Source organism: Pleurocapsa sp. PCC 7327, assembly GCF_000317025.1.
Classification (GTDB): Bacteria; Cyanobacteriota; Cyanobacteriia; order Cyanobacteriales; family Microcystaceae; genus Hydrococcus.
Map to the genome: position 1 here is coordinate 447,501 of NC_019689.1, position 57,671 is coordinate 505,171.

Consider the following 57,671-nt stretch of genomic DNA (forward strand, 5'->3'; position numbering starts at 1 on the left):
GGCGATGAAGAAGCTAGACGACGGGGTAGCCAGAAGACCGTGCGAGAACGCAAAGCGCCTCCCACTTTTGACATTGCCGTAGAAATGCTGGAACGGCAGCGCTGGGTGGTTCATGAAAGCGTCGCCGATACCGTAGATAGCCTCCTGCGGGGGCATCAGCCACATCTGCAAGTGAGAACGATGAATGGAAACGGTCGGGTCGCGATTACTCGCACGGTTCCCCGCGTGCCAGTGCACAGACAATCAATTTCCTACGAACTTTTAGACGTTTCCGAGTCAAACGGTTGGCAAAAGACTGGGCAAATCATCCCTTTCCCAAACGTGCAATTCTCGGACTCTGTTCGTTACAAGCTGGCTCTCATGGGCAAAACTGCGCCGTTGCGTCTCTATGCCTACGGCATTGGTCTTCACCAACTGATGTCTGCGATCGAGACGCTGAATTTACCTATCGTCCTGACCCGGAAAATCGAGAAGGCTGATGCCATCTTGGCATTGCGATCGCACTTGAGAAAAAACGCCGACCTACCGCGCATAGCTAAAAACTATCGAGTGCCAATCCATACCCTTAAAACCAACACAATTTCTCAGATTACTCAAGCCTTACAACAGTTGTCGGACATGAATGAAATAAGGATCGCACTCGGTAAGCAAGATCGACTCGGACAAGTCAAGGAAGCGATCGCTGCCAGCCCGATTTAGACAGAGGTGACTAACTCAGCCGTATCGGTCTTTTTTTGGAAACTGCCGATGAATTCATCAATCGGAATGGCTGCCATAGTTAGAACTCTTACGCTGCCACGGGAGCTTAACTCAGCAGCTATCCGCGCCATTTGCACGTTGTCCGGTCCCTCGACGATATTAACGAAATCATAAGGTCCAAGCACGGCATACTGCGAGAGAACTTTCACGCCCAGGGCTTCAAATTCCTTATTAACTTCTTTGATTCGCTCTGGGTTGTGTTTGAGGGTTTTGGCTCCTTCATCAGTTAGATTGCTCAAAATAATGTAGGTGGACATACCAAACCTCCTAAAGCATCTTATCAAAAAGCTTTTCCTAAAGATAAAGAACTTTTCTAACTCCCCTCCACTTCTAGTGTAACGATCGGCTAATTGACCTAACCTCAATAAATGTTAAGCAGCCAGCGTACCCAACCATTTATCAAACTTCCCCTAAACTTCAATCAGATCGGTATGTCCAAATCCCAATGCATAGTTAAGCACTGAAATTACCTTGGGCGTAATCTTGAGAAGCGCCACTGTCTCAGCAGTGGGATGCCAAGACATACTCGCGATCTGTGGAAACTTGTTTTCGAGAATGGCGATCGCGCGCTCGAACTCATCGGGATCGGTGACAATTTCAGCAATCGCTCCCATTGAGAGTCCTTTAATCTGATTCCAGTCTTCGTAGTCGCGATCGATGGTCAGCGATACCTTATTGCACTTTTTGATATTGTGTACTTTCTGGCTGTCTGGGGATACAACAGCGTAGATCGTCAAGCCATCATTGGCATAAGCAACTGTAGTCGCTTGGGGATATCCATCTTCGCGAATAGTTGCTAAGGTCATTATGTTGTGTTCCCCCATCAGTTCGAGGATGAAGTTTTTGACTTTCTCCTCCATGACTCACTCCTCTTTTCTAGCAACTTTCCCCCTCAAATATGGTTAACTGTTTTGGGTTACAGTATTTGATGCTCGCTTGAATTTCTTTAGCCCCCTCTGCTTGTAAGTCTTCGATATAACCCGGACCCATAGTTTGAGCTTCTTGAGAACTCTGAAAGGGTCCGAAGTAGTAGATGCACTGAGGGTTAGCTGTGACGATCTCTACCCACCAATATTTACCATCAATTGATGAATCACTACTTCGATCGATTGTCATCATGCATAATACTTGCACTGATTCAAAGAGGGTGTTATCAATCTAACTCTACCGATTGAAAGTGAGGAAATTGTGAGGGTTTATGGTAGTAGAACTTGAGAGTCTCTAGTCTCAATTAATTTTTTTATGATTCTGTGGAGAAGATATCAATTTTTCTAAACGCTTCTATCTACGAAAACCCGATCGCGTTAGAAAGATATTGAAGCTGCGTTCCGCGCGATCGAGTAGTCATGGCAATGAAAGAAGCAATGCTTTATGAAAAGCTAGCAGACAATCGAGTTCGCTGCCATCTGTGCGCCCATCGTTGCCTCATCGCCGATGGCAAAATGGGGATTTGTCAAGTTCGCGAAAATGAAGGCGGAAAGCTTTATACGCTGGTTTACGGGCGCACGATTAGCCAAAATATAGACCCAGTAGAGAAAAAGCCGTTGTTTCATTTTTATCCGGGTTCGACCGCTTATTCGATCGCCACCCCAGGTTGTAACTTTCGCTGTGCCTGGTGCCAAAATTGGGAGATTTCCCAAATGCCGCGTCTCGGGCATATCATTGCTGGCTATGAGGCAACCCCCGAACAAATCGTGGCTGATGCACAGCGCTTCGGCTGTCACAGTGTTGCTTACACCTACACGGAGCCGACCATCTTTTTCGAGTATACCTATGATACGGCACGACTCGCTCGTGCGGCTGGTTTAGCCAACATTTACGTGACTAACGGCTACATGACCGCTGAAATGTTGGAGACCATCCAACCTTATCTGGATGCTGCCAATATTGACCTGAAAGCATTTCGCGATCGAACCTATCGGCACTATATCGGGGCGCGGCTACAGCCAGTGCTAGACAGTCTCAAGACAATGAAACGGCTGGGGATTTGGCTCGAAGTGACGACCTTGGCAATCCCCGGCATCAATGACGATCCGGCAGAGTTGAGGGATGCCGCGCAATTCATCGCTCAAGAGCTTGGTGTGGATACCCCCTGGCATCTCAGCCGCTTCTTCCCGGATTACAAGCTGACCGATGTGCCACCGACAGCGCTAGATAAGCTGCGTCAGGCACGGGAAATCGGACTGGCAGCCGGGCTAAGATACGTCTACATAGGCAATGTCCCCGATGCGGAGAGCCAGAACACTTACTGTCCCGGATGCGGTAGCGTACTGATTGAGCGCAGTGGTTTGGGAATGTTAGACAACCGAATCCAAGATGGATGCTGCCCGGATTGTGGATTCGCGATCGCGGGGGTTGGGATGCATGGTGGATCGTTTGCGTCAGGAGTCGTCGTTTAGGATGCCATCGCGATCGTCTCACAAGGGTCTCATCTCAAGTGTTTATTAGACCCCTTGTAAAAATATTAAGAAGTCTATTAGGCAAGAAAACTAATAGATTGCCATAATAATAGTGGTCAAAGAAGAGCCAATCGCGATGAATAGATCGAGTTCATAGCAACATGAACTATTTAACCTGGTTAAGTAAGGGAGCTTCCCTCTATTTTTCCCAACTAGATCGTTCTCGCCGATGGCTCGCACGCCAACTCGCTGAGTTCGGGTTAGGAGCAGTAGAAACTCCGTTTCAGATTATTTTTTCCGAACCTGGGATCGGGCTTCGCTCCTATAGATCCGACTGGGAGAGCGGGCCAGTAATGCTAATCGTTCCCGCCCCGATTAAAAGCGCATCGATTTGGGATTTGAGTCCCTCGGTCAGCGTTGTGCGGCATTGCCTTCGGGCAGGATTGCAAATATACCTTATCGAGTGGGAGCCGCCAGGAGAAGCTCAACGAGATTTTGGTTTGTCGGAATATGCTGACCGCCTTATTCTAGACTGCTTGGAACAGATCTCGCTGGAGACCGGACAATCACAGATTTTCCTAGCCGGGCATTCCTTGGGAGGAACTCTCGCTGCCATCTTTTGCGCCCTCCACCCCGAACGAGTCAAAGGACTGATCCTCCTGGGATCTCCTCTTGGTTTTGGTTCGTCGTCGGGAATTCTGGCTTCTTTCGTAGCAGCTTCTCCCAAAACTTCTTTTTTAACGGCAGCTCTGGGAAATGTTCCCGGCTCATTTCTCTCTATCGTCTCCGGAACTATCGCTCCAGTCCCCCTCGGATTTGACCGATGGCTGGATTGGATTTTAAGCCTTCGGGATCGCCACGCCCGATTGACCCACCTGCGGGTCGTCCACTGGACGCTCGAAGAGATGCCGATGGCACAGCATCTTTTTGAAGAAGTTGTTGAGAAATTGTATCGCGAAGATCGCTTTCTGAGCGGAACCTTAAGAGTTGGGGGAAAGCTGGCTCTGCCAGAGCAGGTGACGGCTTCGGTGCTGAGCGTGGTAGATGCGCGATGCCGACTCGTTCCGCCTCAGTCCGTCGTGCCATTCCATCAAGCCATTCGCCATCCCGATTCTCAACTGCTTTGGTATGAAGGAGACACGGGAGTCGCTCTGCAACACGTCGGGATGCTCGTCGGACGGCAGGCTCATCTGCACATTTGGCCGCAAGCGATTCGCTGGATTCAAACTCATTCGTGAACTGCTGCAAGTTCTTCTCTGTCATAATAGTAAATTCATAAATCAATCTCTGCTTTCACTAACTCAGGAGTGCGACGGAGGCGAAAACCGACTTTTTCACACACTCGCTGCATGGCATGATTTTCAGGCAAAATTTCAGCCGAGATCCGCTCTAATTGCTCGTCGCGACCAACTTGTACCAGTCGTTTCAGCAACTCAGTCCCTAAGCCAAGACGCTGGTATGGATCGCTGACCAGCATAGCGAATTCACCCTCGTTCACCCCTGGCAATTTACTTAAGCGACCTACTGCTAGGATTTCGGGGGTTCCAGTTGCCGGATTTCGGTGCTCTGCCACCAGTGCCATCTCGCGGTCGTAGTCAATAAAGCAGAGGCGGGTTAACCACTCGTGGGTAGTGAGCCGACTCAGTGCCATCAGATGGAAGTAACGCAAATAGATACTTTGCTCGGAGAGGGTTTGGTAGAATTGAACCATTTGCGGCTCATCTTCGGGTCGAATGGGGCGAATCGTGACGGGGGTGCCATCTTCCATCTTCCATAGTGCGACGTATTGGAGTGGATAGGGACGAATTGCTAGTTTGGGAAGTCGGCCTTCTGTGACCTCTTCTGGGTGAAGCACGATCCGGGCATCCAGCACCATCATCTGTTCTGAAGAGACGAACAGAGGATTGATGTCAATTTCTCTAATCCAAGGCTGCTCGACCACAAGCTGGCTGAATCGAACTATCAGATGCTCTAAAGCGCGAAGATCCACAGATTTGCGTCCTCGGACTCCTTTGAGGGCTTTATAAATTTTGGTTTGTTCCATCATCCGCCGCGCCAGGGTTGTATTGAGAGGAGGTAGCGCTAGCGCTCGATCTCTAAACACCTCTACCAGTTGTCCCCCGGAGCCAAACAGCAGCACTGGTCCAAATTGGGGATCGACGCTACTACCGACGATTAGTTCATAACCGCCATTGAGGTTGAGCATTGGCTGTACGGTTACTCCTAGGAAATGCTCCTTCCCAGCTTTTTCTCTCACCGATGTTTCAATGGCACGATAAGCCCATTTGACATCTTCTGCGCTAAGGAGATTCAACTGCACCCCACCTACATCGGTTTTATGGGTAATGGTTTCCGACAGGAGTTTCAGCACTACGGGATAGCCGATAGCGTTAGCTAATTCTACTGCTTCGGTTTCATTCTCGGCTATCGCCGTCTGGATAACAGGAAGACCGTAGGCGGACAGAATGCGTTTAGATTCCAGTTCGGTGAGAATAGTTCTACCTTTGTGGCGCACTGATTTGATAATCGCTTCTGCCAGAACGCGATTAGGCACTCCTTCCTCATCTGGGGGTATCGTCGGAGTTTCGTAGATGCCGCTCAAGTTGTAGCTGTATCGCCACATGAAATTAAAGAGCCGCGCTGCTGAATCGGGATAGCGATAGGTGGAAATGCCAGCGCGATTGAGAATAGACTCACCCGCTGCTATCTGATCTCCCCCCATCCAACTAGCCAAGACGGGTTTGTCAGCCTTTTTAGCGAGATGTTTCAACTGTTCGGCTGTCTGGGTGGGATCGGTCATGGCTTGGGGAGTTAGAATCACCAGTAAACCGTCACTGCCCGGATCTTTGAGGGCAATCTCTACGGCTTTGGCATAGCGTTCTGGGTTCGCGTCACCTAGAATGTCAATCGGGTTGCCATGACTCCAGTGAGGGGGCAGACATTCGTTGAGTTGGGCAATTGTTGTTTCAGAAAGTTCTGCCAGTTCGCCTCCCGTGGCAATTAAGGTATCAGTCGCCAGTACCCCCGGTCCTCCAGCATTGGTGATAATGGTCAGTCGAGGCCCTTTGGGCAAGCGGGGATGTTTGGCTAGTACCTCTGCCAGAGCGAACAGTTCTGAAATGCGATTGACCCGCAGCACCCCGCAGCGGCGAAAGGCAGCATCGATAACTTCGTCACTACCTGCCATGGCTCCGGTATGGGAGGCGGATGCCTTAGCTGCTGCTTGCGTCTGACCCGCTTTGATGACGATGATTGGCTTAGTTAATGCCACCTCCCTTGCCGCAGAGAGGAAAGATCGGGCATCACCTATCGACTCCATGTAAATAATAATGCTCTGAGTGTAGGGATCGCTACCGAGATAGTCAATCAGATCGCCCCAACCCACATCTAGCATCGTGCCAGTGGAAATAAAGGCACTAAAACCGACATTCTCAGAAAAGCTCCAATCGAGGACAGCAGTACATAGGGCACCGCTCTGACTGATAAAGCCAACATTTCCGGGACGAGCTATTGCGCTGGCAAAAGTGGCATTGAGACCCGTATGCGGATTCATGACTCCAAGGCAATTGGGACCGATAATGCGCATCTTGCCCCGTGCTTTCTCGATGATTTGCCGCTCTAAATCGAGTCCCGCCGAGCCGATTTCTTTAAAGCCCGCAGAAATGATAATCGCACCTTTGACACCAGCTTCAACGCACTCTCCAATGATGCCGGGCACTGTCGGTGCGGGAGTAGCAATGACCGCTAGCTCCACTGGTTCTGGGACTGCCTTGATATTGGGGTAGGCTTTAATGCCCAGGACACTGCGTCGGGCGGGATTGATGGGAAAAACCGTACCGCCAAATGGGTTGCTGATTAGGTTCCACAGTAAAGTTCGCCCCACACTTCCTTCTTTTTCGGTAGCCCCGAACACGGCTATCGTCTCCGGTGCCAAGATGGAGTTGAGGGGCTGGCGCTCGGAGCGGAAAATATCGTAAGCCGGATCGGTAGTGGGTTTAAAGGGCTTTATCATTTTTATATTCCTCGTAAGTAATTACTTACATAGCTAGTTGCTTTAAATGGGTATGATTTTGTCTCTCCAATTCCTATTTTATAGAAAATTTTTGTTATTTTTTTGCCGGGGTTGAAGCGACAGCAAAATTGCTTTTAAATCTAAAATAATAAGAAAAAAGAACTCTAACATTTGGATTTGTTAGTAAAATTTATTAAGATATCGAACTAGGTATCTAAAAATTATTCTCGCTTTTTATCTGGTTACTTTTCGTTGTGTTTTGAGTTTTGACTGGGTTGAAGGATAGCGATCGCTTGCGGGAAATTCCTACCCAGAACTAATCGAGCGGGTCATGCTCAAAATTAAAAGATGATGAATTCATCAATTAATTAACTGCAAGTCTGCTTTTACTTGAGTTGATAACTCTGTCTTGCAAAACCCATTAGAATTCGCACAATAGATTTTATTGCTACATGACAGCGTGCCAACACACTTTGTCTTTAAATAAGTTATTATGTTATATGTATATTGGTCATGAACTCAGTAGCATTCTTAGACTCGAATGTTACTGGTTCTGAGCGTTATGATACTTGGCTTTATCCCTTCACTTGCCAAGGTAAAAGCACGTTGTTAGGAACCTAGCAACAGTGAGACTATTCCCGCAGCAGAAATACTAGGCGAGACGCTAACGTATCGAATGTTAACGCTTCACCAATACTCGCGATCGCATTTACACATCTACACTACGTAATCGCGATCGCACAGGCAAAGTAACACTCAATCAATAATGGGAAGAAGGAGATAACTATGTCTACTTATAAACACAGCTATTGGCAGTATGAGGACAATACTGCCTACTATGTCAGCGTATATGCTGACAGCACCCATGAATGGAAAACTATTTACCGTCAGCTTAATGACGGGTTTGAATACGTGGAGACAAGAGAATGTTAGCCCTTTGGTACATTAATTATCTTCATTGGAGACGCTGGATGCCCTTGATGACTTTTATCATCTAGCAACTACTGCGTTGTAGTAGTAGCAAGAAAGGCGTTGACGAAAGGCGAACGCCAAGAAGCTTCCCCAAATATCAACATCTATACAATGCTCGCTTGGGGAAGCAACGGGCGCGTAAATTTTACCCTACATGAATAGAGAAAAGGTGATGCAATGTGACTGGGTACGAACGCTTACACAACTATTTATACCAACAGTCATTATCTTGGGACGGCGAAAGATTGAACGTCTATGAAAATAGAACCGAAGGACAAGATCGTGACCGGAGGACATCTTACTTGGGAAGAGGCACTGTATTCCCCTACTTAGCGAGGATACTCAGAAGTTCTGTGACAAAATTTTTTTGAAAAGTTAAAGCAGATCGCCTCGCGAGGATCGGCGGAATGACTACACGGTAAAATAGTGACTCCGATAGGCTGTCCGACGTGCTGGAAGATTATACTAATTTGAAAAATCTTGGCTACAGATGGGTTTTAAAACCTGGATGAGATGAGTCTTTCTCAATCCAAAATCCAAAATGGTATTAATCACGTTCAGTCCAAAAAGTTCGTTCTCCACTGAGCAAAGCAATCCCTAGCGTGACGATGCCAATTCCGACAATCTGAATCCCATCAAGAGTTTCGCGAATTGTTGCCCATGCGAGTAGTGCCGTCAATGCCGGACTACTAGAACCAATTATAGAAGCGGCAGTTGCACCAATTATACGAATGCCGATATTGTTGAGGGTATGTCCGATAAAGCTGACCAAACCTGAAAAGATACTGCCAATCCACAAGGGAGTCCATGCAAGTCGAGCATCGGGAAGCTGCCAAAACAATAAGCTAATGCCAGAAAGCAGCAGTGTAGAGGCAAAACTAATCCAAGTAAAGGGGATCGGGTGCAGTCTTTCAAAACATTTTTGGGCAATCACATTGTAAAAAGCATAAACGATCCCAGAACCGATACTGGCGAGAATGCCGCTCGCAATCGCATAATGGTTATTAGTGGCAGAAGACCGGGGAATAGTAAGGGCACTGCCTGCCAAAATCATGCCCATGATTATCCAGCGAAAAAACGTAGGACGATCGCCAAAAAACTTCCAGGATAGTAATGCCGTAAAAACTGGATAGGTAAAGAAGAGCGTCATGGCAATTCCAGTCGGAATCAAACCAATGGCAATATAGAGCGAGGCAATGTAGACAAACATCAACACGCCACAGCCAAATGCTTGCATCAGAGCATCCCTGCGATCGCGGACAAATAAGTCTCGGAATTCTTTTAAAGCCGATGGATACAGCCGGATAGCGAGAACTATTATTAGTGGAACTACTAACAGCATCCGCATAAACATCAGCAAAAATGAATTAGGCAAATTGGGTTTAACATATCCGCCGAGTAGGAATAAACCAAGAAAGAGATGCTCTGAAAACAGAACTCGGACAGTAATGTTGTGGAAAGTTAAGAAAAAGGCGGATAGAAGAACTGTTAGAATTCCCTGCACAATTAAAAAGTTTTTTAAAACCAATCCAATCTAGCTATTTTACTTAGATCGGATCTTGAGCGATCGCCTGATGGGAGCGCGAACCATCCAAACTTTCTAACTTCCAAGAGCAGCTACAGCAACCGATTGTTGGTTATCGAGTTTCGTTTGCATCAACTGCGTTCCAGGAGAAAGTTTGCCAGTTTGTAACCATTGAGTCACCTCCGTACAAGATTGTGCCCGGCTAAGCCACTCTTTGAGGTTTTCTCCCTCCAAGGTTTCGCTATCGAGGAGCGCAGTCGCCATCTCTTCGAGCAGATTCCGATTCTTAGCTAAGATCGTCAGCGCGATGTGATGTGCGCTATCGACAATCTCCTTCACTTCGCGATCGATCTCTTCAGCGACTTTAGGGCTGACCGAACGCCGAGGATTAATAGTTCCTTCCAAAAATTGTTGTTGGGTTCTCTCGAAAGCAATAGGTCCGAGTTCATCACTCATCCCGTAGAGAGTGACAAATCGCTCAGCCAGATCGGTGGCTTTTTGAATATCATCGCTCGCTCCCGTGGAAACCTGACCGAAGATCAATTCTTCTGCCGAGCGTCCGCCTAAAAGAGTCACAATCCGACCCCGAAGCTCATTTTCGATCATCAAGAAGCGATCTTCCTCCGGTAATTGTAACGTATAGCCCAAAGCTCCAACTCCACGGGGAACAACCGAGATTTTCTCAACCGTGCCTGCACCTGGCATCAGCGCTCCAATAATCGCATGACCGACTTCGTGATATGCTACTGTCTTTTTCTCAAGATCGTTCAAGACGCGAGATTTTTTCTCCAGCCCGGTCACAATTCGCTCGATCGCTTCGTTAAAGTCAGTCATAGTGACTGTATCGCGGTTCCTCCGGGCTGCTAACAGCGCGGCTTCATTGACGAGATTCGCCAGATCTGCCCCCGCAAACCCTGGCGTGCGGGCTGCCAGTTTCGCCAAGTCAACATCTTCAGCCAGTTTTACGGTTTTGGAATGGACTCTTAAAATTGCCTCTCGACCGCTTTTATCCGGGCGATCGACGACAACCTGACGGTCAAACCGACCAGGGCGCAAGAGCGCCGGATCGAGAATCTCAGGGCGGTTTGTAGCAGCCAAGAGAATAACGCCGGTATTGGGATCGAAGCCATCCATTTCGGAGAGAAGTTGGTTGAGGGTTTGTTCTCGCTCCTCGGTGCCGCCTAAAGGAAACCCAGCACCTGCCCGCGATCTGCCAAGAGCGTCCAATTCGTCAATGAAAACGATGCAGGGGGCTTGTTGCTTTGCCTGCTCAAATAGGTCGCGTACTCGTGCTGCCCCAAGACCGACGAATAATTCAATAAACTCGGAACCTGAAATGCTGAAAAAGGGAACGCCAGCCTCTCCGGCGATTGCTCTTGCTAGTAAAGTTTTACCCGTTCCTGGGGGACCAACTAGCAACACGCCTTTGGGGATTTTAGCACCCAAACGAGTATATTTACCGGCATTTTTGAGAAAATCGACAATCTCTTGCAGTTCTGCTTTCGCTTCATCCACCCCAGCCACATCATCAAACGTCACGCCCGTGCTGCCTTCAGAGTAAATACGAGCCTTGCTCTTCCCAATGGTTAAAGCAGCAGGACCAGCCCCTTGACTGCGGCTGAGCAGCCAAGCCCAAATGCCAACGAAAATAAGAGGTGGGACAACCCAACCCAATACCGTTCGGAGCCAGCCCATACCACTTGGAGGTCGAACAAAGTATTTGACATTATGCTCCCTTAGCAGCTTGGGCAATTCAAAATCTGTAGGCACGGGAATGGTGTCAAAAACTTGACCGGGTTGAATCCCAGTTCGATCGGCACCGCGATCGGTTTTCAAAATGTATCGGATTCGTTCGGGACCGATTTCCGCCCGCTCGACCTGACCCGCTTCTACCTGAGCAATAAAATCGCTATAGGCTGTTGTAGGATACCGAGGTCCTTGCAATAAAAACAAATTAAAAAGAATAAGGAGCGCGAATAGGAGAATCAAGCTGCCGCCAAACTGCTTTGGCTCAGGCATTTTCAGACGACGATTGTTATTTGTATCGATAGGCATTGCTAGTAGCTCCTTGTCAAATCAATTGAGTAATGTGTCCTACTTGCACGGCGCGATCGCTAGTGCCGATGAATTTTTAACCTTTGTGGATTACTTGTTTTCCACAAAGTCGGCATCGATAACATCATTGCCGCCAGCCGTTCCGCCCGTCGCGCTTCCAGCTTGAGCGTAAATGTTGCTGCCTACTTGCATGAGCAGCTGCTGCAACTCGTTAGTGAGAGACTTCATCCGATCGTAGTTTTCTTGGTTAATCGCTTCGCGCAAATCCTTCACCAATCCCTCTACTCGGCTCTTATCGGCAGCACTGACGCGATCGCCCAAATCTCGGAGTTGTTTCTCGGCTTGATAGGCGGCAGAGTCTGCCAGATTCTTGGTATCGATTTGTTCGCGGCGCTTTCTGTCTTCGGCTGCATGGGATTCGGCATCTCGTACCATGCGTTCCACTTCATTTTTCGGTAACGTGGAAGCACCCGTAATCGAAATCGACTGCTGTTTGCCCGTGCCCCGATCTCTGGCAGTAACTGAGAGGATGCCATTAGCATCGATATCGAAGGTAACTTCAATCTGCGGTACGCCTCTGGGAGCCGGAGGAATTCCCATCAAGTGGAATGTACCCAGACTCTTATTGTCTTTGGCTAATTCTCGTTCGCCTTGGAGGACGTGAACTTCTACGTCCGTCTGCCCGTCCGCCGCCGTGGAGAAGATCTCCGATTTCTTGGTAGGAATCGTGGTATTGCGAGGAATAATCTTGGTCATTACGCCGCCTAGGGTTTCCACGCCCAAGGATAGGGGCGTAACATCGAGCAGCAAGATGTCGGACACTTCACCTGCTAGAACGCCCGCTTGAATTGCAGCACCGACGGCGACGACTTCATCGGGGTTAACGCCTTGGCAGGGTTCCTTACCCGTCATTTGCCGCACGAGAGCTTGAACGGCTGGCATGCGCGTCGCACCGCCGACTAGGACTACCTCATCGATGTCGGCAGTCGTGAGTTTAGCATCTTGAAGCGCCTGTTGCACTGGCTTGCGGCAGCGATCGATGAGGTCGGAACACATCTGCTCGAATTGTGCCCGCGTCAGGGTCATTTCTAGGTGTTTTGGTCCTTCGTGGGTAGCAGTGATAAAAGGCAGGTTAATATTAGTTTGAGTGGCACTCGAAAGCTCGATCTTAGCTTTCTCTGCTGCTTCCGTCAGCCGCTGCAACGCTTGCCTATCTTTGCGCAGGTCGATGCCTTCGTTGCGCTTAAACTCGTCAGCCAGCCAATCGACAATTTTTTTATCGAAGTCATCGCCGCCGAGGTGCGTGTCGCCGCTAGTAGATTTCACTTCAAAGACTCCATCGCCCACTTCGAGGATGGATACGTCGAAAGTGCCACCGCCGAGGTCAAAGACGAGAATAGTTTCATTCGTCTTTTTATCTAAACCGTAGGCGAGGGCAGCTGCTGTAGGTTCGTTGATGATGCGCAGAACTTCGAGACCAGCGATTTTTCCCGCGTCTTTAGTGGCTTGCCGTTGGGAGTCATTGAAGTAAGCAGGAACAGTAATCACTGCTTGAGTGACTTTTTCTCCCAAATATTTGCTTGCGTCCTCAGCCAGCTTGCGCAGCACTTGAGCAGAAATCTCTTCGGGGGCAAATTGTTTGCCGGCGACGGGGCAATTGAGTTTGACGTTGCCGTTGCTGTCGCGCAGGACTTTGTAAGAGACTTCGGTTGCTTCGTGGGTAACTTCATCATATTTGCGACCGACGAAGCGCTTGATCGAATAAAATGTATTTTCTGGGTTCATTACCGCTTGGCGTTTGGCAATTTGACCGACCAAGCGATCGCCCGTTTTGGTATATGCGACGACGGAGGGAGTAGTACGCTGTCCTTCGGCATTAGCAATGACCGTTGGCTGTCCTCCCTCCATAACAGCAATGCAAGAGTTTGTCGTTCCTAAATCGATTCCAACTACTTTTGGCATACACGTTCTCTCCCCAGCCAATCGTTGCATTTAGAAAAGAATAGGGTTGACAGGACTGGTAGTGAAAATTAAGTTACCAATCCTGTTCGCTTCGCAAGTGAATCTCTAACCTAACCGAGTGCAAGATAGTCCGCCGTTGCATGGCGGAGCCTGAAAAGCACTTCGTCAATTAAGCAACGCTAACCTTGACGACTTTGTGTTTTTCTGTCTCGGTTTTCGGCATAGTGAGACTCAAGACCCCGTTTTTGTATTCGGCTTGAACTTTGTCGGTTTGAATGTGGGCAGGTAATGGAATCGTTCGCTCGAACTTGCCATAGTAGAATTCAGAGCGAGTGACTCCTATTCCTTCAGTCTTAGTGGCAGACTTGCGCTCGCCGCTAATCGAAACCGAGTCAGCGGTCACTTCAATGTTGAGATCTTTAGCTTCCAAACCTGGGACTTCGAGTTTGAGGTGAATCTCGCTGTCGGTTTCTTCCATTTCAGCAACAGGAACGCCAAAAGAAAGCGCTCTTCCGCCATCGGGCATCAATCTTTCAAACAAGCGATTCATGCGCTGTTGTATGCGTTCCATTTCCCGCCAGGGTTCCCAACGTTCGATTTCTCGGAAAGGTTCCCAACGTTCGATTTCTCGGAAAGGTTCCCAACGTTCGATTTCTCGGAAAGGTTCCCAACGAAAACGAATAAGTGACATAACTACACCTCCAATCTTGGAGTTTTTTCATGGGAGGCTTAAGCTCAAGCTTCCCGATTCGTCGGAAATTGGTAAGGTTTTTCAATTCCAGGTTTCGATTTCGGGAAGCTCGATCTCAGGTTTCCCAGTTACAAGCTAACAAGAAAATCTCGGTGCACTAGGTTCGGTTCTCTGGCTAAAGCGATCGCAATTTCCGTACCCCGACCATACTGATGAATTTTCTTATGGTTCGCATCTTATCCCATTTCTAAAAAAGAACGCTATAGATGCTCGATGAAAAAGCCTTACACACAGAGCTGCTGACTAATTGCGAACTGATAATTGCCAACCGACGCGGACTTCCACGAAGTGGAGGAGCATCGGCGAATTGGTATTAGATCTTGTTTAGGTTATTGCCCTCTCCAACTGTAGGGGTAGTCTTTGTCCTCTAAGGCAGCCGCGTATTGCGTGAGCTTCAGCGGACGAAAGGTATCGATCATTACGGCGAGTTCGTCAGTCCGTTCCTTGCCGATAGAACCCTCGTAAGTTCCTGGGTGAGGACCGTGGGGAATGCCGCCGGGATGAATGGTAATTGATGCCCGCTCGATTCCTTTGCGCGACATGAAGTTCCCCTCAACGTAGTAAAGAACTTCATCCGAATCGACGTTGGAATGGTTGTATGGAGCCGGAATCGCCAAAGGGTGATAGTCGAACAGCCGAGGGACGAAAGAACACACAACAAAGCCAGGACCTTCAAAAGTTTGATGCACGGTCGGCGGTTGGTGAACCCGACCTGTAATTGGCTCAAAATCCTCGATATTGAAGGCATAGGGCCAAAGATGACCATCCCAACCGACCACATCGAGGGGATGATAGCGATAAAAGTAGCGGGTAATGCGATCGCGAGCTTTGACTCGAATCTCGAACTCGCCTTCTTCGTCGTGGGCAATCAGTTCCTCTGGCGGGCGAATGTCGCGCTCGCAATAGGGAGAGTGTTCTAGAAATTGACCGTAACGATTGAGATAGCGGGCGGGCGGTTCGACGTGCCCATTGGCTTCGATAACCAGCATTCGCTGTTGGCTACCTTCATCGGGAAGGATGCGCCAAAGCACTCCGGTAGGAATCACTAAATAATCACCCGGTCGGTAGCGAAGAATTCCGAATTGACTCTCTAGTACGCCGCTGCCTTCGTGGATGAAAATGACCTCATCGCCGTGGGCAAAACGATACCAGTAGGACATCAGTTCCGTCGGTCGCGCCACTGAGATGCAGACGTTGTCATTAGCTGCGAGCGGAACTCTTGCCGCGATCGCATCGCCCCCAGTGGCTACAGTTGCCGCACGCAGATGGCGGGGATGCAATGCTCCTGGTTCTTCATAGGGGATTTCTAGTACGCTATCGAGCAATAGTTTATCGAGCTGGGTAGGCGGGTGCAGGTGGTAGAGCAGAGATTGCACGCCCGAAAAGCCGCGAGTGCTAATCAACTCTTCGCGATACAAAGATCCGTCGGCTTGACGAAATTGCGTATGCCGCTTGTGGGGAATGCGTCCTAACTTGTAGTAGTAAGTCATGGTTTCATCCCTGTGCTTTGTCTGTTTCCTATCCATCTAAGGCAAAAAGGACAAGTGAGAAGTCAGTATTTTGCCTTTTTCCTTCTATAGATTGCCCCGCATCGCCTGTTCGCGCTCGATCGCCTCGAACAAAGCTTTAAAATTCCCCTCACCAAAGCCCTGCGCTCCGTGCCGTTCGATTATCTCGAAGAATAGCGTCGGTCGATCTTGCACGGGTTGGGTGAAAATCTGGAGTAAATACCCTTCTTCATCCCGATCTACCAGAATTCCCAATTCTGCTAGCTTATCGATCGGCTCGTCGATCTTGCCGACTCGTTTCTCCAAGTTCTCGTAATAGGTTTTCGGGGTGTCGAGAAACTCAACTCCTGCCGCCTTGAGCTGGGCGACTGTCGCGATAATATCGTCAGTAGCGAGAGCAACGTGTTGAATTCCCGGACCGCAATGGTATTCCAAATACTCTTGGATCTGGGATTTCCGTTTGCCCCCGGCAGGCTCGTTGATCGGCAATTTAATTTTGCCCGTATTGTCCTGCATTACTTTAGACATTAATGCCGAGTACTCTGTCGAGATCGTTTTCTCGTCAAAATGTACCAATAGGCTAAAGCCCATCGTGTCGGCAAAAAACTTTGCCCAGCGCTCCATGCCGCCGACTTCAACGTTTCCGACTACGTGGTCGATCGCTTTTAGTTTCGTCTCATAAGAGAGAGGGCGATCGCTGTAACGAGACTCGAAACCCGGTGCAAACGCCCCAGAATAATCGCTGCGATCGACGAATTTGATTAATACGTCTCCGTAGGCGTGGATAGCGGCGTAGCGGAAGATCCCGCGCCCGTCTTCTTCTTCAGTCGGCGCGATCGCGGTTTCGGCTCCTCGCTCGACTGCCGCTTTGTAGGCATCGACAGCATCCGGAACTTCTATGGCAATGACGGCTACGCCATCTCCATGCTTGAGAACGCTTTTTGAGATTGGGTGGTCTGGATTCAGCCCCGTACTCAAAACAAAGCGGACATCTCCTTGCTCCATTACATAAGAAGCGGTTTCGCGGCTGCCAGTTTCCAGACCCCGGTATGCCGTATTGGTGAATCCGAAACATTTTGAGTAATAGAACGCTGCCTGCTTGGCGTTGCCGACATAGAACTCAAGATGGTCGAATCCCTTAATAGGAAAAAAGTCGCTCATTTGAATTTCTCCTTTAAAGCAGTCTTTAGGACTGCCTTTCTCGATGTTGTTGGGAGAGCAATTGGGGATGGGGATACTCAGACGCAGACTTAGATGCTTGCTAGAAATCGAAAGCTGGTTTTTAATGGCTTGACCTTTAGTTGCGTTAATTAACTAAAAGCCTTTAATAAGATTATAAATTTTATTTTTAAAGTTATGAAAGTATCGATCGTTACCTTATATACTTTGATTTGATTCGATCTTCTACCAATGTATCCGTCGAACATCCTCGAACGAGTCTAACTGGAGAGATAAATTGCTAAAGAACAACACTAAGGTAAAGCCAGCGCCAAAAAACGCCGAACAACTTCAACAGTTGGATGAGATAGACCGACAGATCTTGCACCTGTTGCAAAACAACAGCCGGATCCCTAGCGCTGAATTGGCTCGTCGGGTCAATCTCTCAGCGCCGGGACTGCAAAAAAGACTGAAGAAGCTTGAAGAAAGCGGCATCATTGAAGGTTACGTTACGTTGGTCAATCGCGAGGCGATAGGTTTAGACTTGTTATGTTTTGCACAGATAACGCTTGCCCACCATCAACCTGAATATGTCGGGCAATTTTGCGATCGCGTCAAGGAATTACCAGAAGTCCTAGAATGTCACCACCTTACTGGCGAATTTGATTATCTGCTGAAAGTAGTTGTCTCCAATCGCCAGCATCTAGAAAGGTTTTTGTTCGACAAAATTACTCGCATTCCAGGTGTGGATAAGATTCGTACTAGCATCGTTCTCAACGAAATCAAAGCATCTACTTCATTGCCATTGTCTGAAGCTGCAATTGACAGCGTGAGTTTGAGCGAAAATGAATAATGTAGGCTCAGACCTCTTGTTGGAGTTACCATGTCTGGTTTAAAGGTTAAAGATCTCGAAAGATTGCAAGCTCAAAATCCCGAACTTCGGATGGAATTAGTGGGTGGGAAGATTATTGTTATGAGTCCGTCTGGATTGGAATCGGACGAAGTTGCCGCAGCCATTGTTACTGAACTGAACAACTGGGTTAGACCTCGTAGGTTAGGGCGCGTCACAGCTTCGAGTGCCGGGTTTGTCTTGCCTAATGAAGATGGGGATGTCCGTGCGCCAGATGCCTCATTTATTCGTGCCGAACGGTTAAAACGAACGACTGAAGATTATGCCCAACTCGTGCCCGATCTGATGTTCGAGGTCAAATCGAAAACAGATACGCTTCAAAAACTGCGCGACAAAATTCAGGAGTTTCTGAGATTGGGCACGCAAGTTGGGGTGTTGGTCGATCCGCGAACCCGCACCATGGAGGTGTATCGCCCTGGGATGGAAAATCCAGAGGTTTTAGGCAATGGAGATATATTGACGGTGCCGGAGTTGCTTCCTGGCTGGGAACTGGCAGTTGCCAGTATTTGGGCACCGGAATTTGAGTAGAAAGTGAGGCTTTATGCTTGGATCGATAAAAACACTTCTCTCATCGATCGTGGACTATGCCGGACTTTTCCCGCCAGCCAAGTTTGACATGCGGGAGGCGATGGCGAATTACGATCGCGATCGGATGAGTTCCTATGATTGGATGCTGGGTCGTTTTGTCCTGCCAGCATCCCGACTGAACGAGTTTGAACAACTCTTGCCAGCATTTCCCCTAGAACAATGGTCGATCGCAGTTATTCTTTCGGGAAATCTGGAGTCAGAACTTGAAAGGGTACAATCTATCTCTGACGGGGGCAAAATAAAGCTCGCTGCCCTAGAATTTCCGCCACTTCCCCCCGACGAAATCGAAAGCGTATTTCCCAATCTCTCGGCTGGCGTTGACGCATTCTTTGAAATACCTTTGGATGGAAACTTAGAAGCCTATCTAGCTGCCCTGCAATACGCCGATGCATTGGCTAAAATCCGAACTGGAAGCACGACCGCCGATGCTTTTCCAACCGCATCCCAACTAAGTCATTACATCGTTTCGTTTGCCGAAGCTCAAGTTCCCTTTAAGGCAACCGCCGGGCTGCATCACGCCTTACCAGGCGACTATCCCCTAACCTACGAGCCACAGAACAATTCTACCGCAATGCACGGTTTTCTTAACGTTGCGATCGCGGCAGCACTCACCTATTGGCAAAAAATCACGCGAGAAGAAGCGCTAGCAATTCTTCAGGAATCTTCCATCGAAGGTTTCCGATTCGCAGAAGACGGAATTAGCTGGGCATCCCATCATCTAAACCTTTCAGAAATAGAGGGAGCCAGACAACGTTTCTTTCGATCCTTTGGTTCCTGCTCCTTTCAAGAGCCAATAGACGACCTCAAGACACTAAAACTGTTAAGCTAATTGGTTGTTAGGAGTTAGTGATTTGATGAAAGGATTTTGGATTTTGGATTGGAGAGTAGGGGTAGTTTTTTTGCAGGAAGTGTCGGTAAATCTCTAGGATTTTTAGATAAACCCACCCGTACAGTTGTTAGTGGCTAGTTTTCTCCCCACACTCCCCATACTTCCAGTCCCCCCGTCTCAGAAGTCTCCTCCTGCTCCCAATTACGAATTACGAATGACGTATGATCCGTCCCATCGATGCCACACACGATCCGAATTTGCGCAGTTGGGTAGAATCGGCGAATCAAAAAGACACCGATTTTCCTATCCAAAACCTTCCTTTAGGAGTATTTCGCAGGCGGGATAGCATTGACTCCTCGCGTATTGGCGTTGCGATAGGCGATCGCATTCTCGATTTGTCTTTATGTGTCGAAGCCGGACTCCTAGAAGAACTTCCGGGGAAACTGCAAGAAGCTTGTGCGGCAACCAATCTCAATCCACTGATGGCGATGGGGAGCGAAGCTTCCTTGGCGCTGCGCCGTTGCTTGAGCGCACTGTTGCGATACGACAAACAAAAATCCCTTCCAGAACGAGAAATTCTCGTATCGATGTCCGATGCCGAACTTTTACTACCCGCCGAGATTGGCGATTATACGGACTTCTACGCCTCAATTTTTCATGCCACCAACGTTGGCAAGCTATTCCGCCCCGACAATCCCCTACTTCCCAACTACAAGTATGTCCCCATCGCCTACCACGGACGTGCTTCCTCTATCGTACCCAGCGGCACGTATATTAATCGTCCCAAAGGTCAGCGAAAGCGTCCCGATGAGACAGCCCCCAGTTTCGGTTCTTCTCGACTTCTCGACTACGAAATGGAAGTCGGATTCTTTGTGGGAGCTGGAAATAAACTAGGTCAGCCCATCCCAATAGACAATGCTGAGGAACACATCTTTGGACTTTGCTTGGTTAACGATTGGTCGGCACGAGATATCCAAGCCTGGGAATACCAACCCCTCGGTCCTTTTCTGTCCAAGAATTTTGCCACCACCATCTCGCCTTGGGTAGTGACTCTGGAAGCGCTTGTCCCTTTTCGCTGTTCGGCGTTTTCTCGTCCCCAAGGAGATCCCCCGCCGTTGCCCTATCTTTTTTCGCGGCAGGATGCTAGTCTGGGCGGGATCGACCTCACGGTAGAAGTATGGCTGCTTTCGGCTCAGATGCGCGAGGTGGGGATGGAGCCATTTTGTTTGAGTCGTGCTTCTTTTGCACAGATGTATTGGACATTGGCTCAGATGCTTGCCCATCACTCAAGTAATGGTTGCAATCTCCGCACAGGAGATTTACTGGCTAGCGGCACAGTCTCAGGTGCCGAAGAAGGTTCGCAAGGATCTCTGCTCGAACTTACCCAGCGCGGCTCACAACCCATTCAACTGCCAACAGGTGAAAAGCGAGGTTTCTTATCTGATGGAGACGAAGTGATTTTGCGAGGATACTGCGAAAAAGAAGGCTACGCCAGAGTAGGATTCGGAGAATGCCGAGGCACAGTTCTATCTGTAGAGTAGACTTCTTGCTTTAACCCTCTTCTGTCAAATAGATTTTATTTGAGCTTGCTAATGGCTGCTTGAATCCGCTCTAGTGCTTCTTGGATATTCTCTAAAGAATTGGCATAAGAAAGCCTCAAGTATCCATCGCCAAATTTTCCAAAAGCCGTACCGGACAATACCGCTACTCCCGCTTCTTCGAGTAGATAGTCGGCAAGTTCCCCGCAGGAAAGGGGCAACTGCTTCACATTGGGGAAGACATAAAAAGCGCCTGCGGGTTTAAGGCAACTAATTCCCTCAATGGTATTTAAACCTTCTACAATTGCATCCCGCCGCTGTTTGAATTGGGCAACCATTTGGGTAACGAAATCTTGCGATCCTTTGAGCGCTTCAATTCCCGCTATTTGCGTAAACGAACAAGTACAGGAATTAGAATTAATCGTTAATCGTACAATCTCCTCAACAAGCGGCTTGGGAGCGATAGCGTAGCCCAATCGCCATCCCGTCATTGCATAGGTTTTTGAATGACCGTCGAGCAAAATTGTTCGCTCTTTCATGCCAGGAAAACCAATAATACTTTCGTGTTGTCCTTCATAGAGAATGCGGGAATAGATTTCGTCGGAGAGGACGTAAAAATCGTATTTATTTGCCAGATTGGCAATTGCCTCTAAATCCTCTTTTTTGAGAAAACTGCCCGTCGGATTTTGGGGAGAATTAAGAATTAATAGGCGAGTGCGATCGGAAATTGCGGCAATTAAATCTTCAACGCGAAAGCGAAAATCAACTTCCTCTCGCAAGGGCAGCGGAACGGCTTTTGCGCCCACAAAGTTAATAACCGATTCATAAATAGGAAAACCCGGATTGGGATAAATTACCTCATCTCCTTTCTCAATCAGCGCTAGGATAGTAAAAAAAACAATCGGTTTGGCGCCGGGAGTCACGACAACTTCATCGGGATGGATCGCAATACCTCTTGTTTGCGAAATATGTTCGGCTACGACTTCGCGAAATTCCCATAGTCCGGCAGCAGGGCTGTATTCGGTGTATCCATCTTTCATCGCCTGGAAAGCAGCTGCACAAATATTCATGGGGGTTTTAAAATCGGGCTGACCGATTTCGAGGTGAATAATCTTTCTGCCTTGCGCCTCTAAATTTTTTGCTCTGGCAAAGACCTCGAAAGCTGATTCAGTTCCTAAACGACTCATTCGCTTGGCAAATTTCATAGGAATTCCTTTTTTCTAGAGCAGCAAAGTTAACTGGAGAAGTTAATCTTCAAGAGAAGCTAAGAACTCTTCTCTGAGAGGGGCGGAAACATAATTGTTCAATTCGCTTGAGTTTCTACTGGCGCAACTGGGAATACATATCCCACCATCGTGAAGAGAAACCATACTGCTAATAACCCATCATACCTTTCTAGTAAATAGCTCACGCTACGTTAACCAATCTCTATCCTTCTTAAGCTAAGCTGCTGATGGATCTGCGTTACATTACGATGCTTTCGATCTCGATGCGCTTTTCTCATGGCAGATAGAAGCCATCGTTGTCGTATCTGCCGAACAGCCTGACCATTCTACATTTATTAGAAATAGAATAATGTAATTACCACCTCACACTCACAAGTAGCAGAGCAGTAAAACAGTCAAACAAGAAGATGCCGAGCAAGAAAGTTTATGTCAAAGAATACACGGTCAGAGCGCATACTAGAACGATTCACACTAGGATATACAAATTTATTTGTCACTTTTGTCATGAAGATGTCGAACGAGAAACCTACACAACAACTTGTCCCAAATATGGCAACAAATGCAACGGAGTAGCAAGTAAATGCCTGCGCTGTATTAAAAACTAAGGGGAATTAAAGATGACGAAATTGCCGCTACCAGAACCGCCACAGAATAGCGAACAGTTCTTGCACGAGTTGGCGAATTATTATCGTGCCCTGCTTAATTATCACCAACGCTCTGCTACTTTAGCTGCTTCTCGTTTAGCTCACGTGGAAACCCTGCTCAATCTAGGTCAGCCTACTCTAGAGCAGCAAGCAACTTTGGAGCCAGGGTTAGACAGTGTCATTAAGACAACGGTCGAGCGGCAAGAATCGTTAACATCAACTCAACTGCCCAGCTCAGAACAACCAGGAGCGATCTCTATCGGGTCATTTCTTCCCAATCTAGAAGATTTAGAAGAACTCTTGAAAACTAATCGAGGAAAAATGTTACACCTCGATTACATCGTAAGGATACTTTGCGGGCGGTTAGCAGACAAAGAACTTTACTCAGTCAAGCAGGTAGTAAAGCAACTTCTCGAACGAGGAGCGAGCCAAGGAAGATGGATGGCAGTGCCCGATTCCCCCGACTGTTGGACGATTGACTTGAGCGAATTTCCCGAACTTGCCTCTCTCCCTACTAAAGGAAGATCTAGAAAAAGAGGGGTATCTCGCCTACCCGGTAACGAGAAATTAGATCGGTATAAAAACCTCACCGAAGCGATAAGAAATTGCTTGGAAGAAAATATGCCTAAGGCAATGAGCATTAATGATATTTTGGATTGGTTCTATCCTCAAGGGCTGCCCCAAGAAAACAAAAAGCGAGCGCGTCAAGCTATTAGGGATGTTGTCATTAAAAAGTGCGGTCAGGTTGGTTGTTGGAAGCGTTTTGCAGTCGGTCTTTATATGCCCTATCCTGCCGAGCCTAAATAAAGTAAATCACTTCATTTAAGAAATTGAGTAAAAGATGAAGGATTGATAATAAATTTTAAATATTTTTGTGAATTCTTAGATTTAGTTGCTGTTCCTTTTAGCATAGAAGCAAATTAGCCCATCAAAAATACTTTTTAAAAAGAGTGGAGGTTCCTATGGTTAGCTACGTAGGAATGCAAATGCCTCTGACTGCCAATCCAGGGGATAGAATTGCTGAAGAATCTCAAACGATTGAGGAAAAAGCCAAACAAATAGCGGTAGATAAGTACGATATTACAGGTGCCCACATTAAAGTTCCCACCTATTTCATTGTCACCTATCCCAATGGGGAAACTAAGGCACTCCATCATGTTAGGGATGCTAAGGAAATTTCTGATGTCATCCGACAAATGCATTTAGAAGAAGAGCCAACGCCAAGCAACACAAGCGAGCATAAGTCGAACCTCAATGGTTTAATTGCCGTCATAGGCGTGTCTATGTTGGCTTTGTTTTTGATGACAGCCGCTATCGCTATCGGCGTGTTTTAAGTTTAGGACAAAAAATCTTTAGTAGTATTTTGGCGATCGCGTATCCTTGTCGGCGCGATCGCTTTTTTTTGTTACATTACATTAAAAATTTAAGAAAAGAAAAATTTCTTAACCTAAAGATTAACTTGCCCTGTTTCACTGTAAGAGATCGTTTGAACTAATACAAATAGGACAAAGGACAAATGACCTATGACTTGATGATTAATTCGGAGACTTAAGTAATGTCGTGGACAGATTTTGTTGTGCGCTTACTGGTTGCCTTCATTCTCGGTGCCGCAATCGGAGTCGAGAGACAGTGGCTCAAAACGAGAGCGGTACTCAAAACCAATGTTTTAGTTTCTCTCGGTGCAGCCATGTTTGTCATGATGTCTGCTATGACTCCGGGGGATTCAAGTCCGACGAGGGTAGCCGCTCAAGTCGTCTCCGGAATAGGCTTTCTAGGAGGAGGCGTGATTTTGCGCGAGGGAGCTACCGTGCGCGGCATTAATACAGCAGCCACTTTGTGGTGCGCAGCTGCGATCGGTACGCTGGCAGGTTCGGGTTTTTTTTTGCAAGCTTATATTGGAGCGATAGCTGTTGTAGGAGCAAATTTTCTTCTGCGACCGCTCATTCCTATCTTCCAACAAGTTGACGGGAATGTCAATTTGGCGACACAAACCCAACCAAGCATCAACTATCGCTGTTGGTTGATCTGTCAAGCAGAAGATGAAATGAACGTTCGCACTTTGTTATTTCAGTCGCTTAGAGAGAGAGAACTGACGCTGACTGCAATTCACAGCAAAACGATAAGAAGTGGGGATCCAACTCAATCGTCAGTAGTAGAGATTCAAGCCGATTTCTTCTGCGGAGAGAATGCTGATGAATTAGAACTGATAGAACAAGTATTAAATACGCTCAAGCAACAGACAAAAATCGATCGCGTCAGTTGGGAGTTAGTGCCAAGCGATCGTGATTGACGGACAATGCATGAATAAAACTTAAATATCAAAAAAAGATGGCAAAAAGCGTTGCTTGACTTAGTTTATGACGATAATATCGGAAATTACGTAAAATTTAACGTAAAATAATGTAAAATATCTTGTAAGATTTAAGTGAAATTACCGATGGACAACGAGCCATTATTTATGGATAATTAAATTTTCGGTAATAGTAAGGTTAAGATAAGCAGAGAACAAAACTCTCTCGTGTTGGTGAGAGATTCGCAAAATGTATCGTGCTTGAGCCGAACCTGCGGCAAGCCAATCAAGCGTTAGTGCGAGTTACCAACTAACCAACTAGAAGAGCCAGAGTTTTTGCTGAAAAATTTACGTATTCTTGCCGACTTAAGGATATCGATCGCATGTGATTTCGATCCGACTGTAGCAATTGTTATATAGGAGCGCGGGGAAGCCATGGTAGGCAACAAAATCCAAATCGACAAAAAAAAATTAGTTCTTCTCGCTTACGTTGCTATGCTCAGTTCGATCGGTTTCGCGATCTTAGTGTTTGGTAGCCAAGGTACATCCGACCCTTCTAAAACATTATCAGATTTGTCAAAATCGCTCACCAGCCAAGCCATTCAAAGACGCATGAGCATGGGCGAGCGAATTTTGGTGACGGCGAATAACAGTCCCGACAAACAAGCGGCAACTAAGGCATTCGCCAGTCGCGACTATACCAAAGCCGTCGAACTACTTAATTCGTCGCTGCAACTCAATCGCAACGATCCGGAAGCCTGGATCTATATGAACAATGCACAAGCAGCCGAACGAGGAGATTCGATTGCCATCAGTGCAGTCGTGCCTATCGGTGGAAATTTAAATATTGCCAAAGAAATCCTGCGAGGCGTGGCTCAGGCTCAGCACCAAATCAATCAAAAAGGCGGGATTGGCGGAAGGCTGATTCAAGTTAAAATTGCCAACGATGAAAACGATCCAGAAGTTGCCAAAAAAATAGCCGAACAATTAGTTAAAGAACGCCAGATCCTAGCAGTCATCGGACATAATGCCAGCGATGCTTCAATAGCGGCGGCTCCCATTTATCAAGCGGGAGGCTTAGTTGCGATTTCTCCCACTAGCAGCGCTAATGAGCTTTCAGGAATCGGAAGTTACATATTTCGCACGACTCCCAGCGTTAGAGTCACTGCCGAGACGTTGGCACAATACACCGTCAAAACCGCACGCAAATCGAAAATCGCCATTTGTGCCGATTCTACAGATAAAGCCAGTATGTCTTTTAAGGAGGAATTTACATGGACTGTCGTGGCGGCTGGGAGTCAAGTGACTGCCACGGTCTGCGATTTTGCCAACGCCGATTTCAACGCGACAGAAATTCCCTCAAAAGCAATTAGCGATGGAGCAGATGCTTTGGTGCTAGCTCCTTCTATTAAGAAAATCAATCAAGCGATCGATGTAGCGCAAGCGAATCAAAATCGACTCGCAATGTTTGGCAATCAAACTATGTATGCATTTGAAACCCTAAAACAGGGACAAACGAATGTTAATGGGATGGTATTAGCAGTGGCTTGGCATCCAGCAGCTAATGGCGACCAGACTTATTTGAAAAATGCCAGAAATCTTTGGGGCGGTATAGGAAACTGGCGCATGGCAACTGCTTATGATGCGACTGAGGTGGCGAGCGCGGGTTTGAAGTCCGAGCCGAAGCGCGATGCTTTGCAAAAAGCTTTGTCCAATTCTGGGTTTTCCTTTAAGGGAGCTACGGGAGAAATTCGTTTTCTTCCCTCTGGCGATCGCTATGGAGCAGCAGTACTGGTCAAAATTCAGCCCGGAAAAACCTCTGGCACGGGTTACGATTTTACTATTCTCAAGCCAGCCATCAGCGGTCAGTTACCAGTTAATTAATCGAGAACGATAGATTATTAGCGCCAATAGGCAAGAGCTATACCCCCTGTCAGTAGCTGGACGAACACAATAAGCTCTACGCAAGCCGACCAACCGCCTAGCGACCAGACAAAGCCAGGAAGTATTGCACCAACACTGCCGCCCATATAAAAGCAACACACGTAGAGTCCAGAAGCCGAAGATCGTCCCTCTTTGGCAACTACACCGACGTAGCTTTTGGCGGCTGACTGACAGACAAAAATTCCTGACGAGCCGAGCGCGAGTCCGATAATTACCAGCCACAATTTTGGTACCAGCGTAATCAGTACGCCTAAACCAGCAGTCGCGATCGCGACCGCCAACACGAGACGATAGCCAATTGAGTCAAGCCATTTTCCTACTATGGGAGTTACCACAGCACCAATTAGGTAGACGAAAAAAATTGCCCCTAAAGCTGTGGTTCCCAGATGAAATGGCGGTGCCGCCAAGTAAAAATTCACGTAAGTAAACGTACTAACGTTGGCAAAAAGCACGTTAAATCCCACCGCATAGGCGGCTAATAGGCGGCGATTGCGCAGGTGCATGCCAAAAGCACGCACCGAGGTTATTATATTTTTCTGACATACAAAATGTCGCGATCGCGGTAGCCACACTAAAACAAAAAAAACACAAACTAAGTTCAGGCACCCAAGAATAATAAAAGCTAAACGCCAACTAAAATAGTCGGCAACCACCCCTGAGAGAAATCTTCCTAAAACTCCACCAACAATATTGCCAGTAATATAAGCAGACATTGCCGAGCCGACTCCAACATCTGCCCACTCCTCACTAATGTAAGCAATTGTCACCGAGAAGATTACTGCGATAAAAAGACCTTGTGCAAAACGCCACCCAATTAACGCATTAAGATCGAGGGCAGTTGCCGTCAAAAACGTTGGTATGGAAAGACCTCCGATTGCCGAGCAGATAACATATTTACGACCCACAACGTCAGCAAGAATACCAACCAAAGGGGCAGCCAAACCAACTGCAATCGTCGTTGCGCTAACCGTTAAACTTACCTCAACTTTAGAAGCATGAAAGACTTGCGAGAAAAGAGGAAGAAGCGACTGCGTAGCATACAAATTCAGAAAAGCGCTAAACCCTGCTAGGGCTATGGCTAAAACTCGTGTATTGACTTTTTTAAAGAAATGGCTCAGCAAAATAAAAATCGTAGATCGAAGCTATTAAGCACTAGCTAAGAGCGCTGGTTTGGAAACTACAGGTTGACTGCTCATACGAACTCGGATGAGATGGCGATCCCGATCCTGAAAACTGGTACGACCATGAAGTGCTACATGATTGTTGCAGATTGCTAAAGCATCGTCGCTCATGTAATATTCCACTACGTTTGCCTTGTTTTCTAAAACATCAAGGAGAACTTTTAAGGCATTGCGAGCTTCTGGAACATCGAGATCCCGACGAGATTGAAATCCCTTCTCAAGGGTATCGTAGCGAAATCGAATAAACGGTTCGTCACTGAAGATAGGGGCTAAAGTAGTTTTGACCGATCCAATGGTTCCTGCCTGTGTAAAGGTTGTGGGAATCCGAAATGGAAACTTGAAGCTTGATAGTGTCTCATAGGCTTCGCGTCCTTGCTCTGTTTCGAGCAAACGATTCTTAACCTCGCGACTATTGCAGATGAGAGACTTTCCGCCACCACATCTGGCTGCTCGGACAACATAAAGCAGAAAATACTTTTCTGGTCGTAAATAGTATTGCGTATCCGTATGGAGATCGGCGCGATCGCTGTGTTCGGAGTAGGTAGCAAAATGTCCGACTGGAAGATACCGAGGCTTTACATCCCAAAGCAGTTTACCGATACGAGGGTCGGTTGGCGTAGGGTAACCCAGAGCTAAACTCAGTGCATAGAGTAATTTGTTGCGATCGATTTCAGAAAACGAACATAGATGGGTTCGATCCAAAAAAATAGCACAGTATCGGTCGCTCAGAAGCTGTTTGAGGTTTTCTTGCAAAGCCTTAAGCTCAGCACTAACAGACAAAACCGCTTGGCGAAAAGTTATCTCGTTAAAGTGAGGATAAAATCCTTTGGCAACTGGCTTGTCGTAAAATTCGTCAATTGTCTCTGTGATTTTTAGAGCAATTTTGTTCCAGATATCCGAAAATACAAATCTACCTATTCCTGGAGCTAAATCTTCTTTGTGGAAAAGCATCACACTTACTAAGTTAGGTTGACAATCTACGATTCAACTGAGATCTTGCACCATTCTCAACAACTGTTACTGTCATTAATTTCTCGTTCAATTTCTTGTTTGACCGAAAAAGAATTTCAGCCTATTTTAATCTAGTTGAGTTTTGAGCCTAGAACTTTAGTTCTAGGCGTTGATGCCAAAGGTACAAGATCTGAGATTCAAGGCAGTTAGGGAGAAACCAACAGAAATCGTAGCCCCAACGTTAAAAATTATAATTTTTGGGCACTCTGTTGATTAAACAACTATTAAGTAAAATATGAGTTAATAAAAAATTAAATTTAGATTAAAAATCACAAAATTCCAAGATTTTTTTTATAAACTTAAACCTTATTTATTTAATTATTAACAAATCAATAAATTAAAAAATGATTAAAACCAAATTTTAATGCCTAGAAAACTAGCAAGAAAAATTGCCTAGTACACGACAATTGTTTGACAGGCGATCGAGCTTTTAGTCTCTGCTCGCGATCGCAAACTGGCAGAATCTTTACTGAATTAGTTAAAGATTTCGTTAAAATTTACTGTCATCGGAGTTGGAGAAGAGTAAAGCCATGAGCCAAACCCAAAAAAATCGTCGCATCAAGTCTCCCCTTGCATTTCCCCTTGCGATCGCCACTTTGACAACTAGCTTTCTAACTACTGCTTGCAACACAAGCCTGATTACTGAAGGTGGCGGGCCACCCCCAACCTCCCCAGGAGTGTCTCCCGATGCCGTGACTGGCGGTGGCGAGGGATTAAAGTTGGGGGCACTACTGCCAATCACGGGCGACCTAGCATCGATCGGACAAAATATGCCCGATGCTGCCAAGTTAGCAGTAGACACGATAAATGCCTGCGGAGGAGTCAACGGAAAACCCGTTACGCTAATCGCCGAAGACGATCAAACCGATCCGGCTGCTGGTGCGGCAGCCATGACAAAACTAGCAGAATCGGATCGAGTTGCTGGCGTTGTCGGTTCGTTTGCCAGTAGCGTGTCTGGTGCGGCAGTCGATATTGCCATTCAAAACAAGATTATGTTAGTTTCTCCGGGCAGCACCAGTCCTGTTTTTACCGAACGCGCGAAAAAAGGAGAACTGCAAGGCTATTGGGCGAGAACGGCTCCTCCCGATACCTATCAGGCACAAGCTCTAGCAGCGCTGGCAAATAAAAAAGGTTTCAAGAATGTCGGGACTGTCGTCATCAACAACGATTATGGCGTTGGTTTCGAGCAGTCATTCGTCAAGTCTTTTGAAAAACAAGGCGGCAAGATTACCGATAAAAGTAACCCCGTTCGCTACGATCCCAAGGCAGCTACTCTCGATAGCGAAGCGGCTGCTGCTTTTGCAGGCAAACCCGATGCCGTCGCCGCCGTCCTCTATGCCGAGACGGGCAGTTTGCTGCTAGAAGCTGCCTACAAGCAAGGCTTGACCGAAGGCGTAACCCTGCTTCTAACTGATGGGGTTTATTCGGAAGATTTTGTTAAGTCGGTGGGCAAAACCAGCGACGGCAAATCGATTATCAGTGGTGCCCTCGGAACTGTACCCGCAGCCGACGGTAAAGCCTTAGAAAACTTTACCAAGCTGTGGAAAGAGAAGACGGGGAAAGAGGTAACGGCTTACGTGCCCCATACCTGGGATGCAGCGGTTCTCTTGATGCTAGCCGCACAAGCAGCTAAAACGAATACGGGAGAGGGGATTAAGAGTAAAATCCGCGAAGTCGCCGGACCTCCGGGTACTGCCGTAACTGATGCTTGCCAAGCCATAGAGTTAGTCAAAAAAGGTGAAGATATCGACTATCAAGGTGCTAGCGGCAACGTCGATATCGATGAATATGGAGATGTTGTGGGAAATTACGATGTCTGGACGGTAAAAGATGACGGAACGCTAGAGATTATCGATAAAGTGTCTCCCGCTCAATAAGTTACAAGTGCTATCGCGCCGATTATCTAACCTTCTGTTTCAAAATCGCGTCGAGCATCGCGAGTAATTTTCTCTCGTCAAAAGGCTTGCTGAGATAACCAGCAGCCCCCAATTCTCTTGCCAAGCGACGGTGGCGATCGCTGTTATACGTACTGATCAAAATGACGGGGACTTTAGCTAGCTGCGAGTTTTGACGGCAAGATTTGAGAACGCCAAACCCATTGAGATTAGGCATTTCAATATCGCTGACGATCGAATCGACGGCTGGATTTTGGAGCAATTGTCGCATGCCTTCTTTCCCGTCTTGCGCTTGTATGACTCGATAACCTGCTTTTTGCAGAGTCAAAACGAGCACCCGCCGCGAGGTGCTCGAATCGTCGATAACCAAAATCGTAGCAGGGGCAGGTTTGGATCCTGCCCTTACTGCTATCGGCATTCGGTCGAGCTTTTGAGCGAGTAAAGCCTCAACATCGATGACCGCGACCAAATTTTTGTCCTCTAGAATCGCGCAGCCAGCGCAGTAACTTGGAGGTGCGATCGCGCTGCCAAAAGGCTTGATAACCAGTTCTGGCACTGCCATCAAGCGATCGACGGCTAACTCGACGGCGATCGTCTGCCAACCGAGATCGAGGACGACGACCATAAGATCGCTAGGATCGGTTGTACCTCCAATACCAACTGGCAGGGGGCTATTGTATTCGAGCAGTTCGGATAGGAGGTAAAGAGGAAGATCGCTGTCTTGCCAGTGTAACCACTGCCGTCCGCTCGCATCGATGGAGCATTTGCCTTGAGCTAGCAAAATTTCTCGGACTTGTTGGCAAGAGACGACAAAGGCAGCAGAACCCGCCAACCAAACGAGCGAATTAGCTGTCTTCAGCTTTCGTTCCTTGCTTAACGTTTCCTGTGCGCCAGCGATTGGGGAAACCGCCCGCTCTCGTTCCAGTTCCAAAAACTGTTCTGCGGCTGGGATTTCTGCGTCCCATAAGTCCTCTTGTTTGACTTTTGTCGTCAAACTGCTTTTGACGGTTGCCTTCCAAATGCCTCTAAAACCTGCTAAAGCCAACTGTCCGATAGTAGGAGCCGTTTGAGGACTCACTTGCAGCGTTGCCAGCGTAATTTGGGCAACAGCAACAAACTCGGAGATCTCTAACAGTTCGCCCAAGCTTAAAAACTCTTCGATTTGAGCCATGAGTGCTGTTGCCAGGTTAGAGGTTTCGGGACGAGACAAGATCGCCTCCAGATTTGCCAGTGCTTGAAGAACTTCCTGGTTCAACAGCGATTCTGTTTCTTCCTCCGCTTCCTTCTGATGCTCCTCTTCCTCCAGGTCATCATCGAGCGCCAGCAGTTCTTCTAGTTCGTCTGGCACAGGAGTCAGGTAGGCTTCGAGTCGGGTAAAAATGGGTTCTGCTTTGGCGATCGCGTTTGCCCCCTCCTCGCGATCGGCTTGAATTTGGGTCAGCAGAGATTGGCGCAGACATTCATATGCCTGCCAGAGCAGATCTGCGAGTTCGGGATCGACGATTAGCTTTTCTTGCCACACTCGGCGAAAAAAATTCTCGAACCGATCGGCTAGAGTATAGATGTCGGTTAATTTAACTTGGGCTGCGCCGCTCTTGATAGTACTCGCCGCCCGCACCAATCCATAAACATTGGTAAGGCTGAGGTCATCAGGGAGTTTTAGCAATGTTTCTTGGATCTGCTGTAGGAGTTCTAGCGCTTCCTCGACGAAGAGATGATAGGCTTGGTCGTGGAAATCGGGATCGAGGGTCATCGTTAGTTTCCTGTCATCGTCTATTGTTTAGAATTCAACGCACAGAATTCAAAATCCGGATGACTATGGCTTTTCGCTCTGAAGTTGGTGGGCAACTGCTGCTAGCTTGTTAAAGGACTCGACTACTGCCATTGATTGCTCGGAGGTTCGGCTGGCAAGATTGGCAATATTGAGAACCGATTGGCTTGCCGAGGCTGAGGTTTGTGCTTGGCGATCGGCGGATTGGACGATCTCTGCTACTAGCGCGTTCATTCGTTCGCTGACGGTGGCAATTTGCTGAAGCGCTTTTTGAGTTTCGCTGACTACTTGACTTTCTGCGATCGCCCTCTCTTGTCCGGTTCCGATCGCGGCAGCCACTTGTCGGGTTTGTACTTGGATTTCCTCGATCAAAGGTGCGATCGCGGCAATATCGGCGTCCAACTGCCGCGCCAAAGCCAGCACTTTTTCGCCGATCGCTGCGAAGTCTTTGCCTGCCTCTCCGGTTCTCGCCGCTTCCAGGGCGGCATTCATTGCCTGAAGCTTCATCTGCGATGCTACCTGAGAGAGCATATCGACGATCTCGGCAAGCTTGCAAGAGGGTCGGTCGAGACGCTTGACTTGCTCGGTTGCTGCCAATGCCGTTTCTTGAATGGCAGCCATCCCTTTGACGATGCGACCCATCGCCCGCTGGGAAAACTGGACGGTTTGAGCGACCTGCTGCTTGTGCATGTCTACTTGTTGGGCGCTGGCGCTCGTGGTTTGGGCTAAATGATTGACTTCTTTAATCTGATTGTAGGCAGCCGTCACTGATTCCATCTGACTCATTGCTTCGGTCGAAAGGGTTTCGACGGCAGTCTGGCTATTTCTGAGCAGTTCGGCGACTTGAGCCAGAAGAACCTCTTTTTGTTGGCGCTGTTGGTAAGCCAATCCTTCGGCTCGGTGGTAAGCCTGCTCTAACTGAGAAAGCAGCTGCGCGTGGTCGAGGGCAAGTCCGACCTGTAGGGCTAGCTGGGCAACGAGATCGATCTCGGCTCGCTGCCAGGTGCGGTAGCTAGAACACTGATGGAGGATCAGCAAACCGAATAACCGATTGTCTTTAATAATCGGAGCCACTAAATTCGCCTTGATTTCTAACCGTTTCATTAACTGCAAATGGTCGGGATGAAACCCCGCCTCGAAGACGTTGCTAGTGGGAACGACGCGACCCCTTAGATAAGCTTGACGCAACTGTTCGGGAATGCAAGGGTCTTCAATCCGGTGTTCTAGGGCGTGCGTCCAGCCGGATAGTACGGATTCGGCGGCGATATAGCCGCTCCAGTCGGAGTTGAAGCGATAAACGACTGCGCGATCGGCTCGAATGGCTTTACGGATTTCTTCTACCGTGGTGTTGAGAATACTTTCTTCGCTGAGCGATTCCCGAATGCGACGGCTGAGGTAGGCTAATAACTCGGTTCGTACCGCTTCGGAATCCATGCGCTCCAGGAGTCTGGCTTGGTCGAGGGCAAAGCCGACTTGCATCGCTATCTGGGTTAAGAAATCGATTTCTGACTGCTGCCAGTTGCGTGGGGCAGAGCATTGATGGGCGATCAGCAACCCGAATAACCGCCCGTCTTTGAGAATGGGGGCAACTAAATTGGCTTTGACGGCAAACGGTTCGAGTTGTCTGAGGTGGCATTCGGTCAGACCAGCCTTATAAATATCCGGCGTTGCCTGCACGCGACCCGCTTGGTATTGTTCGACATAGCCTTCGGCAAAGCAGGGGTCTTTGATGCGAGCGTGGATTGCCTTGGGCAAACCGGGCACCACCGATTCGGCGACTACGGTTCCGTACCATTGTTCGTCGAAACTGTAAACGACGACGCGATCGCTTCTGATTGCCTTGCGCACTTCGTCAACCGTCGTTTTGAGAATGTCCTCCTCGACTAAAGACTCGCGAATGCGGCGCGTGATTTCGATAAATAGCTGCGCGCGATCGAATTTTGTATCTAACTGTTCTAGCGTCTGCGTGTAGTCGAGGGCAAAACCGACTTGAGTGGCGATTTGAGCAAACAAATCGATTTCGGCAGCTTGCCAATAGCGAGGTGCAGAGCATTGATTGGCAATGAGCAAGGCAAACAGCCGATTATTTTTAAGAATGGGGGCAATCAGATTTGCCTTGACCGCAAATCGCTCCAACAGCCCGATATGACAATCGTTAAGACCAGCGTTATGAATATCATCGATCGCTCTGACGCGACCGTTGCGATAGAGTTCGACATATTCCTCTAAACAGGCATCTGAGAGCGTCGCCCACAACATTTTCGGCCAGCCCGCCGCCACCGATTCTTCGACGATTACCCCCTCGACGTTAGAGTTAGCGTCGAAGCGAAATATGGCTACGCGGTCGGTTCTGAGGGATTGACGCACTTCTTCGACAGCGAATCTGAGGACTTCTTCTTGAGAGCGCGCTTCCCGCAGGCGACGGGTAATTTTCATCAAAATTTGAAAGCGTTCGGCTTCGGCTTCTTGTTTCCAAAGTAGGTCTGGCAGTTGTTCGTTGAGCAAGCTGAGGTTAGTTTTCAAAGCCACCAATTCATCTTTGCCCGCCACGCGATCGCAAATTTTCGTGTCTTCTCGCCGCAGTCGATTGACCAATTGATTTGAGGTTTCGGCGGCATTGAGAACTGGTCGCAAGGTTCGATTGGCGGCAATCGCCGCTATCGCGCCTGCTATAGCTGCGGTGGCTGCCGTTCCCAACCCTAGCAGGGATAGTTGGTTTTGGAACGCGATTTTTTCTGTGAGCAATCCAGCTTGCTCTAGCTCCTCCTGAAACGATTGGTTGCTCATATAAGTAACCGTCCCCACGATGAGCGGAGGAATCGTGCCGATGGCGATCGCGATCGCTAATACCTTCGATTTCAGACTCCGCTCGCGTCGCCCGCTCTGCTGCCGCCTCGGTTCTGCTTGCCGCTGAGGCGCTCCTAATTCGGGACGAGGAGAAAGTTTGTCGATTCTCTGGGTAGAATCGAGAGGATTGTCTGGATTTTTACTAGACTTTGGGGACGGAGACTGAGACATAAATCGAACCTCGCTTGGAGCAGTTGACTAGTTGACTAAAATTTCTTTTTTGCCCGCACTTCTAGGATAGAATCCTATCTGCTAACCGATGAAGATTTCCGTCTATTTCTTTTTGGCGATCGAAAGAAGGCTCGCTCTGGCAATTACATTCATCCATTCTCTGTACCAAAGACACAAACCCCAAGCGCCACCAACCGCAAGCCCCTCGCGCTACCCCCGCCCGATTGAAAACGTCAACGAAACAAGCTGGCAGGTGTCCTGGAACTGCCGACAGATCGAGGGTTAACTCATGATAATTCAACCATTTTCCTTTTGCGTACCAGCCGACGCGATCGCCAAACGCTCTCCAAATTTCGTAATCGAACCCACTGGTTCCCCCCAGTCGCTGATAAATTTGTTTCTGCTGGCTCAAACCAAAGCGTCCATTGCTATACTCCTGCCAGATGCGATCGATCGTATATAAATCCGTGCAGGGAAATTGTTCGATCGCGTTGAGATTCAAACATCCCTCCTGTTCGCGAAGAGCTACTCTCAGCATCAAATTCCAGGTTTCGCGATCTGCCTCTCCATAGTTCCCTGTCGCTAGTAATGCTCGCAGTTGGCTGTAATCAACCGTCATGGGCGCCGTGCGTCGGGATTCTCTTGGTTGGGAGAATTGCTGGCGCGGGTTTTCCGACCTATCATCACTGGCATTGGGTTGTTCTTCTTGGAAGCAAGCAGCATCAGGAAGGACGGAAACGGTAGGAGTCAGACTTTTTTTGTCTGTTAGCGTTATCGTTGGCGTTAAAGTCAAGGCTTGCAGGACTTCTGCGGCAGACTGAAAGCGATCGCTGGCTTTCCACTGCAACATTTTGTCTAGAATCGCTTCTAAGTGGGCGCTTACTGCAATGTCTTGCTCTCGCCAGTTAAATTGCTTGCGCTCGGCATCAAAAAGCGGGTCGCCCTCCTCATCGGTCGGAAAGCATCCGGTTAGCAATCGAATGCAAGTCATGGCTAAACTATAGAGATCGCTGGCAGGAGAAACGTTCCCTCGCATTTGTTCTGGTGCGGCGTATCCCGGCGTTCCAGTAATCGGACTTTTCCCAAAAGGGAAGTCAGCACTTAGCTGTTGAGAGCCGCCAAAATCGATCAGGACAACGGCACCTTGCGATCGCCGGATAATATTACTCGGCTTGATATCTCGGTGAATGACTTGTCGTTCGTGAATAAACTCAAGGACTGGTAGCAACTCGACGAGAATTTGCCGCACTTTTTGTTCGCTAAAAGCTCCGCTCCCTTTGACTTCTCTATACAAATCCAGCCCGTCGATAAATTCCTCGACGATATACAATCGTCCCTCCTGCTTGATGAAAGCAAGTAGTTCTGGAATCTGAACGTGTTGACCCAGTTTTTTGAGAATTTCTGCTTCTTGCTGAAACAAAGTTAAGGATTTCTGGTATGCTTGGCTGCTTTGGGGAAGCGGGCAAAACTGCTTGATAACGCAGGGATTGTCCAATAAATGTTCGTCCACTGCTGCAAACGTTCGAGCAAATCCCCCAGATCCAATTTGGCGAACGGCTCGATATCGAGACGCCAGTAACAAGTTTAAACCGCACCGCTGACAGTTCGTACTGTTGTATGGATTATGATAAAGGCAATTAGGATTCATGCACTGGCTGGTTTTCAAGGCAGTCATCCTCTTGCTTTTTAAATAAATGATGGAAGTTTGACACAATTAGAGATATCGATAGCCAGTTATTTATCTACAATTGAAGTCTGTTTGACGAGATAAAGTTAGGAAATCAACCGATATACAACGAGTAACAAGCTTGCGAAAAGCTTATCCTTATAATGCATTTTACAGCAAACAAAAGCTGACGTTGAAAAACTCTAAAATCACCCCCCCCTTTCTTTCAAAGTAGCAGTTTAATAGAATTTAAGTCATGTTGTCTTTATACAGCTATATTGTGTTTGGGAAAGTAACAATTAGTTTTACAAAATTTATTACTTCTGCGTGAAAAACAATGCCCCAACCCAGCGACCCTTTTCAATTTTCTCAACCCGAACCCGCTCCGTCTCAGACGGGTTGGTCAGCTAGCAATTTCGAGCAAGCCTTTCGGCTGATCGACTCGCTCATTCCTAAAGCAGCTTGTCTTTACCATCAGATTTTACCGCTATCGCTGGTCGAGAAGCATCTGACTCTGGGGATGGTAAACTTGAAAGATGCGGCAGCGCTCGATTACGTCCGGTCCCTTTTATCTTCCGGCGACTATTGTCTAAAAATTCAGCCCATAGACTCTAAAACGCTGCAACTTATTCTTTCTGCTCATTCCAGCTCTCTGCAAGCGGCTCCTTCAGACCTGCAAGACGCGAAGTTGGCACAACAACAGATTCCCCAACTTCCAACTAATTTCAACACCCAGCCAACGCTAATTCATGACACGTTCGCGTTGGAACGACCAAATGCCGACTCCGCAACTCATTTCAACAATCGCTCGGCACTAATTAACGAGCGAGCGACGCTAATCGTTGATAACCCAGAAGACCTATCGCCTAGCTTGGCAGACAGCGCTTCCGATGCTTTCCCCCCTCCTCCATCTGCTACCAACTTTAACGAACAACCGACTCTAATTGTCGATAGTCTAGATGAGCTATCTCCAGAGCTAGCAGAGAGGATCTTCGGTTCGGCTTCGCCCCAAAACGCTAATTCGCCAGCGGAAGAGCTATCCGATGTCGCTTCCCAACCGCTATTGGAAGTACAAACCTACTCGACGTCGCAATCTCTTGACTTTCTGGCGAAATTGTCGCCCCAAAAGCTATGGCAAGAATTATTGACTCGAGTGCTCAGCGAAGGGATCGGGCGACTCTATTTTGAACGACATTCCCATCACGGACGCATTTTTTGGAGTAAAAATGGCGTTTTGCAATTGTCTTTGGAAAAAGTAACGCCATCGGTTTTCCAGGGAACGATCGACGAGTTTAAGCGATTGCTCAAGCTACCCGCTACGCCGCTTCAACAAGCGAGAAAAGGAGAACTAGAACGATACTATCGGCAAGAACGTTTGTTACTGCGCTGGCAGGTCATACCGGGTAAATACGGGGAGGAAGGAACGCTGCAAGTGTTGCGAGGCAAAGCATCGGAGTTGTATCAACAACGGCAGATGGATGAATTAGGACAGCAAGCCTTGCGATTGGCTGAAAGCTTGGAGAGAAAATTAAGACAAATTCAAGCGATGTCTAAAATTAATCCTACTCGACTAGAGATGCTTCCTTCTCTGCGCCAGATCCACGAAAAAATCAATCGATCTTTAGAAGATTTAGAGAAATATTAGTTTTTCATGAGTGACAATTTATCTGCTGCGATCGCAATCTGTAGTTAGTTTTAAGAGAAAGTATCTACTCTCCCTTTCCATCAATCTTTTAAATGTTAACCCATTCAAACTCTCAAGTTTTGCTCGATCTTCTCCTCGAACGCCTCTCTACCTCTAGCCAGCAACGCCTAACTTTTGCTGACTATATGGACTTAGTTTTATACCATCCCCAGTATGGCTATTACTCCTCCGGGACAGTCGAGATTGGCGCTAGCGGAGATTTTTTTACTTCCTCTTGTTTAGGAGGAGATTTTGGCGAGTTGCTCGCTAAGCAATTGGCTGAAATGTGGGAAATTTTAGGATGTCCAACCCCTTTTTTATTAGTAGAATTGGGTGCGGGATCGGGATTATTAGCTTCAGATATTTTGTCCGAGCTACAACAAAATTATTTAGACTGCTTCAAGGTCATCGAATATATTATTATCGAACAGGCAAAAGGATTAATCGCTCGGCAACAAAATTTATTAAAACCATGGCGCGATCGCGGTCTAAAACTCTTCTGGAAAGAGTGGCAAGAGATTTTAGAAAATTCAATTGTTGGCTGTATTTTCAGTAACGAATTAGTCGATGCGCTGCCCGTCCATCAAATCGCGATCGCGCAAGGTCATTTAAAAGAAGTCTACGTCACTCATTCCCAAGGCAGATTGATAGAAACGATCGACGAAATTTCAACGCCCAAGCTGAGGGAATATTTTAACCTAGTCGGCGTTGACTTGCCCTCTGATTCATATCCAGAGGGCTATAGAACAGAAGTCAATCTAGCGGCTCTAGACTGGTTGAAAACAGTGTCCGACAAATTAAAGCGCGGCTATCTTTTGACCATCGATTATGGCTATAGCGCTCGACGTTACTATAATCCCCAACGGTATCGAGGCACCTTGCAATGCTACTACCAGCATCGCCGTCACGACGATCCCTACATAAATATCGGCTACCAGGATATTACCGCCCATGTAGACTTTAGCGCTCTAGAACGTCAGGGAGAATTATGCGGGTTGTCCAAGATCGGATTCACGCAACAGGGAATGTTTTTAATGGCATTGGGATTGGGCGATCGCCTACGGGAGCTGTCTAGGGGAAAATACAATGTCGAGCAAATCATCAAGCGTCGCGACGCATTGCATCAGTTAATCGATCCGGCTGGGTTGGGAGGATTTGGCGTGTTGATTCAAGGGAAAGGCTTGACAGAACAAGAGAGAGCGCGACCTCTCAAAGGGCTGACGCAACCCGAATGATTTTGAATTAATAGCTACTTGGCAATTTTAAATTAACAGAAATTAGGCAAAAAAGCGAGCAGCTAAGGCTAGAATAAACCAAAATTGCTACTAAAGTAGCAAAGTAGTCGCCGTTAAGTCGAACTCCAATGATACAATCTTTAAGGCTTCTATAACTTCGATCGATGGCATCAACTCGCGCAAGAATTGCAGTAGACGCTATGGGAGGGGATTACGCTCCTCAGGAAATCGTCGCTGGAGCAATTAGAGCCGCCGCAGAATTAGAGGTAGAAATTCTGCTGGTAGGCGAACCAGAGCAGCTCGAATCCTCCCTCAAGCAACATACCACCACTAGCAATAACAATATCGAAATTGTTCCTGCTGAAGGTGTAGTCGGCATGCACGAAGAACCTATAGTGGGAATTCGACGCAAACCCAATGCGTCGATTAACGTGGCGATGAATTTGGTTAAAGAAAAACGAGCCGATGCCGTCGTGTCGGCAGGGCATTCCGGTGCGGCTATGGCAGCGGCATCGCTGCGCTTGGGTCGTCTCAAAGGCATCGACCGTCCGGCGATCGGGGCAGTCTTTCCGACGATGCTGGCAGGAAAATCGGTCATCATCCTCGATGTTGGGGCTAACGTAGACAGCCGTCCCAAGTACTTAGAACAATTTGCCTTGATGGGGACGATTTATAGTAAGTACGTGCTGGGTGTCGAAGATCCAAAAGTAGGCTTGCTCAATATTGGGGAAGAACCGTCAAAAGGCAACGATCTGGCTTTGCGAACTTATCAACTGCTAGAAACCAACGGACAAATTCCCTTTATCGGCAATGCCGAGGGGAGAGATGTCCTGTCCGGTCGGTTCGATGTAATCGTCTGCGACGGTTTTGTGGGCAATATTTTGCTCAAATTTGCCGAAGCCGTCGGGGAAATTGTGCTGCAAATCGTGCGAGAAGAGTTACCCCAAGGATTGCGGGGTCAGATCGGAACGGCAATTTTGAAGCCAAATTTACGGCGAATCAAGCAGCGCATCGATCATGCCGAACACGGCGGCGCACTGTTATTTGGGGTGGCTGGCGTTTGCATTATTAGCCACGGCAGTTCTCAAGCTCCCTCAATCTTTAATGCCATTCGCCTCGCTAAAGAAGCGATCGACCATCGAGTGCTCGATCGCATTCAGGGATATAAAGAAAGACCCACAAAAGACGGCGATCGAGTCTCAGAAACCGCGCTCGGCGGGAACAGCGAGCAGTAAAGATTGTCATTCGTCGTTGGTCAGTGGGAATACAACCAAGGACAAATGGCAAACATCGCTGATAACTGAAAAAAGGGAGAAAGGCATTGAAAGCACAAGGGGCAGGCATCGCAATTGCCGGAAGCGGTTCGGCAACACCAGCACAGATTCTCGATAACCACGACCTCAGTCAAATGGTCGAAACGTCTGATGAATGGATTAGAAGCCGAACGGGGATAGGAAGGCGACACCTAGCTGCCGCTTCTAGTTCCCTGAGCGAACTTGCCGCTAAAGCGAGTCAAGGCGCGATCGCGATGGCAGGTCTTAGTGCCTGCGATCTCGATTTGATCGTCTTGGCGACTTCTACTCCCGACGATTTGTATGGAAGCGCTTGTCAAGTACAAAGCTTGCTAGGAGCTACCAAAGCTGTTGCCTTCGATCTCACGGCTGCTTGTTCGGGTTTTGTCTTCGGTCTAATTACTGCCTCTCAATTCATTCGCACGGGAGTTTATCACAACGTTCTCGTCATTGGGGCAGATGTCAATTCTCGCTGGCTCGATTGGTCAGATAGAAGCACCTGCGTTCTCTTTGGCGACGGAGCAGGAGCAGTGATATGTCAAGGGATTGAAAATGGCGATCGCCTTTTGGGGTTTGAAATGCATAGCGATGGTACCCAAAATGGCTCTCTCAATCTAGCTTATCGAGGAGAGCCGAAAATTCTTAAAGAAGATATCGCGATCGCTTCCGGAACTTATCAACCAATTTCAATGAACGGTCGAGAGGTCTACCGCTTCGCCGTCGAAAAAGTCCCGGAAGTCATTGAAAAAGCTCTTTATCGGGCTAACCTCGCAGTTGAGGAGATAGATTGGCTCATTCTGCATCAAGCCAATCAACGAATTATGGATGCCGTTGCTAGCCGTCTTAAAATCCCTAGCGAGAAAGTCATTAGCAATCTTGCCGAATATGGCAATACTTCTGCTGCTTCCATTCCCATCGCCCTCGACGAAGCAGTACGACAAGGAAAAATTCAACCGGGCGATACCATCGTCACTTCTGGTTTTGGCGCAGGACTGACCTGGGGAGCAGCGATTTTTCAATGGGGAAAATAGGAGATGGGGAACCCGGAGAGTGGGGAGATGGGGAGACAATTAACGACTAACGACTAACCACTAACCACTAACCAATCCTTTTATCCAAAATTTAAGAACAGATAACAGATGAGAACAGCGTGGGTATTTCCGGGACAAGGTTCGCAAGCAGTAGGAATGGGAGTCGATCTCAAAGACATCCCAGCAGCTAAGACAAAATTCGATCGCGCCGAACAAATATTGGGCTGGCCTGTTTTAGAAATGTGCCAAGGTGAGGAAGAGCAACTATCTCGCACCCTCTACACCCAACCTTGCCTGTATGTTATCGAAAGCATTCTAGCCGATCTATTGATGGAGAGAGGACAGTTTCCCGATTTCGTTGCGGGTCACAGTTTAGGAGAATACATTGCCCTGTATGCAGCGCGAGTCTTCGATTTTGAAACCGGGTTGCGACTGGTCAAGCATCGCTCCGAACTCATGGATGCTGCGGCTGGCGGTAAAATGGTAGCTATGATGAAATTTGACCGAGAAACGCTAGAAAAGGTCGTTGAAACTACCCCAGATGTCGTCATCGCTAACGATAATAGTCCCGAACAAGTTGTCATTTCTGGAACGCCAGAAGCTGTCGATTCGGTTCTCTCTCAAGTTTTAGCCAAACGAGCCGTTGGGCTGAAAGTCTCCGGTGCGTTTCACTCGCCGATGATGGTACCAGCCGCCCAACAGTTCCAAGAAATCTTAGAGTCAGTTACCTTTAGTGATGCCAAAGTTCCTGTCCTATCAAACGTCGATCCTGCGCCTGCCACCAAAGGAACTGAGATAAAAATGCGCCTGATAAAGCAGATGACTGGAACAGTTCGCTGGCGAGAAATTATGCTGCAATTGCCAAAAGAAGGAGTTTCTCAAGCTGTAGAGGTGGGACCCGGCAAAGTATTGACTGGTTTGATTAAGAGAATTTGTCCCGATATAAAACTGAAAAATGTCAGCAGCTTAGCAGATATAGGTTGAAGTCTCAACATTGAAAATAGGGAAGTCACAATCACAATTTAGCCGTTGGCGTAAGGGCGATCGCTAAGGCTAAACTATTTTCAAGGTGCCCTATAGACAGACGAGATGACAGATCGACCCGATTCCAGTCAAACTCCCAATTCCTCTGAAACGCTTCAGGATCGAAATGGCAAGCCAAATCCTGCCTCTCAAGCTTCATCGGGCGATTCCTTTTCGACTTCAACAGAGCAAGCAAATATCGTTATTCCTCCTCCTCAAATTTCTTCCCAACGCAAACCACTCTACTTGCGAGAGGTAGACTCATCTAATCCCTGGCTGCTAATAGCAACTGTGGCAGTTATGGGCATAGGCTTATGGTCTAATGTAGCTTGGATAGGGTTTTCTGGCGCATTAGTTGCCCTGTTTCTCTCACTACGAGTGATTTTGCCGTCCCTACGAGGCTGGATTAGCCGATATCTAACGCCTAACGAGCGAAGGACGGTGTTTGGATTTATTGTTTTTCTGCTGGCAGTGGCTAGTTTAATCAAGTATTTTGGGGTTTATAGGATTATAAGCAATTGGCTCAATAATTTTAAGTACGATGAATTTGGCTCTTGGGCAGAATGGGTGGGAGCGTTGGGTCAGATTATGATTGCAATTTTGGCGGTCTATGTAGCTTGGGAACAGTATGTCATCTCCAAAGATTTAACGATCCAACAAAACCGCATTACGCAACAGCAGACGATTGATGCTTATTTTCAAGGAATTTCTGATTTAGCTCTCGATGAAGAAGGTTTGCTAGAAGATTGGCCCCAAGAAAGAGCGATTGCAGAAGGACGTACCGCCGCTCTTATGAGTAGCGTAGACGCGACAGGAAAAGCCAAAATTTTGCGTTTCTTATCTCAATCTAAATTATTAACGCCGATCGCGCGCGATCGCTATTTAGGCAGACCGATTCTCGACGGTTCCGGCGGCTATGCAGAAGATCGCTCCCAGGGAATACGGGTTATTAATTTAGGTGTCATGTTAGCACTAGCCGATCTTGCCGGACAGGATTTGCGCTGGACAGATTTAAGCGAAGCCAATATGGTTCGCGCTAATTTGAGCTACTGCGATCTCGTCAAAGCTAACCTCTCCCGCACAATTTTATATGAAGCCAATCTCCAGGGAGCCGATCTCAAGGGAGCGCGATTATTCTACGGTTCTGTTGAAACCGCCAGTCCTCGCAGTCGTAATGCTCCTGCCAACTACCAAACGGGCGCTCATACGGGAGCAGTTATCGAAAATGCCGATCTCACGGGCGTTCAAAATCTCAGCGAGGAACAGCGCTATTATTGCTGCGCTTGGGGAGGAGAAAAAACTCGCTCGACAATCCCCGGCGGTTGCGAAGGAATTCCCAATCAGTTAGGTCGTTAAAGATACGATTTTTAATTTTTTATCAAATAAGGCTCCCAATCTCTCGGCGATCGCGAGCCTTATTAGCGGCTAGACATTTTACCAACTTTTTAGTCAAAAATCATAGATCTCGAAGGTTTTTGTGTGGCACTTTTGTTGCAGCTTTACAACTTTTCGCTCGTCGGGCGTTCGATCTTACCCTCGCTGTAACCTAGTTGGTACAGAGTAGCTGCCCGCGAATCATCCTCTGGCGGAGACATAGGTTTTCCAGCCCAGGCATCAGCTTTTCCTAAGTTAAACCAGTCTTCGTCAGTCAGGAAGACTTTCGATGAATTTGTCGTTGTCTTATTCATATTTACCTCCTAAAGCTTACTGTTGCTGGATGAGGAATCGATCGCTTCTGCTAGATCCTAACTAGCAATTTAGTTACCTGTTAAGTAGTTCCAATGAGGAATTGGCTAGGAAACCCCACGCAGTTTGCGGGTATTCTCGACTAAGCTTTGAGCGAATTGGTCGAATCGCTGGGAGAGTTTTTCATCTAACAGTTTTCCTTCACCATCGAAGGCTTTCCAAGCTTGTCCGATCGCGATTTGTTCTGGTATTACCCAGGCATGAACCCATCTCATAATCGTGCGCATATCGTTGAGTGCGTTACTGTTGGATTGTCCTCCCAAAACGCTAATCAATCCCGTCATTTTGTCGGATAGCTCCTCAAATCCCATTAAATCGAGTGCATTCTTGAGAACGCCGCTGACGCTGCCGTGATACTCTGGCGTTACTAAAATCAGTCCGTCTGCTTCCCGAACTGCCTTTTGCAGTTTCTCTACATCTGGATAGCCTGGATACTCGTCCCCGCCGTTGCAAAAGGGAAGAGACATCTCTCTAAGGTCGAGTATTTCTACTTCTGCACCCAAAGCACGCACTCGCGTTGCTGCTAGATCGAGTGCTTGAGCGCTATAGGATTCAGGACGCAAACTACCGCTGATACCGACAATTTTGACCATGAGTTCGATCGCTCCAACTGGTACGAGAGTTTTGCTATTAAAATGAAGTCGTTATGACTACATAGAGGCTAACGAATTCGATCGCGTTCTGTCAAGCTAAATAAAGTAGTGGAAGGTTCGGGAATCCGCCCCTGATAGATTGTGGAAATAAATTAATTGATGAATTTATCAACGAATTTTGACTGTTGTTGGTCATATCGATCGATAGGAGTCAAAATAGAGAATTCTATGCCTTGTTACAGAAAATGTAACGTTTTAGCCGTATAGGTGTTAAAACAGGCATACTAGAGCAGAAGTTGAGCGATCGCCAAATAATGCTGTTTAAAGATGCACGCGACTATCAAATTCTTTTTCTTTCAGGCTTCCTATTTTTGGGGATTTTTACGAGGGACTGGACGCTGCGGTTGGATCTTATCGGCGTGCTTTTCTTGAGTTGCTTACTGACTCAAGGATTTTTGTCCTTAGCGGTTCGCGCGATCAAACAGTATGTGCCACAATACCATTACGATAGTCAATTTTATCATTTAAAAAATTTACTGTCTATTTCCTCATTGCGGAGTGCAACAATTACTGCTTTGGGATTATGTTTGTTGCTGCGAGGAAATCACTGGACGACGATAGCGATCGCGGGATGTTTGGCTATTGCCAGTAAGTTTATTTTTCGCTTTCGAGAAAAGCATTTTTTCAACCCTGCCAATTTTGGCATTATTGCCACTTTGATTCTGACCAATGATGCCTGGGTTTCTCCCGGACAATGGGGAACGGATTGGTGGTATTTGCTATTGTTTGCTGGAACGGGAGGAATCATTTTAAAACGAGTAGGGCGGTGGGATACTTCGGCAGCATTTTTATTGACTTATATTGGTTTGGAAGCGATCCGAAATTTTTGGCTGGGATGGAGTTTAGATGTTCTGCAACATCAATTAACGAGCGGAAGTTTATTGCTGTTTGCTTTCTTTATGATTACCGATCCTCGTTCCATTCCTAACGCTACTATTAGCCGCATTATTTGGGCTGTTAGTATTGCCATTTTAACCTTTATTATTCAACATGCTTTCTATCTATCTAATGCTGTCTTTTGGGCTTTATTTATCCTCTCACCTTTGACGATAATTTTAGATTCAATTTGGTCTGCACATAGATTTTCTTGGCAATCAAACTCGGTCGGTCGTCTAAATCTCGGTCGAGTTGTTTAGTAAGTAAAACTAGCAATAAGAATGATCCTAATGAAAATTAAGCGACTATTTATTACATTAATTCTACTTGCGATCGCGGTAATTTCTTTTCCCGAACCTGCCCGGGCTTTTTGTGGGTTTTATGTTGCTAAAGCGGATGCAAAATTATACAACAAATCCTCTCAAGTAATTATTGCTCGAAATGGCGATCGCACCGTTTTAACAATGGCAAATGACTATCAAGGCGAGATCGAAGATTTTGCTTTAGTCGTTCCCGTTCCCGTTATTTTAACTCAAGAACAAGTGCAAGTTGGCAACTCCAAAATTATCGAGCGATTGGATGCATTTAGCGCACCGCGATTAGTAGAATATTTCGATTCCGATCCTTGTGGAATTAACGTTCGACCAGAAGATATGTTATATCGAACGCGAGGAGAGACAGTAGCAGTTCCTCAAAGCAGAGAAAAAACCGATAATGCTTTAGGTGTAACGGTAGAACAACAATTTACTGTTGGCGAATACGACATTGTCATTCTTAGCGCTAAAGAATCAAATGGGCTAGAAACTTGGTTAAAGCAAAATGGCTATAAAATTCCTAGCGCTGCGAGTCAATTATTAAGTCCTTACATCCGAGGGGGACTGAAATTTTTTGTCGCTAAAGTCAATTTACAAGAATATGCTAATACAGGATTTAAATCGCTACGTCCCCTAATGATGGCTTATGAATCTCCCAAATTTATGTTGCCGATTCGTCTGGGAATGATAAATGCCAAAGACGAACAAGATTTAATTGTTTACTTACTTTCACCCAAGGGGCAAATTGAATTAACTAATTATCGAACTATCAAAATTCCGTCAGATATAGAAGTTCCTGAATTTATCGCACAAGAATTTAAGAATTTCTATCAGGCAATGTTTAAAAAATCTCACGAACGGGCAGGAAAAAAAATAGCTTTTCTTGAATATACTTGGGATACGAACAACTGCGATCCCTGTTCGGCTCAACCTTTAAATTCAGAAGAATTAAAACAAGCAGGAGTTTTTTGGTTGAATTCCGATCGCTTACCTAATGTATTTATTACTCGACTGCGCGTCCGTTATGCTCGCGATAAATTTCCAGAAGATTTACAGTTTCAAGAAACAGCCAATCATCAATTATTTCAAGGACGTTATATTATTCATCACCCCTATCGAGAAGAAGCTAACTGCGATGCAGCGAAAGACTACTATCAATCAGTAAAAAAACGACAAGAAAAAGAAGCGCAAACATTAGTTCAGTTGACGGGATGGAATATTAACGAAATTCTTAAAAAGATAAATTTTGTAGAGGCCAAACAAAATGCTTGGTGGAACAGTATCTGGCGTTAAATCAGCGATCGCGAATAGTTGCTAACTGGTTTGATGTTTAGAATTGGCGTTATCGACGTTATCTCCATCTTCAAGAGAAGCAAATTTCTCTTCTAGGCTATCTGTCACTGAAGCGCTCGTTAATTGCGATCGCGCTTCGAGTTCGAGAATTTTAGTCTCTATCTGCTCGAAAACGCTCACAGAACTTGCACTATTAAGATTACTTGTTATCTCGTGAATTTTTTGAGTTGCCATAGCCGAGCGCAAACGAGCAATATAAAGATTTTTCTTAGCTTTAGCTTCGGTGTATTTATGTTCTAGAGTCCGCAAATCTTTTTTAAGCTTGCCGATTACTTCACCTTGCTCCTCTAGCTGAGCTTGTAAAGATTGGGCTTGCTTTTGATAGGATTGGCGCTGAAGCAGCGCTTCTTTTGCCAAGGCTTCGTTTCCTTTTTCCAAAGCGATTTGAGCGCGTTCGTACCATTTCTGGCTCGCCTGTTGATAATTAGCGATATATCGTTCTGTGCTTTTTTGCGTCGCGATCGCTTCTGCTAGCGCCCGTCGCATTTCAATCAACTTTTGTTCCATATCCATAACAGCCTTCTCCAGAATTTTTTCTGGATCTTCAGCTTCATTTACCAGGCTGTTCATCTGTGCGCGAAGCACTCGTCCCATACGCTCCAGCCAGCCCATAACTCTACTCCGCTAACAGGATTAGTTTAAAGCAATCGCTAAGCTTATCCTATCGCAAACTGTTACTTCTTATCTCCACCGAACCATCATTATTCATCTCTACTAAAGGTCTACCTTTATTTGACGGAGATGCATCGATCGTGGATGGTTGTGGATTGTTAGTAGTTAGTGGTTGGTTGCTAATAGCTGGTTGCTGGCTGCTGGCTACTGACCCGCCATTTGTCGAATTGAGAATTTGCTCTTTTTGTTGTTGCTGAAAATACCGTATTAACCCGTCAGGATTAAGTTGATTTTGTTTGGCGATCCCTTCGAGACGCGTTTTTTGATAAAGACTGGGAGTTGGTAAATTTTCAGCCTCTAACCGCCTTTGCTCTGCGGCATGACGTTGAGAAAATTCTGCCATGGGATCGGCGTTTTGAGGAAGAGTGGGTACTGTTTGAGCTTGTTGGACTGACTGAGTTGAGGAAATAACTGGAGGTGGAGGAGTTTGAAGCTGTTGAACGTGAGAGGACGGCTGAGGTGGCTGGCTTGGTAATTGCAGGGAAGCCACTGGCAGAGAAGGCGGTAGGGTATAAGTTTGAATGGTCTGCTGTGGTTGCACGGAAAGAGGCAGGAGAGCTTGTGTTAGGCTTGGAGTGGGTTTAGCTGCGATCGCTTTTGCTTGAGCGGGAGGAGTTTGAGAGGAAGCAGTCGGCGTGCTTGACTTGCTAGCAGAATCCGGTTTGACTTGACTCAAAACCTCTACATTTAAGCGATCGAATTTTTCGGTCGCTAGATCGAGGTTTTTAGGGGTGGATAATGTCTGTAGCTGTTGTGTGGATGGAGTCGCGGTTAAATATCCTGCTCTGCCGTCATCTGGTTTGGACGGCTCAACTGAGAGAAACTGAGAAGGATATTAGCACTCAGCACCAATAGCATAGAAGCAATTGTCCAGGGAGTCATCATATCATCGAGCCAATTGCGATCGCGATCGGGACGTGTCGTTCTTTCTGCTTCTGGAATAGCTTCATAGGATGCGGGAAGGAGTTTGACGACGCGATAAACTTTAACCGATCTTCTCTGAATTGGGTTTCTTTTGACGTTGACGATACTATTGGATGAGCAACGATCGTTTTCTACAATTTCTGCATCTATCGACTGTACCGAGTCTTCAGATGCAGGTGTAGTAGACGAAGTAATTGATGATTTTTCAGGAGAGTTATTTGAATCTGAGCGGTTCATGGATTTCTTCCATTTTTTTGCAAATCTATTTTGCATTCTATCGGGGGTTGAAGTTCTTTGGTTCAGTTTATTACAGCTTTAGTATCTAAAAACAGCCGCAATAATAATTCCGTGAGATTACGCATATTTGTCGAACGCAACTGCTAGAGATCGGTGGAATTACTGAGAAGGACTAAGTCTTGCTAATTTGTTTTCAGGATTTTTGCACTAGGTATTAACTATGTCTTTCGACTCTCTCGATCGCATTCTTGAAGCGCTTGAAAAACAAGCGGATTGGGAAATTCAGCAACAGTATCGCCACTTGCTGCAATGCTGGGAAACTGTAGTCGATCCTAAAGTTGTCCGACAAACGCGACCTTTGTATATTGCTCGCAATGTTTTATGGGTAGCGACTTCTAGTTCTGTCTGGGCGCAAAATTTATCTTTTCAGAGGTATTCATTGCTAAAAAAACTAAATGCGCTGTTATCGGAGCCTTTAACCGATATTCGCTTTTCTACGGCTCAATGGCATAATTCTAAGCGTCTTACTGATTCTGCGCCCAAATCGATTAGTCAGGAAAAACATCCTAGCGCGATCGAGATGACCTCCCAACCACCTTTAATAGAGTTACCCAAAGCGGGAAAAACGCCTGAAGCAGCATTTCAAAGTTGGGCGGCAGTTATTGGAGCGCGATCGCAAAACCTTCCCCTTTGTCCTCGCTGTCAGAGTCCTACTCCGCCCGGAGAACTGGAACGATGGAGTGTCTGTGCCCACTGCATAGCCAAGCAATGGTCTTCCGAAAGCTCGACTACTTTCAAGAAAAATCTATCTTAAATAAGTCTAAAAAAAAATTGAGAAGTTACACTCTTAAGGTATTTTTTTACTAATCTAAGTAATTTCTATTAAAAATAGCTTAAGTGTTTTTTCTTATTTTTGGTCGATCCCCATTTTTTTATACCGAAAAATACTGAATTCGCGTAAACCCATTAGAGTAATAAATTGCTTAGGTTTTTAATTAATTGTATATTTGTATTAATTAATAATTAAAAAAATATAAAGATTAAAAACATGGCGGGGATCGCATAAATCTATACGGAATCGAAGCTTTAACCATTAACCTCCTAGTTTCCTCAAGAAGGAAAATAGAATTAAGGGCGGAGATAAAGCTCTATCAAAGGCTATCGTTTGAAACAAACTTATGAAAACAGCCAATTTCTTAACTTCTTCGTGTCGTTACTGCCGTTACTATCATCCAGAAGGGCGTAGAGGGGGCATGTGCCAGCAACTGGGAGTTCCCGTACAGGCTGGCTGGAAGGCTTGCGCTTTAGCAGCCCGACCGTTTAGTGCTCCTTGGGAAAGTCTCGAAGAAGTCGTTCATTTAGAAAATTCTTTGACGTTGAAACATCCGGCTGAATGCACTTCGGTTATTACTTCAAGTACGACACCCGATCTCGAATCAAAACAACCTGCAACAGTTTAAGCAACTATTTTCCCTAACTTGACAAGATATCTATTGAGTTTTCAAATCTTCTATAAAAATTTAGCGCTTGCGATCGCACCTTATTTTCAACCGAGGTGCGATTTTAGTTTTTGTCATTTATCCTTTATCCTTTGTCATTTGTCATTTGTCATTTGTCATTTGTTAGTGGTTAGTGGTTAGTCGTTAATTGTCTTCCAGTCTCCCCATCCCCCAGTCTCAGAAGTCCTCTTATCCCTCAAGGTAGCCAAGGGTATTTGCGAAAATCGGGCGAGCGTTTTTCGAGAAAAGCTTGTTTTCCCTCTGCGCCTTCTTCGGTCATGTAATAGAGTAGCGTTGCATTGCCAGCCAATTCTTGCAACCCAACTTGACCGTCGCAATCGGCATTAAAAGCAGCTTTGAGACAACGAATCGCGATGGGACTTTTCTCTAGAATCTCATTTGCCCATTGAATACCTTCTGCCTCTAATTGCTCGACTGGGACGACACAATTCACCAAACCCATATCTAAAGCTTGAGCTGCCGTATACTGACGACAGAGAAACCAAATTTCTCTAGCTTTTTTTTGTCCGACGATGCGAGCGAGATAGCTAGCCCCAAATCCACCGTCAAAACTGCCAACTTTAGGACCAGTTTGTCCAAAAATGGCATTATCAGCGGCTATGGTTAAGTCGCAAACCAAATGTAAAACGTGACCGCCACCAATTGCATATCCAGCAACCAGGGCGATTACAACTTTGGGAATAGAACGAATCAGGCGTTGCAAATCGAGGACGTTTAAGCGAGGCACGCCATCGTCATCGAGATAGCCTGCCTCTCCCCTGACGCTTTGATCTCCGCCAGAACAAAAGGCATATTTGCCGTCGGTGTGGGGTCCTGCCCCCGTTAGCAAGATAACGCCAATGTGACGATCTTCGCGGGCATCGCAAAAGGCATCGTAGAGTTCAAAAACGGTTTTGGGGCGAAAGGCATTGCGTTTGTGAGGACGATTAATAGTAATTTTCGCAATGCCTTCAAACTTGTGATACAGAATATCTTCGTAGGTTTTAGCAGTTTGCCATTCAACTTGCATAAGAGGCGGTCATTTCTATCGCTTTGGCAATCTTACCGCAAAGCGCGATCCGCTTAACATTTGCCTCAATTGCTAAAGAAAAAAATTCTGCACTCGATCGCAAGTTTTGAACTGAAAACTGCTGTAAGACCATTTCTAAAAAAGAACGCTACAGATGCTCGAGGAAAAAGTCTTACACCCAGAGCCGATCACTAATTGATAATTCGCAATTGATAATTCGCCATTCGCCATTAAAATCTAAAAACATTGAATTTCTAGCTAGAATCCATCTCTATTTCCCAATTGCGAATTGATAATTGCCAATTACAAATTGCTATAAGATGTTTCGCTTTGCGATCGCGACGCTCAACATGACATTCTATACTTTTGAGACAACCTGTAAGGAGTAACATTACAGAAATCATTATATTTCGTTAGACTTGACGAAGTACAAGCAGGCTCCGCCGTCTCACGGCGGAGTACCTTGCACTCGATTACACTTTTTTGCTAGCTTTTAAATCCCAAGAAACTAAACTTTAGTTTCTAATTTAATTATGAAGAAATTATGTTATTCCTAAAAAAATTGTCGCACCACTTACAAGATCGTTTTCCTGAAATTTGGGTTTTAATTTTAGTTTTTATTATCTTCTATACTTGGATTTATAGCCGAAGTTATCGTTTCCAAAATCCTTTTGTTTTCTTTAAAAGAGCTAATCCCAGTCTGGTTGTTTCTATTAAATCGAATTCTACTAACTACTTAAGCATTTTACTTTTCCTGATATTTTTTATAGTTTATATATCTCTCTCATCCTTTATAAGGCAGATTTTGCTTACTATGATTGTAATATTTTTACCAGTTATACATTACAAGGAAAAAACTATGGGCCTCCTATTTGGATAGAGAACGGTCGATTTTTTCCGCTTGGACATCAAGAGTGGAACCTAATTCGGTTTCTAACCAAATCTCCAGTTGGATATCACGTCTTTCCGATTCTTCAACTTTTAAGCCTAGTAATTGTGCTATTTGTTCTATTAGGTCGATTCTCAATCTTCAGTTGTCTGCTAGCCATCTTATTTATCTTAACTATCCCTAGTTTTGTTATATCCTTCTTTTCGCTTCATATCCCCGAACGCAATGTCATTTTTTGGTTGTTAGTTTTCCTACTCTGTTTTAAGTGTTTTTTAAAGACTGGTCATCCTCTCTATTTTGGAATAGTTTTAATTGCCACACATTTTGCTCTCTACTATAAAGAGCCTGTTTTTCTGATTTTTGGCGGTTTTTCTAGTGTTCGTTTAATTTTTTATGCTTGGGTTGAGCGGGGTTGATTAAGGCAGAATTTCTATAAAACATTTTTTAAACTTTATCAAATAGACTTTGGAATTATAGTTCTCTCATTAATATTTATTCTGCTTTATAGTATGATTAATTTACCATACATGAATTTTACATATGCAACTAGTCGTGCTATTGGTCTGTAGGCAACCTTGCGTGGCTACATAACATCGAATCCTTTATTAATTATATTTTTAATGACAGTTGCCACGAAATTTATTTATTTAATTATCTTTAAAAAAATCACCTGATATATTTTGGGATTCTTTGGCAATTGCTGCCATATTATACTTTCTTTTTTATGTCAAAATAGAGCTATTTAGGTCATATTTTACAGCTCCCATTGATTTAATTTTTAGTTTATATATTATGCGATTTATTCCTTTAACTCTAGGAATAAACAGAGTTAAAAAAATAGTTATTTTAGCTTTTATTCTATTGTTTCTACACAATACTTATAAGTTTCCAAGGTTAATTTTTTCTCAAAAGAATTTTATTCATGGTAGAGCGCAGATTGCTCATTTTTTGAAGAACTATGCCTAACAGGATGTTCCCGATCGCGTTACTTTATTTTTTCCTTATGTTAAGAAACAGCCTATTCTTTACTTTCTCTCTAGTTATTTAGAATATCAAAAACTTCGACTCGCTAAGCTTCAATTCGCTGAATCTACACATGAAACTATTTTTATTCTGAAGAGTCCCCTAAAATTTTCTAAGAATAATCTATGCGTTGCTTGGGAACCTGACTACTATTGTTATCACGCAAAAGTTCCTCAAACAGGTGACTTAATTGTAGTTTTGCCAGAGGACAAGATTTCGCCAGAAGCTTTCAAAGAGTTGCAGCAGCATGAAACTCTCTTGTTTCACTATCAATTTCTTCCTTTTAGCCCTCAGATGGATGCCTACATTTTCAGAAAAAAATTAAATATTAATTTTTTCTTAAGAAATCAGCAATTTTATCCAAGCGATCCCTCATAAACCGAACAACTCTTGTCAATCGCTCATTTGATATAAGTACTAGATTAAAAAATATAAATTCAATGGGGATCGACATTGACAAGAGAGATATGACTGGCTAACATATAAAAAGTAATTATCAAGTTTATCAAAAAAAAACTAATTAGTTACTAAAAAATAACTAATCAACTTCTTTTCAAAATTAGTTGTCACGGAATTAAAAGGTTTTAAAATGACTAAAACTTTACAAGTCCGCTGCCCAAATTGCGGCAGTCCTGCAAAACGATTTTATTTTTTAAACAACCAAATTACAGAAACTTCCTGTCCGGTTTGCGATTACCTAATGGTGAACTGCTCCGTTACGGGTAAAGTGTTAGAGTCCTACGCACCCGGCATTGCCGTGATGGACGCATCGCGATGCACCCCTATACCCACCCCTCCATCTCCGTTATCCGTAGCCACTTTTAACTGAAATCGGATTAAACTTTCGATGCCCGCAACTGTCCGCAAGCTGCATCGGCTTCCAATCCGCGAGAGTAGCGAACGCTAACGGCAATGCGTTTTTGTCTTAAGATATCCGCAAAGGCTTCGATGCGTTGGCGATCGGGACGCTGATAATCCACTTCTTGAATTGGATTATAGGGAATCAGATTGACGTGGGTTTGGAATCCCCGCAGCAGTTTAGCCAACTCTAGCGCGTGTTCCGGTAAGTCGTTTGTGCCTGCTAAAAGAATATATTCAAACGTGACTCGCCGTCCTGTTATGCGAACGTATTCCCGACAGTCGTCAATGAGATTATCTAGAGTATAGTGCTTGGCACTGGGAATGAGTCGTTCGCGCAACCGTTGGTTAGAAGCGTGAAGGCTAACCGCCAAGGTCACTTGCAGGTGATGTTGGGCAAGCTGGCGAATTTTGTTGGGGATGCCTACTGTAGAGATAGTTAGCGATCGCTGTCCGATTCCCACATCCCGATTCAAGCAATGAACCGCAGCAACGACTTCATTCAGATTCAGAAGCGGTTCTCCCATCCCCATAAAAACCCCGTTAGTAACCCGTTGCCTAAAGTCTTCTTGTACGGTCAAAACCTGATCGACAATTTCATGAGACTTTAGATTGCGGATGAATCCGCCTTTCCCCGTCGCACAAAAATCGCATGCCATCGGACAACCGACTTGAGAAGACACGCAAACGGTAAGGCGTTCTAGGGATTTTGGATTAATTGTCCCCCAGTCTCCTTGTCCCCCAGTCTCCTTGTCTCCCCCTCTTTTGAAGGTGGGAATGCCTACGGTTTCAATAATCAATCCATCGGCGAGGCGTAGGAGATACTTTCGGGTTTTATCCGAGGCAATGCTGCGATAATGGATGGTAGAACGATAAATCGGATAATCTGCAAGCGTTTCGCGCCACTGTTTCGGAAAAACGGAGATTTCCCCAAGCGATCGCGCTCCCTTTTCATATAACCACTGATGGAGTTGCTTGCCGCGATAAGCAGGCTGTCCTCGTTGTTGTACCCATGCGGTTAATTGCTCTAGAGATTTCCCTAACAAAACCTCGTTCTTGTCAGTTGCGATCGATTGCTTCTCAAGCTGGATAGTCATAGTTGTCGATGATGCCGAGCAAATACTAATATGCTCCTTATCTATTTTGACTTAGCCGCGCGATTGTTATTTTTCAACTTCTACGTCCAACTAATTGGCACACTGGAAGATAAGTGTAGATTAGAAGTATCGGACATTAGTTTTGTTTCTGCATCTAATACCTGCTCCACCTGTTGATAAAGCGCTTCTGCTTGTGCCCAAGAATTGCCGATGCATGTTAATCCTAGCTTGCCAAACTCAGATAAAGCTCCCATTAAATGAAACACCGTACCCGTTTTGGTGCTGCTGTCAAAGTGCAGGCGATATTTGGCAATGATATCCATCAAGTCGTGGGGAAGCAATCCTTGATAGTGGGGCTTTTGTAAATTATCCGAAGCAATATAATATTTTTCCCGGCGGTGTTGGCTGTAGAAGAGACCCGTTGTGTAATCGTAGTTGCCGTTAGTCAGTAACCTCAACGTCATAAATGGATGGGTCGTTCCCCCTTTGCGCAGGTTAATTTCAATTGCCTGAATCTCCCATTCCGGAGAATTTCCTGGCTGGCGAACCGCAATGAAATCGACCCCGTACCGTTCCATGGCTCCTCTTCTGGCAAGGGCTTGTCCGACTTTCATTCCCAATTC

Annotated in this window: 48 protein-coding genes (2 of these 48 cut by a window edge); 24 read left to right on the top strand and 24 right to left on the bottom strand. The window is 46.3% G+C overall.

The genetic code is table 11. From position 1 onward, the window contains the following. A protein-coding gene (locus PLE7327_RS01920; protein WP_015142172.1) for an AAA family ATPase crosses the window boundary here: on the top strand, positions 1 to 699 show its final stretch. Its footprint begins 780 nt before the window's first position; the window shows 699 of its 1,479 coding nt (coding positions 781-1,479); its start codon lies beyond the left edge, outside the window; its stop codon occupies positions 697 to 699. Here the strand turns inward: PLE7327_RS01920 and PLE7327_RS01925 are convergent. The 3 genes from PLE7327_RS01925 to PLE7327_RS01935 form a co-directional block, all read right to left on the bottom strand. Next, the gene (locus PLE7327_RS01925) at positions 696 to 1,016 is read right to left on the bottom strand and encodes a GYD domain-containing protein (protein ID WP_015142173.1); all 321 of its coding nucleotides are present in this window, start codon (positions 1,014 to 1,016) and stop codon (positions 696 to 698) included. The two genes, PLE7327_RS01920 and PLE7327_RS01925, sit on opposite strands and share 4 nt — an antisense overlap. A gap of 153 nt (positions 1,017 to 1,169) precedes the next feature. Next, positions 1,170 to 1,619 (bottom strand): pyridoxamine 5'-phosphate oxidase family protein, encoded by a 450-nt coding sequence (locus PLE7327_RS01930; protein WP_015142174.1) that lies wholly within the window; start codon positions 1,617 to 1,619, stop codon positions 1,170 to 1,172. A 16-nt stretch (positions 1,620 to 1,635) separates the two neighbouring features. Beyond that, on the bottom strand, positions 1,636 to 1,878 hold the full coding sequence (locus tag PLE7327_RS01935; protein ID WP_015142175.1) for a DUF1816 domain-containing protein: 243 nt from the start codon (positions 1,876 to 1,878) through the stop codon (positions 1,636 to 1,638). A gap of 233 nt (positions 1,879 to 2,111) precedes the next feature. On the opposite strand from PLE7327_RS01935, the gene amrS reads away from it, so the two are divergent. Together amrS and PLE7327_RS01945 are read left to right on the top strand one after the other, a co-directional pair. Further along, complete coding sequence (gene amrS, locus PLE7327_RS01940; protein ID WP_041391778.1) at positions 2,112 to 3,158, top strand: AmmeMemoRadiSam system radical SAM enzyme; 1,047 nt, start codon at positions 2,112 to 2,114, stop codon at positions 3,156 to 3,158. Positions 3,159 to 3,319: 161 nt separating this feature from the next. Next, positions 3,320 to 4,396 (top strand): alpha/beta fold hydrolase, encoded by a 1,077-nt coding sequence (locus PLE7327_RS01945; RefSeq protein ID WP_015142177.1) that lies wholly within the window; start codon positions 3,320 to 3,322, stop codon positions 4,394 to 4,396. A 35-nt stretch (positions 4,397 to 4,431) separates the two neighbouring features. Here PLE7327_RS01945 and PLE7327_RS01950 read toward each other — a convergent pair whose 3' ends face one another. Beyond that, positions 4,432 to 7,170, bottom strand: a complete 2,739-nt coding sequence (locus PLE7327_RS01950; protein WP_015142178.1) for a bifunctional acetate--CoA ligase family protein/GNAT family N-acetyltransferase — start codon at positions 7,168 to 7,170, stop codon at positions 4,432 to 4,434. Positions 7,171 to 7,956: 786 nt separating this feature from the next. Between PLE7327_RS01950 and PLE7327_RS24670 the strand changes: the two genes are divergently transcribed. Further along, positions 7,957 to 8,103, top strand: coding sequence for a hypothetical protein (locus tag PLE7327_RS24670; protein ID WP_015142179.1), 147 nt, complete (start codon positions 7,957 to 7,959; stop codon positions 8,101 to 8,103). 586 nt (positions 8,104 to 8,689) lie between these two features. Here the strand turns inward: PLE7327_RS24670 and PLE7327_RS01955 are convergent. From PLE7327_RS01955 to hppD, 6 genes are all read right to left on the bottom strand, one after another. After that, entirely contained in the window at positions 8,690 to 9,646 is a 957-nt protein-coding gene (locus PLE7327_RS01955; protein WP_015142180.1) for a DMT family transporter, read from the bottom strand. Between the two features lie 96 nt (positions 9,647 to 9,742). Beyond that, positions 9,743 to 11,722, bottom strand: coding sequence for an ATP-dependent zinc metalloprotease FtsH (ftsH, locus tag PLE7327_RS01960; protein ID WP_015142181.1), 1,980 nt, complete (start codon positions 11,720 to 11,722; stop codon positions 9,743 to 9,745). A gap of 90 nt (positions 11,723 to 11,812) precedes the next feature. Next, positions 11,813 to 13,684 carry a molecular chaperone DnaK gene (gene dnaK, locus PLE7327_RS01965; protein ID WP_015142182.1) on the bottom strand — a complete coding sequence of 624 codons (1,872 nt, stop codon included), beginning with the start codon at positions 13,682 to 13,684 and terminating at the stop codon, positions 11,813 to 11,815. A 169-nt stretch (positions 13,685 to 13,853) separates the two neighbouring features. Beyond that, positions 13,854 to 14,375 (bottom strand): Hsp20/alpha crystallin family protein, encoded by a 522-nt coding sequence (locus PLE7327_RS01970; RefSeq protein ID WP_015142183.1) that lies wholly within the window; start codon positions 14,373 to 14,375, stop codon positions 13,854 to 13,856. 389 nt (positions 14,376 to 14,764) lie between these two features. Further along, positions 14,765 to 15,925, bottom strand: coding sequence for a homogentisate 1,2-dioxygenase (locus PLE7327_RS01975; RefSeq protein ID WP_041391779.1), 1,161 nt, complete (start codon positions 15,923 to 15,925; stop codon positions 14,765 to 14,767). A gap of 84 nt (positions 15,926 to 16,009) precedes the next feature. Further along, positions 16,010 to 17,104 (bottom strand): 4-hydroxyphenylpyruvate dioxygenase, encoded by a 1,095-nt coding sequence (hppD, locus tag PLE7327_RS01980; RefSeq protein ID WP_015142185.1) that lies wholly within the window; start codon positions 17,102 to 17,104, stop codon positions 16,010 to 16,012. 295 nt (positions 17,105 to 17,399) lie between these two features. Between hppD and PLE7327_RS01985 the strand changes: the two genes are divergently transcribed. From PLE7327_RS01985 to fahA, 4 genes are all read left to right on the top strand, one after another. Beyond that, positions 17,400 to 17,954 carry an Lrp/AsnC family transcriptional regulator gene (locus PLE7327_RS01985; protein ID WP_015142186.1) on the top strand — a complete coding sequence of 185 codons (555 nt, stop codon included), beginning with the start codon at positions 17,400 to 17,402 and terminating at the stop codon, positions 17,952 to 17,954. 30 nt (positions 17,955 to 17,984) lie between these two features. Further along, positions 17,985 to 18,539, top strand: coding sequence for a Uma2 family endonuclease (locus tag PLE7327_RS01990; protein WP_015142187.1), 555 nt, complete (start codon positions 17,985 to 17,987; stop codon positions 18,537 to 18,539). Positions 18,540 to 18,552: 13 nt separating this feature from the next. After that, complete coding sequence (locus PLE7327_RS01995) at positions 18,553 to 19,428, top strand: hypothetical protein (RefSeq protein WP_015142188.1); 876 nt, start codon at positions 18,553 to 18,555, stop codon at positions 19,426 to 19,428. Positions 19,429 to 19,649: 221 nt separating this feature from the next. Further along, complete coding sequence (gene fahA, locus PLE7327_RS02000; protein ID WP_015142189.1) at positions 19,650 to 20,969, top strand: fumarylacetoacetase; 1,320 nt, start codon at positions 19,650 to 19,652, stop codon at positions 20,967 to 20,969. A gap of 35 nt (positions 20,970 to 21,004) precedes the next feature. On the opposite strand, the gene PLE7327_RS02005 is transcribed toward fahA, so the two are convergent. Further along, positions 21,005 to 22,171 carry a pyridoxal phosphate-dependent aminotransferase gene (locus PLE7327_RS02005; RefSeq protein WP_015142190.1) on the bottom strand — a complete coding sequence of 389 codons (1,167 nt, stop codon included), beginning with the start codon at positions 22,169 to 22,171 and terminating at the stop codon, positions 21,005 to 21,007. A gap of 638 nt (positions 22,172 to 22,809) precedes the next feature. Between PLE7327_RS02005 and PLE7327_RS02010 the strand changes: the two genes are divergently transcribed. The 4 genes from PLE7327_RS02010 (at position 22,810) to PLE7327_RS02025 (ending at position 27,010) form a co-directional block, all read left to right on the top strand. Continuing rightward, the gene (locus PLE7327_RS02010; RefSeq protein WP_015142192.1) at positions 22,810 to 23,643 is read left to right on the top strand and encodes a hypothetical protein; all 834 of its coding nucleotides are present in this window, start codon (positions 22,810 to 22,812) and stop codon (positions 23,641 to 23,643) included. A 155-nt stretch (positions 23,644 to 23,798) separates the two neighbouring features. Next, the gene (locus tag PLE7327_RS02015; protein WP_015142193.1) at positions 23,799 to 24,170 is read left to right on the top strand and encodes a hypothetical protein; all 372 of its coding nucleotides are present in this window, start codon (positions 23,799 to 23,801) and stop codon (positions 24,168 to 24,170) included. Positions 24,171 to 24,391: 221 nt separating this feature from the next. Then, a complete protein-coding gene (locus PLE7327_RS02020) occupies positions 24,392 to 25,126 on the top strand; it encodes an MgtC/SapB family protein (protein WP_015142194.1) in 735 nt (244 codons plus the stop codon). Positions 25,127 to 25,561: 435 nt separating this feature from the next. Continuing rightward, complete coding sequence (locus tag PLE7327_RS02025; protein WP_015142195.1) at positions 25,562 to 27,010, top strand: ABC transporter substrate-binding protein; 1,449 nt, start codon at positions 25,562 to 25,564, stop codon at positions 27,008 to 27,010. A 17-nt stretch (positions 27,011 to 27,027) separates the two neighbouring features. Here the strand turns inward: PLE7327_RS02025 and PLE7327_RS02030 are convergent, their stop codons facing one another. Together PLE7327_RS02030 and PLE7327_RS02035 are read right to left on the bottom strand one after the other, a co-directional pair. Next, positions 27,028 to 28,191, bottom strand: a complete 1,164-nt coding sequence (locus PLE7327_RS02030; RefSeq protein WP_015142196.1) for an MFS transporter — start codon at positions 28,189 to 28,191, stop codon at positions 27,028 to 27,030. A gap of 24 nt (positions 28,192 to 28,215) precedes the next feature. After that, on the bottom strand, positions 28,216 to 29,202 hold the full coding sequence (locus PLE7327_RS02035; protein ID WP_015142197.1) for a TauD/TfdA family dioxygenase: 987 nt from the start codon (positions 29,200 to 29,202) through the stop codon (positions 28,216 to 28,218). A 590-nt stretch (positions 29,203 to 29,792) separates the two neighbouring features. On the opposite strand from PLE7327_RS02035, the gene PLE7327_RS02040 reads away from it, so the two are divergent. Next, positions 29,793 to 31,139: an ABC transporter substrate-binding protein gene (locus tag PLE7327_RS02040; RefSeq protein ID WP_015142198.1), complete on the top strand. Its 1,347-nt coding sequence runs from the start codon at positions 29,793 to 29,795 to the stop codon at positions 31,137 to 31,139. Positions 31,140 to 31,161: 22 nt separating this feature from the next. Here the strand turns inward: PLE7327_RS02040 and PLE7327_RS02045 are convergent, their stop codons facing one another. From PLE7327_RS02045 to PLE7327_RS02055, 3 genes are all read right to left on the bottom strand, one after another. After that, positions 31,162 to 32,910, bottom strand: coding sequence for a response regulator (locus tag PLE7327_RS02045; protein ID WP_015142199.1), 1,749 nt, complete (start codon positions 32,908 to 32,910; stop codon positions 31,162 to 31,164). A 63-nt stretch (positions 32,911 to 32,973) separates the two neighbouring features. Continuing rightward, positions 32,974 to 35,946, bottom strand: coding sequence for a GAF domain-containing protein (locus PLE7327_RS02050; protein ID WP_015142200.1), 2,973 nt, complete (start codon positions 35,944 to 35,946; stop codon positions 32,974 to 32,976). 61 nt (positions 35,947 to 36,007) lie between these two features. Then, a complete protein-coding gene (locus PLE7327_RS02055) occupies positions 36,008 to 37,621 on the bottom strand; it encodes a serine/threonine-protein kinase (RefSeq protein WP_015142201.1) in 1,614 nt (537 codons plus the stop codon). A gap of 328 nt (positions 37,622 to 37,949) precedes the next feature. Here PLE7327_RS02055 and PLE7327_RS22505 point away from each other — a divergent pair, with 328 nt between their 5' ends. The 6 genes from PLE7327_RS22505 to PLE7327_RS02085 all read left to right on the top strand — a co-directional run bounded on the left by PLE7327_RS22505 (position 37,950) and on the right by PLE7327_RS02085 (position 45,233). Then, on the top strand, positions 37,950 to 39,257 hold the full coding sequence (locus PLE7327_RS22505) for a type II secretory pathway, ATPase PulE/Tfp pilus assembly pathway, ATPase PilB (RefSeq protein WP_015142202.1): 1,308 nt from the start codon (positions 37,950 to 37,952) through the stop codon (positions 39,255 to 39,257). A 92-nt stretch (positions 39,258 to 39,349) separates the two neighbouring features. After that, entirely contained in the window at positions 39,350 to 40,531 is a 1,182-nt protein-coding gene (locus PLE7327_RS02065; protein ID WP_015142203.1) for a class I SAM-dependent methyltransferase, read from the top strand. 164 nt (positions 40,532 to 40,695) lie between these two features. Continuing rightward, positions 40,696 to 41,766, top strand: coding sequence for a phosphate acyltransferase PlsX (gene plsX, locus PLE7327_RS02070; protein WP_015142204.1), 1,071 nt, complete (start codon positions 40,696 to 40,698; stop codon positions 41,764 to 41,766). 86 nt (positions 41,767 to 41,852) lie between these two features. Further along, positions 41,853 to 42,854 carry a beta-ketoacyl-ACP synthase III gene (locus tag PLE7327_RS02075; protein ID WP_015142205.1) on the top strand — a complete coding sequence of 334 codons (1,002 nt, stop codon included), beginning with the start codon at positions 41,853 to 41,855 and terminating at the stop codon, positions 42,852 to 42,854. 108 nt (positions 42,855 to 42,962) lie between these two features. Further along, positions 42,963 to 43,838 carry an ACP S-malonyltransferase gene (fabD, locus tag PLE7327_RS02080; protein ID WP_015142206.1) on the top strand — a complete coding sequence of 292 codons (876 nt, stop codon included), beginning with the start codon at positions 42,963 to 42,965 and terminating at the stop codon, positions 43,836 to 43,838. A 105-nt stretch (positions 43,839 to 43,943) separates the two neighbouring features. Continuing rightward, positions 43,944 to 45,233, top strand: a complete 1,290-nt coding sequence (locus PLE7327_RS02085; RefSeq protein ID WP_015142207.1) for a pentapeptide repeat-containing protein — start codon at positions 43,944 to 43,946, stop codon at positions 45,231 to 45,233. 143 nt (positions 45,234 to 45,376) lie between these two features. On the opposite strand, the gene PLE7327_RS02090 is transcribed toward PLE7327_RS02085, so the two are convergent. Both PLE7327_RS02090 and PLE7327_RS02095 read right to left on the bottom strand, forming a co-directional pair. After that, positions 45,377 to 45,565: a hypothetical protein gene (locus PLE7327_RS02090; protein WP_015142208.1), complete on the bottom strand. Its 189-nt coding sequence runs from the start codon at positions 45,563 to 45,565 to the stop codon at positions 45,377 to 45,379. A gap of 105 nt (positions 45,566 to 45,670) precedes the next feature. Next, positions 45,671 to 46,216 carry an NADPH-dependent FMN reductase gene (locus PLE7327_RS02095; RefSeq protein ID WP_015142209.1) on the bottom strand — a complete coding sequence of 182 codons (546 nt, stop codon included), beginning with the start codon at positions 46,214 to 46,216 and terminating at the stop codon, positions 45,671 to 45,673. Between the two features lie 314 nt (positions 46,217 to 46,530). Between PLE7327_RS02095 and PLE7327_RS02100 the strand changes: the two genes are divergently transcribed. Together PLE7327_RS02100 and PLE7327_RS02105 are read left to right on the top strand one after the other, a co-directional pair. Then, positions 46,531 to 47,412, top strand: coding sequence for an RnfABCDGE type electron transport complex subunit D (locus PLE7327_RS02100; RefSeq protein WP_015142210.1), 882 nt, complete (start codon positions 46,531 to 46,533; stop codon positions 47,410 to 47,412). A 30-nt stretch (positions 47,413 to 47,442) separates the two neighbouring features. Beyond that, positions 47,443 to 48,759, top strand: a complete 1,317-nt coding sequence (locus tag PLE7327_RS02105; RefSeq protein ID WP_015142211.1) for a DUF2330 domain-containing protein — start codon at positions 47,443 to 47,445, stop codon at positions 48,757 to 48,759. 21 nt (positions 48,760 to 48,780) lie between these two features. Here the strand turns inward: PLE7327_RS02105 and PLE7327_RS02110 are convergent, their stop codons facing one another. From PLE7327_RS02110 to PLE7327_RS02120, 3 genes are all read right to left on the bottom strand, one after another. Next, positions 48,781 to 49,431 carry a PspA/IM30 family protein gene (locus PLE7327_RS02110; protein ID WP_015142212.1) on the bottom strand — a complete coding sequence of 217 codons (651 nt, stop codon included), beginning with the start codon at positions 49,429 to 49,431 and terminating at the stop codon, positions 48,781 to 48,783. 49 nt (positions 49,432 to 49,480) lie between these two features. Then, complete coding sequence (locus tag PLE7327_RS02115; protein WP_015142213.1) at positions 49,481 to 50,167, bottom strand: hypothetical protein; 687 nt, start codon at positions 50,165 to 50,167, stop codon at positions 49,481 to 49,483. A gap of 95 nt (positions 50,168 to 50,262) precedes the next feature. Next, positions 50,263 to 50,652 carry a hypothetical protein gene (locus PLE7327_RS02120; protein ID WP_015142214.1) on the bottom strand — a complete coding sequence of 130 codons (390 nt, stop codon included), beginning with the start codon at positions 50,650 to 50,652 and terminating at the stop codon, positions 50,263 to 50,265. A 220-nt stretch (positions 50,653 to 50,872) separates the two neighbouring features. On the opposite strand from PLE7327_RS02120, the gene PLE7327_RS02125 reads away from it, so the two are divergent. Then, positions 50,873 to 51,466, top strand: a complete 594-nt coding sequence (locus PLE7327_RS02125; protein ID WP_015142215.1) for a DUF721 domain-containing protein — start codon at positions 50,873 to 50,875, stop codon at positions 51,464 to 51,466. Between the two features lie 364 nt (positions 51,467 to 51,830). Further along, a complete protein-coding gene (locus PLE7327_RS02130; protein ID WP_015142216.1) occupies positions 51,831 to 52,112 on the top strand; it encodes a hypothetical protein in 282 nt (93 codons plus the stop codon). A gap of 235 nt (positions 52,113 to 52,347) precedes the next feature. Here the strand turns inward: PLE7327_RS02130 and menB are convergent, their stop codons facing one another. Further along, the gene (gene menB, locus PLE7327_RS02135; RefSeq protein WP_015142217.1) at positions 52,348 to 53,181 is read right to left on the bottom strand and encodes a 1,4-dihydroxy-2-naphthoyl-CoA synthase; all 834 of its coding nucleotides are present in this window, start codon (positions 53,179 to 53,181) and stop codon (positions 52,348 to 52,350) included. 2,501 nt (positions 53,182 to 55,682) lie between these two features. Between menB and PLE7327_RS23075 the strand changes: the two genes are divergently transcribed. Then, positions 55,683 to 55,922: a hypothetical protein gene (locus PLE7327_RS23075; RefSeq protein ID WP_015142219.1), complete on the top strand. Its 240-nt coding sequence runs from the start codon at positions 55,683 to 55,685 to the stop codon at positions 55,920 to 55,922. A 7-nt stretch (positions 55,923 to 55,929) separates the two neighbouring features. Here PLE7327_RS23075 and rlmN read toward each other — a convergent pair whose 3' ends face one another. After that, the gene (rlmN, locus tag PLE7327_RS02150; RefSeq protein WP_015142220.1) at positions 55,930 to 57,048 is read right to left on the bottom strand and encodes a 23S rRNA (adenine(2503)-C(2))-methyltransferase RlmN; all 1,119 of its coding nucleotides are present in this window, start codon (positions 57,046 to 57,048) and stop codon (positions 55,930 to 55,932) included. 80 nt (positions 57,049 to 57,128) lie between these two features. Next, positions 57,129 to 57,671, bottom strand: partial view of a peptide ligase PGM1-related protein gene (locus PLE7327_RS02155; protein WP_015142221.1) — the 3' end only. Its footprint extends 1,056 nt past the window's final position; only the last 543 of its 1,599 coding nucleotides appear in the window; the start codon falls outside the window, past its right edge — the gene reads right to left on this strand; it ends in the stop codon at positions 57,129 to 57,131.

What these genes read in the sequence shown, in the direction of transcription:
- PLE7327_RS01925 (WP_015142173.1), bottom strand. Translation starts at nt 1,016, where the DNA reads ATGTCCACCTACATTATTTTGAGCAATCTAACTGATGAAGGAGCCAAA.
- PLE7327_RS01930 (WP_015142174.1), bottom strand. Translation starts at nt 1,619, where the DNA reads ATGGAGGAGAAAGTCAAAAACTTCATCCTCGAACTGATGGGGGAACAC.
- PLE7327_RS01935 (WP_015142175.1), bottom strand. Translation starts at nt 1,878, where the DNA reads ATGATGACAATCGATCGAAGTAGTGATTCATCAATTGATGGTAAATAT.
- amrS (WP_041391778.1), top strand. Translation starts at nt 2,112, where the DNA reads ATGAAAGAAGCAATGCTTTATGAAAAGCTAGCAGACAATCGAGTTCGC.
- PLE7327_RS01945 (WP_015142177.1), top strand. Translation starts at nt 3,320, where the DNA reads ATGAACTATTTAACCTGGTTAAGTAAGGGAGCTTCCCTCTATTTTTCC.
- PLE7327_RS01950 (WP_015142178.1), bottom strand. Translation starts at nt 7,170, where the DNA reads ATGATAAAGCCCTTTAAACCCACTACCGATCCGGCTTACGATATTTTC.
- PLE7327_RS24670 (WP_015142179.1), top strand. Translation starts at nt 7,957, where the DNA reads ATGTCTACTTATAAACACAGCTATTGGCAGTATGAGGACAATACTGCC.
- ftsH (WP_015142181.1), bottom strand. Translation starts at nt 11,722, where the DNA reads ATGCCTATCGATACAAATAACAATCGTCGTCTGAAAATGCCTGAGCCA.
- dnaK (WP_015142182.1), bottom strand. Translation starts at nt 13,684, where the DNA reads ATGCCAAAAGTAGTTGGAATCGATTTAGGAACGACAAACTCTTGCATT.
- PLE7327_RS01970 (WP_015142183.1), bottom strand. Translation starts at nt 14,375, where the DNA reads ATGTCACTTATTCGTTTTCGTTGGGAACCTTTCCGAGAAATCGAACGT.
- PLE7327_RS01975 (WP_041391779.1), bottom strand. Translation starts at nt 15,925, where the DNA reads ATGACTTACTACTACAAGTTAGGACGCATTCCCCACAAGCGGCATACG.
- hppD (WP_015142185.1), bottom strand. Translation starts at nt 17,104, where the DNA reads ATGAGCGACTTTTTTCCTATTAAGGGATTCGACCATCTTGAGTTCTAT.
- PLE7327_RS01990 (WP_015142187.1), top strand. Translation starts at nt 17,985, where the DNA reads ATGTCTGGTTTAAAGGTTAAAGATCTCGAAAGATTGCAAGCTCAAAAT.
- PLE7327_RS01995 (WP_015142188.1), top strand. Translation starts at nt 18,553, where the DNA reads ATGCTTGGATCGATAAAAACACTTCTCTCATCGATCGTGGACTATGCC.
- fahA (WP_015142189.1), top strand. Translation starts at nt 19,650, where the DNA reads ATGATCCGTCCCATCGATGCCACACACGATCCGAATTTGCGCAGTTGG.
- PLE7327_RS02005 (WP_015142190.1), bottom strand. Translation starts at nt 22,171, where the DNA reads ATGAAATTTGCCAAGCGAATGAGTCGTTTAGGAACTGAATCAGCTTTC.
- PLE7327_RS02010 (WP_015142192.1), top strand. Translation starts at nt 22,810, where the DNA reads ATGACGAAATTGCCGCTACCAGAACCGCCACAGAATAGCGAACAGTTC.
- PLE7327_RS02015 (WP_015142193.1), top strand. Translation starts at nt 23,799, where the DNA reads ATGGTTAGCTACGTAGGAATGCAAATGCCTCTGACTGCCAATCCAGGG.
- PLE7327_RS02020 (WP_015142194.1), top strand. Translation starts at nt 24,392, where the DNA reads ATGTCGTGGACAGATTTTGTTGTGCGCTTACTGGTTGCCTTCATTCTC.
- PLE7327_RS02025 (WP_015142195.1), top strand. Translation starts at nt 25,562, where the DNA reads ATGGTAGGCAACAAAATCCAAATCGACAAAAAAAAATTAGTTCTTCTC.
- PLE7327_RS02035 (WP_015142197.1), bottom strand. Translation starts at nt 29,202, where the DNA reads ATGCTTTTCCACAAAGAAGATTTAGCTCCAGGAATAGGTAGATTTGTA.
- PLE7327_RS02040 (WP_015142198.1), top strand. Translation starts at nt 29,793, where the DNA reads ATGAGCCAAACCCAAAAAAATCGTCGCATCAAGTCTCCCCTTGCATTT.
- PLE7327_RS02045 (WP_015142199.1), bottom strand. Translation starts at nt 32,910, where the DNA reads ATGACCCTCGATCCCGATTTCCACGACCAAGCCTATCATCTCTTCGTC.
- PLE7327_RS02050 (WP_015142200.1), bottom strand. Translation starts at nt 35,946, where the DNA reads ATGTCTCAGTCTCCGTCCCCAAAGTCTAGTAAAAATCCAGACAATCCT.
- PLE7327_RS02055 (WP_015142201.1), bottom strand. Translation starts at nt 37,621, where the DNA reads ATGACTGCCTTGAAAACCAGCCAGTGCATGAATCCTAATTGCCTTTAT.
- PLE7327_RS22505 (WP_015142202.1), top strand. Translation starts at nt 37,950, where the DNA reads ATGCCCCAACCCAGCGACCCTTTTCAATTTTCTCAACCCGAACCCGCT.
- PLE7327_RS02065 (WP_015142203.1), top strand. Translation starts at nt 39,350, where the DNA reads ATGTTAACCCATTCAAACTCTCAAGTTTTGCTCGATCTTCTCCTCGAA.
- plsX (WP_015142204.1), top strand. Translation starts at nt 40,696, where the DNA reads ATGGCATCAACTCGCGCAAGAATTGCAGTAGACGCTATGGGAGGGGAT.
- fabD (WP_015142206.1), top strand. Translation starts at nt 42,963, where the DNA reads ATGAGAACAGCGTGGGTATTTCCGGGACAAGGTTCGCAAGCAGTAGGA.
- PLE7327_RS02085 (WP_015142207.1), top strand. Translation starts at nt 43,944, where the DNA reads ATGACAGATCGACCCGATTCCAGTCAAACTCCCAATTCCTCTGAAACG.
- PLE7327_RS02090 (WP_015142208.1), bottom strand. Translation starts at nt 45,565, where the DNA reads ATGAATAAGACAACGACAAATTCATCGAAAGTCTTCCTGACTGACGAA.
- PLE7327_RS02095 (WP_015142209.1), bottom strand. Translation starts at nt 46,216, where the DNA reads ATGGTCAAAATTGTCGGTATCAGCGGTAGTTTGCGTCCTGAATCCTAT.
- PLE7327_RS02100 (WP_015142210.1), top strand. Translation starts at nt 46,531, where the DNA reads ATGCTGTTTAAAGATGCACGCGACTATCAAATTCTTTTTCTTTCAGGC.
- PLE7327_RS02105 (WP_015142211.1), top strand. Translation starts at nt 47,443, where the DNA reads ATGAAAATTAAGCGACTATTTATTACATTAATTCTACTTGCGATCGCG.
- PLE7327_RS02110 (WP_015142212.1), bottom strand. Translation starts at nt 49,431, where the DNA reads ATGGGCTGGCTGGAGCGTATGGGACGAGTGCTTCGCGCACAGATGAAC.
- PLE7327_RS02120 (WP_015142214.1), bottom strand. Translation starts at nt 50,652, where the DNA reads ATGAACCGCTCAGATTCAAATAACTCTCCTGAAAAATCATCAATTACT.
- PLE7327_RS02125 (WP_015142215.1), top strand. Translation starts at nt 50,873, where the DNA reads ATGTCTTTCGACTCTCTCGATCGCATTCTTGAAGCGCTTGAAAAACAA.
- PLE7327_RS02130 (WP_015142216.1), top strand. Translation starts at nt 51,831, where the DNA reads ATGAAAACAGCCAATTTCTTAACTTCTTCGTGTCGTTACTGCCGTTAC.
- menB (WP_015142217.1), bottom strand. Translation starts at nt 53,181, where the DNA reads ATGCAAGTTGAATGGCAAACTGCTAAAACCTACGAAGATATTCTGTAT.
- PLE7327_RS23075 (WP_015142219.1), top strand. Translation starts at nt 55,683, where the DNA reads ATGACTAAAACTTTACAAGTCCGCTGCCCAAATTGCGGCAGTCCTGCA.
- rlmN (WP_015142220.1), bottom strand. Translation starts at nt 57,048, where the DNA reads ATGACTATCCAGCTTGAGAAGCAATCGATCGCAACTGACAAGAACGAG.